This window comes from Bacillus sp. JJ1562 (assembly GCF_036962705.1).
Taxonomy (GTDB): domain Bacteria; phylum Bacillota; class Bacilli; order Bacillales; family Bacillaceae_L; genus Ferdinandcohnia.
Map to the genome: position 1 here is coordinate 104793 of NZ_JBALOQ010000022.1, position 57671 is coordinate 162463.

A 57671-nucleotide genomic window follows, 5' to 3' on the forward strand; every position below is an offset into this window, starting at 1 on the left:
TTATTCAGTCGGGGTTTAACCCCTGACTGAATAAAGTTAAAATAGGTTTCCGTTTTCGTCGAAGTCGAAGTCGTAAAGATCTGATGCCTGTTCGATATTTGGGTGTTGCTTAATGTAATCTAATAGTGCTTCGGAAACTTCAATTTCACTCACATGCAATGTATCTTTGATACGAACCATTTTTACCTTTGTGAAGTCCAAAATATTACATGTTTTGATAGCTGCTTGAATTGCTTCTTTATCATTTGGAAGTGTTGTTGCAATTTTTGTCGGTGCAACCACTGTTGAAGTCAATCCATTTGCATATGTGAACTCAAGGTCCATTTTGTCAACAAGTCGTTGTGTTGTGAAATCAGCTGTTCCTACACCATTCGCATTACCTTCTGTTTCTGGAGTTAGGTTCAACACAATCATTTTGTTCACATCAGGACCGCCATGTGCGTATGGAGTTGGATAACGACCCGTAATATTTGGATCCATTCCGTCTCCACTAATGTTTTTACCTATTTGATCAATGACAAGAACATCGATTTGATCAAAGAACAGCTTTGGAAGTAATTGCTTTGCTTGTGCTTGAAGTTCAGGTTCCTTCTCAATAATTTCATTCGTTAGCATGACTTCAATTCTTGCAACCCTATCAAATGCATTTTCTACAGTAGCAACACCAAAAAGAAATGGTGTTTTTTCCATAATCATTTTCGCCATTGCAGGAACATTTTCTGCCATGTATTTAAAGCCTAACTGATGGCAAGCTTCTGCTCCTTTTTGCTTTCCAAGGCCAATGCTGATCATTTTTTGGATTCCACTTTCAACTGGACCACGGAAAGCTGTATGTGGTTTTACACGATTGATTACAACAATTCCGTCAGCTTTAGAAGCATATTTATCAATGTAAACAGGTAAGCCATTTGGTAGTTCGCCTAGCTTAATAACTTCCATTGAAGAACGTATTTCACAGCCAACACTTTCTTCTGTTACACCAAGATGCTTTAAAACATCACGCTGACCTTCACCAGTTGCACCACCATGGCTGCCCATACTAGGTACGATAAAAGGCTTGCCGCCCATATCTTTAATGAATTGAACAGTTGTTTTCGTAATGTCAACTAAAGCGTCAATGCCACGACTACCTACAGCAATGGCAATTTCCATGCCTGGTTTAATGGTTTGTTTCACTTCTTCTCGAAGTAATTTATTTATTAAATCTTCTTCAATATTTTCAACTTTAGTATCATCAAAATGCTGTTTAACTTTGAGCATTTTTGGAACAGGAATATCCTTTAATAACTCTTGGAGAATACCCATGATAAGACTCCCTTCTATTAAAACTAACATCTAAAAACAGTTTACGCATTTTTTACGGCGATGTCTCTTTTTTTGCACTAAAACAATGGAAGCCCAAATTATGTAGGTGTAATCCCTTACATCGAACAATGAGTTTTTTACAAATAAAAGCCGGGGTTTCAATGTTGAAACCCCAACAATGATTTTCCCCGCATTAACTGGCAGTAAGATCCCCATTTCTAGACTTCAGGAAAAAACCAAAGAAGTATAACTGCGGGAATCAACTGCCAGTAAAAGCCCGATTGGTTCAACTAACATTCAGTGGGGGATGAATCCCCCTACTGAATGAAGTTTCACTTTATTCCATCCAGTTTGTATGGAAAGTTCCTTCTTTATCAACGCGTTGGTAAGTGTGTGCACCGAAATAGTCACGTTGTGCTTGAAGAAGGTTTGCAGGTAATGTTTCAGTACGGTAGCTATCATAGTATGCAATTGCACTTGCGAAACTTGGAACAGGAATTCCGTTTTCAACTGCAAGCGAAATTACTTTACGTAATGATGATTGATACCCTTCTGCAATTTCCTTGAAGTATGGGTCTAATAATAGGTTTGCTAATTCTTGGTCACGGTCATATGCCTCTTTGATGTTTTGTAAGAATTTTGCACGAATGATACAACCGCCACGGAAAATCATAGCGATCTCGCCGTAGTTTAAATTCCAGTCGTATTCATTTGATGCTGCACGCATTTGAGCAAAACCTTGTGCATATGAAATAATTTTACTTAAGTAAAGTGCTTTACGTACTGATTCGATAAGTTCTTGTTTGTCTCCATTAAATTCTTGTACTGACGGACCAGAAAGAACTTTACTTGCTTTAACACGCTCGTCTTTCATAGCTGAGATGAAACGTGAGAATACAGATTCAGTAATGATTGGAAGTGGAACACCTAAATCAAGTGCATTTTGGCTAGTCCATTTACCAGTTCCTTTTTGACCTGCTGTGTCAAGGATTACATCAACAAGTGGCTTTCCTGTTTCTTCATCTTTCTTAGTGAAAATATCTGCAGTGATTTCGATTAAGTAGCTATCTAGTTCACCTTTGTTCCATTCAGCAAATACTTCATGAAGTTCGTCAGTGCTTAAGCCTAGAACGTTCTTTAAGATGAAATATGCTTCACAGATTAATTGCATGTCTCCATACTCAATACCGTTGTGTACCATTTTTACATAGTGACCGGCACCATTTGGTCCGATATATGTACAACATGGGTCACCTGATACTTTTGCAGAGATTGATTTTAGAATTGGTTCAACAAGCTCGTATGCTTCTTTTTGTCCACCCGGCATAATTGAAGGACCAGTTAATGCTCCCTCTTCACCACCAGAAACTCCAGTTCCGATAAAGTGAATTCCAGTTGATTCTAATTCTTTGTTACGACGAATTGTATCTTGGAAGAATGTATTTCCACCATCAATTAGAATATCATTTTCTTCAAGATATGGCTTTAAAGAATCAATAGTTGCATCTGTTGCTGCTCCAGCTTTAACCATTAATAAGATCTTACGTGGTTTTTCTAAGGAATTAACAAACTCCTCAATCGTTTTTGCGCCAACAAAGTTTTTGCCAGCCGCTTCATTTTTAAGGAAATCTTCAGTTTTTTCATATGAACGGTTAAAAACAGCAACAGAATTCCCTCTGCTCTCTATATTTAACGCTAAGTTTTTACCCATTACTGCTAAACCAACTACACCTATTTGTTGCTTAGACATTTAAAATCAAACCTTTCTACTTATGTAATAAAGATAGAAAACAAATCATGATGTTATTTTGTGTATCTTTTAAAGTGATTATAACAATATATTTTAAAAGATGAAGTCTTAACGAAATAATTAATTTGTTTCCTAAACTAACTATTTATATTATAGAAGATTATCCTCTTTAAATCAATTCGTCAACTGTTGAAATTTGTAGAATCTATTAAGATTTTAAACTATTATTACTAAAATTCTCATAAAAACTACGAAATTTATTAATTGATTATCTTGAAAATAGTGTTACAATGAGTAATAATTTAAATTTTCAATTTTGTTTTACTTTTTAAATGGAGGTTGTTTTAATGGCAGATTTACGTAGTAACATGATTAAATCAGGTATCGATCGAGCTCCGCATAGAAGTTTGCTTCGTGCATCCGGAGTGAAGGATGAAGATTTTAACAAACCATTTATAGCAGTTGTCAACTCATATATTGATATTGTTCCAGGACATGTTCATTTACAAGAGTTTGGAAAAATCGTAAAGGAAGCCATTCGTGAAGCTGGCGGCGTTCCATTTGAAATGAACACAATTGGTGTTGATGATGGAATTGCAATGGGTCATATCGGAATGAGATATTCCCTTCCGAGCCGTGAAATCATTGCTGACTCAGTTGAAACAGTCGTGGCTGCACACTGGTTTGATGGAATGGTGTGTATTCCAAACTGTGACAAAATCACTCCAGGAATGATGATGGCTGCAATGCGTCTAAACATCCCTACTATCTTTGTTAGTGGTGGTCCGATGAAAGCTGGTCGTGATGCGGCAGGAAACCCACTTAACCTAAACTCGGTATTTGAGGGTGTAGGTGCCTATCAATCTGGTAAAATTGATGAAGCTAGGTTAACAGAAATTGAACAATTTGCTTGTCCAACATGTGGCTCTTGTTCTGGTATGTTTACAGCTAACTCAATGAACTGTTTAGCAGAAGGACTTGGTCTTGCTCTTCCAGGTAACGGTACAATCCTAGCCGTAGCAGAGGAAAGAAAAGAATTTGTTAAAGAATCTGCAAAACAATTAATGTATTTAATTGAAAAGGATATTAAACCACGTGATATCGTGACAGTAGATACAATTGATAATGCATTTGCTTTAGATATGGCAATGGGTGGCTCAACAAATACTGTTCTTCATACTCTAGCATTAGCGAATGAAGCCGAAATTGATTATTCATTAGAACGTATTAATGAAATAGCAGCTCGTGTCCCACACTTAGCAAAAATTGCCCCTGCTTCTGATCATCATATTGAAGATGTTCACAATGCTGGAGGTGTAAGTGCAATCATTAATGAATTGCTTAAAAAGCCAGGTGCTATTAATGGAGATTGTTTGACTGTAACAGGTAAAACTTTACGTGAAACTGTAGCAGGCTGTGAAATTACGGATCATGATGTGATTCGCCCACTAGAGAATCCACATTCTGAAACAGGTGGATTAGCGATTTTATTTGGTAACTTAGCTCCTGAGGGTGCTGTCGTTAAAGTTGGTGCGGTTGACCCAGAGGTTGGCGGATACCACAGAGGCCCTGCCGTTTGCTTTGATTCTCAAGAGGATGCGCTATCTGCTATTATTGTTGGTAAGGTTAAAGAAGGAGATGTAGTGGTAATTCGCTATGAAGGCCCTAAAGGTGGCCCAGGTATGCCTGAAATGCTTGCACCAACATCCCAGATCGTAGGACGTGGTCTTGGTGCCAAAGTTGGCTTAATTACTGATGGACGTTTCTCCGGTGCATCAAGAGGTATCTCTATCGGACATATCTCCCCGGAAGCTGCTGAAGGTGGTCCAATTGCATTCGTTCATGATGGAGACATCATTGAGCTTGATTTAAATAATCGTTCAATTACATTAGAAATTTCTGATGAAGAATTTGAAAGACGTAAAGCTGAATGGAAAGGCTTTGAACCAAAAGTGAAAAAAGGCTACCTAGCCCGCTATTCAAAGCTCGTAACAAATGCAAGTACTGGTGGAGTTATGAAAATTTAATACACCCCTAGCAAAACAGCCTGGTTCAACTGAATCAGGCTGTTTTTTCAATTACGAGAATTGTCTTGTAAAGAACTTGTTGATAAAATTAATGAAAAGTGGAGGCTCTTGCAGCTTTAAATGGAGTGAAAAAAATGAGTACAGATAAAAAACTATTAGGGGAAAAACGGAGAGAATCGATTATCAAATGGTTGAAGGAAAGCCCTACTCCGATTATTGGTGAGGAACTTTCAAAACGAGCAAATGTGAGCCGCCAAGTAATCGTTCAAGATATCTCGTTATTAAAGGCGAAAAATGAACCGATTGTTGCTACTAGCCAGGGTTATATTTATTTTCAGGAAGAACCAAACCGAGATCACATTTCAAGAATTATTGCTGTGAAGCACACATCTGAGCAAACTGCTGAGGAACTCAACATATTAGTTGATCATGGTGTGACCGTTCGGGATGTAATTGTCGAGCATCCAGTATATGGAGAAATTGCAGGATCATTAATGATTAAAAATCGGTTTGAAGTGAAACGATTTGTAGAAAAATTATCTGAAACCAATGCCTCCCTCCTGTCCTTATTGACGAATGGAGTGCACTTACATACGATTGAAGCCGATTCCGTTGAAAAACTAGATGCAGCCTGTGAAGCATTACGTGAAGTGAATATTTTATTAAGTGAACAGTAAGATTAGAAAAGCAACAGCCTCGTTGGACTGTTGCTTTTTTGTGATCATGAAATATATTCGGCTATTAGCCATAAATGTATTTTATTGGCCGTATTTCTTGAGTATTAACCATAAAACTTTGCTATTGGCTATATTTTTTAAATATTAGCCGCAAACTAAAAATGTACCATGTTTTTATACCATAATTTTACAAATATCATTTGTAAATTCAACTGGGTCTTGAATAGGCAGACCTTCGATAAGAAGTGCTTGGTTGTACAATAAATGAGTGTACAAATCAAGCTTAGTTTTATCGTGTTCAAACGCATTTTTTAATGATAGGAAGACTTCATGATGTACGTTAATCTCTAATACTTTATCAGCCTTAACATTTTGATTGTCAGGCATTGCATTCAAAATTTTCTCCATTTCGATAGAGATGTCTCCATCAGTTGATAAACAAACTGGATGTGTTTTTAGACGTTTTGAAATTCTCACATCGGTTACCTTGCCTGCTAATGCATCTTTCATGTACTCAAATAGCTCTTTGTTTTCGGTTTGTTCCTCTTCTGTTATTTTGTCGCTTTCATTTGGTTCGAAGCCTAAATCACTGCTAGAAATGGATTTAAATTCTTTTTCCTTGTACTTCATAAGCATTTTAATCGCGAATTCATCAATATCCTCTGTGAAATAAAGGATTTCATAACCTTTATCAGCAACTAATTCAGTTTGTGGTAGTTTATCGATACGCTCAATAGAATCACCAGTTGCATAGTAAATGTATTTTTGATCCTCTGCCATTCTTGATACATATTCATCTAATGTAACCAGCTTTTTCTCTTTGGAAGAATAGAAAAGCAACAAATCTTGAAGAGTATCTTTATTACTTCCATAATCACTGTACACACCAAATTTCAATTGGCGCCCAAAGCTATTATAGAATTTTTCATATTTATCGCGTTCATTTTTTAACATGCTATGCAAATCGCTTTTGATTTTCTTATTGATGTTTTTCGCTATGAGCTTTAATTGACGGTCCTGCTGAAGCATTTCTCGTGAAATATTAAGCGATAAATCCTCAGAATCTACCAATCCTTTTACAAAGCTGAAATAATCAGGAAGCAGGTCAGCACATTTGTTCATTATTAGAACACCGTTAGAGTAAAGCTCTAGCCCTTTTTCATATTCCTTTGAATAATAATCAAATGGAATATTTTCAGGAATGTACAAAATTGCATTGTAGCGAATTGTACCGTCCACATTGATATGAACATGCTTTAGTGGTTTATCAAACCCATAATGCTTTTCATTATAGAATTTTTCATAATCTTCATCAGTAAGTTCGCTTTTGTTCTTTCTCCAAATTGGAACCATGCTGTTAATGATCTGTTCTTCTGCAACCTGCTCGTATTCAGATTCGCTTCCCTCTTTAAGTTTACTTGTTGTTACATCCATCTTAATTGGATAGCGGATGAAATCGGAATATTTTTTAATGATTGATTTTAAGCGATGTTCCTCTAAAAATTCTTCATAAGATTCGTCTTCAGTATTTTCTTTGATTTTTAATATGATTTCAGTTCCAACTGTATCTTTTTCAACTGTTTCAAGGGTATATCCATCTGCACCTTTTGATTCCCATTTGTAAGCATCTTCATTGCCGAGTGCTTTACTAATAACGATTACCACATCAGCAACCATAAAAGCGGCATAAAATCCGACACCGAATTGTCCAATGATATCATGGCCGTCTTTGATTTCTGTTTCCTTTTTAAAAGCTAACGAACCACTTTTTGCGATTGTGCCAAGGTTCGTTTCAAGCTCTTCCTTTGTCATTCCAATACCAGTATCAGCAATGGTTAAGGTTCTGTTCTCTTTGTCAGCAGTAATTTTGATGAAATAACTGTCCTTATTAAATTGATACCGGTCATCAGTTAACGCCTTGTAATAAATCTTATCAATTGCATCGCTCGAATTTGAGATTAGCTCTCGTAGAAATACTTCGCGCTGCGAATAAATCGAGTTGATCATCATTTCTAATAACCTTTTAGACTCTGCTTTAAATTGTTTTTTTGCCATGGCTAGTTCCCCTTTCCAATAAAAACTATGACTATTTTTTTGTTTTGATTAGCACTTGCAATCCTGGAGTGCTAATGCCCAATTTTTTAATAACATATATTTTTTTCTCTGTCAATCAAGACGATATTAATTGTTTAAAAATGTAGCGATTTTCTTTTTGTTTTTTTGAAACGACTCGGCTCCGAGCTTGACTAGAAAATCGATATATTCAGGGGCGTCAAATGGAACCTCCTGACCGAGGTCTTCATTAATTCGAAAATAGTTATTACCAAGTAAATGCTGGCAATGATAGGTTACAGATTCTGATGATAGATGCAGAGCAAGATCTAATAATTTTGGTGTCATTTTCATCGATGGTAGATTGAAGGGCAACCATTGATTTACGCCCCATTTTTTTTTCGTTTCTATTGAAAAATCAATTTTTTGCAGACCAGTCCCAATCGACATAATATGAATGTCAGTTAAGTCCTTTTTAAAATGGTTCTGAGCCTCAGTGATGCATACGAGTGACGGATTATTTGCCCAAAGTCCCCCGTCTATCGCTAAATAGTGATTATTAATATTATTTGGTGGGAAAAAGACCGGTGCCGAGCATGAAGACAGAACGACATCCCAGAGCTTAATGGAATGATCGTCCTGTTCGGCATTTCCATAATTCGTTCGATGGACAAATGGTTTTCCATGGGTAATATCCACAGTTGGAATGAGCAATGGCTTTTTTATTTCAAACAAAGATATTTCACCAAATGCTTCTTGGATATAGTGGCGTAAATAACGATCACTGTACACGCTTTTCAGGAAGCCGACCTTCGCTTGTCTCGTAAAAATTTTTTCACCGTATTTAATATAGCTTTCTTGTACGTCTTCCATATTTAATTTGAGAGTTGCTGAAGCAGCAATAATCGAACCGGTACTCGTTCCTGAAATCATATCAAACATTTCGGAGATGGGTTGATTATATTCTTTTTCTATCGCATGTAAAATGGCAACCGCAAAGACTCCGCGAATTCCGCCCCCATCAATGCAAAGGATTTTCATATATTTCACCTTTTAAAGAGTTTTCCTATTAGTATTCCCTTTGGGGTACGGAGGTATAAGCAAAAAAAGATGCCCTAAAAAGGCATCTTACGCTTGCTCCATTGTAGAAATGATTTCTTCCGGAGTTGGGAACCTTCCGATTTCTTTCTTAGAGAAGACCTTTTCTCCATTAACGGTTACTTCAAACACTCCACCCGATGACGGCATAAGTTCGAAGCTTGAAATCTTTTGTTTAAAATGAGTCAATAGTTTTTCCGCTAGACCTGCGGCTTTTGGTGCGTAGTTTCACTGCATGCAAAATTCGATAGATACCTTATACATCCTAAATACCTCCTATTTATTTTTCCATACCCGATTCCCTTCTTCTCGTCTTGTGAATTGGTGATGATCCAGTAATTCTAAGAAAGGAATGAGATATTTACGAGAAAGCGATAGAATTTCTTTTGCCTCTGATAAACTAAAACTCTCATCTGTATGCGCTGTTAACTTTTCAACAGCTTTGTCAAAAGCGTTTTTGTAAATCAATGTTTCCTCATTAAGCAAAAGTGCTTGATTCGTTTTTAATAGATACGACTTAAGTTCGTTTGCTGCTTGATTAGAAAGTTTACTCTGTTTTATATAATCTACCCATTTATTAGGTTGGACGCCGTCATTAATTAGTGACAAAGCAACTATTTCCATTGGCCCTTTAGGAAGGCTGGGGTTAAAACTTGATAGCGATAAATATTGCTCTTCTTTCTTCAATCCATTGGTTTGTAACAATTCATTTATACAGTGCTCGGTTAAATTTTTGTTCTGACCAAGCGCTTGAAGAAGTTCGGCTTTACTCATACCTATTCGCAAAGGAAACTCAACGTGATATTCCTTTAACTTATTTAAGATAGCTTCATTAAGTTTAGAAATCGTTCTTTTTAAACTATACACATGTTCAGAGATTTCGATGTACTCACCTGATTTAAGACCGGTGGATACAATCTCGTCTACTTCTTCCTCTTGCAAAGAGGAGAGCTGGGATAGTTGAAGTTTTGATAAATGTTGATTTTTTAATAGCAAGTCATCCAAAATTTCTGAAGGTGAACTTTCCAATTGTTTTTTGAGCATAGTAATAGTTTCTTCACCAAAACGATATTTCTGTGCTTGAGGTTGAATAATCCATCCGCCACCAAGGGTTTCAACTGGAGTCGGTCTCCGTAAAATAAATCGATCTCCGCGACGAACAACGATTTCTTCATTAAGCCGTATTTGGCAAAGGATTTCTTCAACTGATTCTTTGACTTCATTTCGGTCAAAAAAGACAATTTTACCGTAAGCTTCTGTCGTGCCAACATGTATCTTGACTGGTGAACGTTGTTTAAGTGGGATTGATAGTGTCGAAACAAGCTGCAGAGCGATGTCAATCGTGTTCGTTACTTGGAGGTTTTCTGAATCGACAAGTACATCACCACGTATTATCTCATCCTTTGTAACTCCGGTAATGTTTAGAGCAACTCGTTGTCCCGCTTGTGCTCTTTCTATTTCCTGATTATGTACCTGGATTTGCCGAATTTTTATCATTTTCTCTGATGGCAAAAGTGTTAATTGACTGTCCCTTGTCACAACACCTTCAAAAATAGTCCCTCTTACAACAGTTCCATGTCCCTGAACCGTAAAGGCTTGGTCAATCGGCAAACGAAATGAGCCGTTGCTATTTCTTTGTTCAAGGCCATCGATCTCCTTTTGTATCGCTTGCTTTAGTTCCGGAATCCCTTTTTCTGAGATACTATCAACATATAGTATTGGTGCATAGCTATAATCTGTTTCTGCCAGTAATTCTTTTATTTCTTCGACAGCGAGTTCGAGTAACTCCTCTTCCACTCTTCCAATTTTCGAAACCACAATCATACATTTTTTAATCCCTAAAAATTTCAAAATTTGGAGGTGTTCCTTCGTTTGTGGCATGACACCTTCATCTCCAGCAATTACGAGTATCACAAGGTCAATTCCGGCAACACCAGCTATCATTTGTCTAATGAAACGTTCATGTCCTGGTACATCAACTATAGATACATGGATTCCGTTATCTAGTTTAAGGGGTGCATAGCCAGGTTCGATCGAGATATGGCGTTCTTTTTCTTCTTTTAATCGGTCAGTATCAATGCCTGTTAAAGCCTTTGTGAGGGTTGTTTTCCCATGGTCTATATGACCAGCCATTCCAATCGTATAAAATGAATCTCCCATTAACTGCTTCCTCCCCTTTATTTAACCGTCTTTTCTCTCTTCTACTTTACTAACAAGCACGTGAATAATTCAAGTTTGAGGATTCTAATTTGCCTAAAAAAGAGATTCCTGTTTATAATGAGAGGTAGTCTATTTTGGGGTTGGTTGGGTGACTGGTGTCCCCCTGGGTCTTCAAAACCCTGAGGGAGGCGCGTGTCGTCTCCGGTGGGTTCGATTCCCACACAGTCCCGCCAAGTACTTATATATCAATACTTTAAGGAATTTCTTCTCATTAATATCACTATCTTGGTGCCTTTATGGTGCCGAACCTTATTCTTAGTCAAACAATTCATCAAATTCGATGTCAACATTAAGGGTGTTATCTACGGCATTCAAGCCGCAGCAAATCAAATGAAAAAAAAGGAAATGGTGGGAAAATTATTAACTCTTGTTCTATTGCAGGACAAGAGGGTTATGAGTTTATAACAGCTAATTCCGTATCTTCGATTTATACATATATTCTTTCATAGTTGGGAACTTTATTTGTATCTATAAAGTTAGGAGAATTTTTTATGAACAATAAAGTATTTAAACTAATCAATCAGTTTTCCGGACGTTGTTCTCCAATTGATTTGCTGATGATATTGATTTCAAATAAGATTCGTTATGTGTTTCTTTTTGTGTTGATTTTCATATGGTTTAGAAATGATTCTTACAAAAAAGTATCTTGTAATGCGGTAAAATCTATGGGGATTACATTGTTAATTCATACTTTAATAAAGTTGTTCTACTTTAAACCACGTCCTTTTGTAAAACATCGTGTCGGCATACTTATTCCTTCAAAAATGGATTCTTCATTTCCAAGTAAACATACTTTGCTAGTATTTGCTATATCTACTTCTATCTTTCTTTATGATCGTGTCCTCGGTTCAATCATGTGGGTGTTATCCTTATTGACTGGCTTCTCCCGTATTTGGGTAGGACATCATTATCCGTCTGATATTATCGGAAGTGCCTTTATCGCCACTATGACCAGCACCATATTAGATAAAATCTCTCGCATATGTAGCATTAGAATAAAGTTTGATCTTTGATCAAATTTATTCTATAAACACGCTCTTATTCTATTTTATTGAATCATTCTTTTATTAAAAATGCTTGATCATTTCTGTGATAATTCCTCCATTACAGCATCCTATAACTGACTGCCCCATCAATGTGCTCGAATAAAATCGTATATCAATTTACTTAATTTTGTAGCAGACTTTGTGGGAATTTGATGTTTTTCGTCAATAAATTTTAATTGATTATTTGGTAATTTTTCATGTAATACCTTGGCGTATTTATGAAATGATTTATCTTTTGTACCATAAACGAGTAAAATTGGCTGGTTAATACTGTTTAACTGATTGGTGCACTTATAGTTTAGGCTATAAGTATAATACTGCTCAATATTTCTTGCATCACCTTTTAGTGATTCTCTATACATATGCTTAAAAATTTCTTTTGTATTTGAATTCCCCCATGTAATGGCTAGCCCCAACAAGCCGATAATTCTTGGTTTCGAAAGCAAACTTGCTAAAGAAATTCTTTTCTCTAGATACCAATCACTAACCTCAGACATTCCGCTAATGACTATGCCTCCAAATGCCCTATCAGAGTAAGACTGTAAAAATTCAAATACAATTGAACCCCCGGTCGAATAACCGCAAAGGAAAGCTTTATCGATGCCTAGATAATCCAATAGGTTTTTGATATCTTTAACAATTAACGAATAAGTAATGGGTTGAACTGAATACTGACTTCTTCCGTGACCTCGAATATCAAAGGTGATTACTCTAAAATTTTTAGATAATTCATCTACTTGATATTCGAAATTTGCGCTAGTGAGTAAAGGAGGGTGAATAAAAACAATCGAAGGTCCCTCTCCTTTAACCTTATAAAAAAGGCTGATACTGCTCAAATCTAACAATGGCATGATGTTAAACACCTCATTAGTCAAAGTAGTTATGAATATACTTTATCCATTATTTTGACGGAAATACACTATTATTGCCTTGAAATAGTGGTTACTTTGTCGATAGCTTTTTGTAACTTTTTGCTATTTAACCGATGTGAAAAAATGTTGGTATAACTAATTGCGGGGAACACATTGTTTATTCCCTATATATACCAAAATAATGTAAATAAGACAAAAAAACTGGGCGGCATAAGGAATCTTCCTTTCCACCCAGTTTTTTTATTGTAGTTCCATTTTTAAGTCAGATGCTTTTGTCCATCCAATTACTTTTAAACCATGATAGATTGCCAAAGTTATAATAATTGGTAAGATAATCCCAACAGCGATATAAATTGATAATACGATAGCACCCTGTTCAGCTAAAATATTGATAGGTGCGATTAATGAATTAAGACCTAGACCAGCTAATTGATATGGAACTTGAAAATCAAAAATCAATGTTGCAATTGGCGCACAAATGACCGCAGCGATAAACGGCGGAATGGCAAGCCGTGGATTTTTGACTAAATTCGGAAATTGTACCTTAGGAGTAATTAAGGATTGTGCAATGTTAGCCCCCGCATCATTTTGTTTAAATGACATTGCGGTGAATCCAGCAAATTGAACTGTACATCCAATTAAAGCAGCTGCACTTGAAACCGGATCAAGCTGTAATGCAATCGCAATTGCGGCTGAAGACGCTGGCGACATTAGAAAAATACTCCAAACAAGTGATATAACCATAGGTCCAATAATAGGAGAACCAGCAACAGATGCAGCTATTTGTGCACTTAACCATTCTAATAACGGAGTGGTTATCATTGATAAAAATACACCCGCGATGCCTCCTACAAAAATAGCAGCAAAAGGTATTGCCATCATATCAAGTTTCGTTTTTCCTGCAACACGCTTACCTACCCAAGTAGCAATAACTGCAGCCATAACTGCACTTAATGGTTGTCCTGTTACTAATGTAACTCCATTTTCGGTAAGTTGAACTGCGCTTGCTCCTATCGTTGCACAGGCCATTGCACTGAAAATGACTAGTGTATTCCCTCCAAGCTGGTACGCGATGCCTGCTCCAAGAGCTGGGGCTAACATGAGCTGTGCGGAAACTCCAATTATAGTAAAGCCATCCCAACCAGTAAAAGTTCCGAGTGATTCCATAAGGAGACCAATCCCAAGTGTAACTAATACTGCATTTGCAAGTCCTTGTGAAGCTTTATACATTCGATCAATCAAATATTTTTTCGTTGCTTGTTTCATTGTGTAATCCCCCTGATGCGGTAGTTTTTCGAATCTATGTTTTTTTTGAATTTTGTCCCTTTCGATTAATTGGTATCATAATATAATTGTTTTCAGATAATGTCAACAATTACATTTATTCAAAATCTTTAATAACGCTTACATTAATAGTGTTTATCGAATAATTGAACTCAACCTTCTTTAAAAAAGATTAATTGGAGTGTTATTTGAATATAGCTTTTAGCTTTATTAAAGTAGGATTAAAATAATATAAAAATCGAATAAATTTCTAATACTAATTTTATTATGATAAAATAAGTTTTGGAAATTAGGTGCTTTGATAGTGCCAAATACAAAGAATGGAAGGAGTGACGTTGATGTCTAAGAAGGAAGAAATCATTAAATTGACCTCCCTTTCAACAAAAGCTGGCTGAGGATGCAAAATCGGTCCTGAGGACCTGACGCAGGTTCTGCGTCATTTACCAAAAGCTACACCAGATCCAAATTTATTAGTTGGTCTTGATACTCCTGATGATGCAGGAGTATATAAAATTAATGATGAACTTGCACTTGTACAAACGCTGGACTTTTTCACGCCGATTGTGGACGACCCTTATATGTTTGGACAGATTGCCGCTGCTAATGCATTAAGTGATGTCTATGCAATGGGAGGAAAACCGATTACGGTCATGAATATAGTCGCCTTCCCTATTAATACATTGGATAAAAGTATTTTAGCGGACATTCTAGCAGGAGCTGCTGAAAAAGTAAGAGAATCGGGAGCTTCTTTAGTTGGTGGTCACTCTATCGATGATAAAGAACCGAAATTCGGTTTATCTGTAACGGGTACAGTCCATCCAAATCGAATTCGTGCAAATGCTGGTGCAAAGCCGGGTGACCGACTTATTTTAACAAAGCCTATCGGAGTTGGGATTTTAACCACAGCGATAAAAAGAGATCTGTTAGAGCAAGAAGATATTGAAAAAGTAACTGAGGTCATGGCAACTTTGAATAAAAAAGCTGCAGAGGTGATGGATCACTTTAATGTCCACGCATGCACAGATGTAACTGGATTCGGCCTACTTGGGCATGCAATGGAAATGGCTGAAGGAAGCAATGTAGGGATGACCATTCAGTTTGAAAATGTCCCTATCTTACAAAGAACAAAAGAGCTTGCAGAACAAAAGGTAGTTCCTGGTGGAACAAAGAAAAATCATGCTTGGCTATCTGATCGAGTCGAATATAGTTCGAGACTCGATGAACTTGATCAACTTATTTTATGTGATGCAATTACGTCTGGTGGACTACTATTATCCGTTCCAGAAGCTGAAGCCGAAAAAATGCTGCTCGAACTACGCGAAAATAATGTAGAGGCTAGTATGATCGGTGAAGTAACAAACGAAAATCCTGGTAATATTAAGGTAGTTTAAAGGGCTCAAATTGAGTCCTTTTTAGGTTGATGGGAATACTAAATTAAAAAAATTCGAGGTGTCTATTTTGAAAAAGAAAACTCTTTACGTTCTTTTCTTAGTAATAACATTAGTTCTTAGTGCATGTGGTTCAAATGCTAGTGATGAAAACAAAAAAGATAACGAAGAACCTTTTACAATTGGGGTTATTCCTGTCCAAACTGTTGGTGAAATGGAGACAGCCATGGATAAGCTTCAATCCATTTTAACGAAAGAATTAAACCGTGAAGTATCAGTTGAAGTGTATCCTGATTATAACGGTGTTGTTGAAGCGATGAATTATAACAAAATTGATATGGCTTATTTTGGTCCATTAACCTATGTTGTTGCTCATGATAAAAGTGGTGCAAAAGCGATAATTACTCAATTAATTGACGGTGAGCCATTCTATCATTCTTATATCATCACTCACAAAGATAGTCCACTAAATTCAATTGAAGATTTAGTAGCAAATTCTAAGGAATTTGATTTTGCATTTGGTGATATTAATTCAACATCCGGCTCCCTCATTCCTTCAATAGAACTTAAGGATCGAGGAGTATTTGAATCTGAGGATGAGCATCAATTTAAATCTGTCCGATTCACAGGTTCCCATGATGCAACTGCTTTGGCTGTACAAAATCAACTAGTCGATGCTGGTGCCATTGATAGTGCTATTTATAATCAGCTTGTTGAGTCAAAAAAAATTGATGGTTCTTTATTCAAAACAATCTGGGAATCAGAAAAATTATTCCAATATCCATGGGCAGTTCATAAGGATACAGACGATGAAACCATTCAAAAACTAAAAAGTGCTTTCCTAGCTATCGATGATGAAGAAATCCTCGCTGCATTTGGAGCGAGTGGATTTACAGAAGCAACAGATGCGGATTATGAAAGTATTCGACAAGCTGCGATTAAACAAGGAATAATTAATGAATAGAGCTGATCTACATGTGGTTTAAACGAACTACTTTACTATCTGTAGTTCTATTAGTGATTGCGATTTTTGTTAGTATGAGGTTAACCGAATTTGACCTTTCAAAATTTCGTGATTTTCGAAATATGATTGATTTTCTATCACAATGGTTTCCGATGGATTTTTCAGCCTTACCCCGGATGTTAAGGGATAGTGCAGAGACACTTGCGATGGCGTTTTTAGGAAGTGTTTTTGGTCTTATTATTGCTTTGCCGATTAGCTTTCTCGCAGCAAAAAATACGTCTCCATCTGCAATAGTTTTTAATATTACAAGAATCTTGATGAGTTTTGTTCGCTCCATTCCAGAAATTGTGTTCGGATTAATTTTACTAACAGCGTTAGGTCTTGGTCCCTTCCCTGCCGTCCTAGCTATCATGTTTCATAATATTGGTGTGCTTGGAAAATTAATTTCAGAACTTATTGAGTCGGCAGAACCTGGTCCGCACGAAGCGATGAGAGCAGTTGGTTCAAAAAATTGGTTTGCATCCCTTTTTAGCATTCTTCCACAAATTTGGCCGAATGTATTGTCCCAATTTTTTTACCGCTTTGAGGTTGCGATTCGTACCTCTCTTATTCTTGGTTTTATTGGTGGAGGCGGAATTGGACAACGTCTATTTAATGATTTTAAAACTTTTCAATATTCCTCTGTTTCGTTGGACGTGTTCTTAATCATGCTTATTGTTATTATTGTGGATTCGTTTGGAAGCTATGTTCGGAATAAAGTTATTTAAGTAGGAGCGTAAGAAATGATTACATTAACGGATGTCTCAGTCTACTATCCGAATACAGAAAGGCCTGCTCTATCCTCTGTAAATCTCAGATTTGATGAGGGCGAATTTGTCTGCGTACTTGGTAAAAGCGGCGCAGGGAAATCAACACTGATTCGGTGTATGAATGGTCTCCAACTGCCGACAAGTGGTGAAGTATTTTGGGATGGTGAACCATTTACAATTAAGAATAAGGAACAACTGCGCCTAATACGGAGAGAAATCGGAATGATTTTTCAACACTTTAACCTTATCCCTCGCTTAACAGTTTTGCAAAATTCATTAACAGGCATGTTCGGCTATCGTAGTTCTGTGAAAAATTTGCTTGGGATATTTTCTAAGGAAGAAATCGAAAATGCAAAACGGATTTTGGGAGTTGTTGGTCTTTCCGAATATGAAAATCGTCGAATTGAATATTTAAGTGGTGGCCAGAAACAGCGGGTTGGAATCGCTCGTGCTTTACTACAGAAGCCACGTGTTTTTCTTGGAGATGAGCCGGTTGCTAGCTTAGATCCGGGAACGGCTAATCTTATTTTTTCATTGCTTAAGGAATTACATGATCGTCATAGCCTCTTATCCATAATGAATCTTCACGATGTTGAACTTGCTAAACGGTTTGCAACGAGACTGATTGCATTAAAGAATGGCGAACTCATTTTTGACGGAAAACCGGATGATTTTACACAGGAAATGTTTGACCAGACTTATAATTCATGAAAATAAACCTTTGAATGAAGTAATTGTTTTCTTTTTCGTGAATTGTTATACTTCTTGTATATTAATTGAAAAGAAGGTACATACTTTGTCTAAAACGAAATTACAATATTGGCTTATTCAAATCCTGTTAATTTTAACGATTATCTTTGTTTCAACGAAAATTACATTTTTATTTGAACCAATTGGTGTGTTTTTCTCAACAATCTTCTTCCCGATTTTGATTACCGGTTTTCTTTATTTTCTATTAAATCCGGTCGTCAAATTTCTTTATCGCCATAAAGTTCCGAGAAGTCTAGGGATATTAATTATTTATATTGTATTCTTTGGACTGATTGTATTAGCAGGCGTGAATTTAGTTCCTGTTATCTCTAATCAATTCACTGCTCTTGGAAATGCATTACCAGGGTATGCAAATCAAGCGATGGATTTTTTCGAGGAGTTCTCAAAATCCTCGGAATTCAAGTGGATTCAGACTGAACAGCAAGAATTATTAAATACAATAGAGGAGAAACTAATTGCTTTTGCGAATACTCTCCCGAATCGGATTACTGGTGGTATTACGCATTTTATTGGGATAATTACTAGTATTGCAATCATTCTTGTAACTGTGCCATTTCTCTTGTTCTACATGTTCAAGGATGGCGACCGGTTACCGCATGCTATTGCAAGGTTTTTCCCATCAGCTTACAGGGACGAAGCGCTTACGATTTTAAAAGAAACTGGTGACACACTTTCCGCCTATATTCAAGGGCAGGTTACCGTCGCATTAGCGGTTGGAACCTTATCCTTTATCGGGTACTTGATTATAGATTTACCATTTGCGCTTGTTATGGCATTGATTGTCGCGGTTACTAATATCATTCCCTACGTTGGACCACTTTTAGGTGGAGCCCCAGCCGTAATTGTTGCACTATTTGACTCCCCTATGAAGGCGTTATTAGTTGTAGTAGTGATTGTAATTGCACAGCAAATTGAAGGGAATGTTCTCTCCCCTCTAATTCTTGGGAAGACACTTGATACACATCCTGCTACGATTATCATACTCTTGCTTGCAGCAGGTAATCTGGCCGGAGTGCTGGGGATGATTCTAGCAATCCCAACCTATGCTGTTATCAAAACGATAGTAATCAACATCGTGAAATTCCTAAAAGCAAAGAAAAAGGCCGAACTAACGGCAGATATATAACGGAACACAATTAATCAAAAAGGCTTAAATCTTTAAGCCTTTTTTTACATTCTATTGAGCTAACTTACCCTCACTATTGTCATCCCATTTACCTTAAGTTTAAAAATATTAATTTGATTAAACCTAAGAACCTTCAAATATAACCAAATTTGATACAAAGACAGCCATAATTTGAAATAGACAAACATGGAAAATAGTATATAAAGTCTTTTCATATCTTATTGAATTTGCCAACTAATATAAAGGACTCCCTCTTAGGAAGTCCACTGGATGTGCAATACCCCTTCGCTTAAAAGATGATTTTACTTAATTCTAATCTCTTATTTTGGAGTTTTGTTTGTATCTTCCCCCGACTTATTATCCATCGCGCCACCAGCTACAGGACCAGCATTAGAACCAAATGGATCAAGAGCAGAAGCAATGGTATCACCAGTTTCGATTGCATAACGAGTATCATTATCCTCAGGTTTACGTTTATTCTTATCAATCATCTATTTCACTCCCTCGTTTTTTTTAGGGAAGTGCTTTTATTTTAGCAGCACTGTCCTGTAACATATTTTGTCCATTTTAGATAAATTTACGAGGAAGGATTAGTGGGCGGTATCTGTTAATATTTTTGCTTTAAATAAGAAAAAGGCGACCTTCTTATCGAAGAATCGCACGATGTTGTCTAAAGTGCAAAATTTCTACTCTTTGTATTAGAATCTTTAACAAAATGTTAAAGAAAATCGCCGAAATTTTATTACTAGTAATCCTCTTAATCCTCTTTTTATAGTGATTCCGTAGCGGCTAGATCATCTTCATCAAATTTTTTCGGAACACTTTCATCTAATTATCCAGCATTCTCAACATCACCAGAATCGTAGCCTCCGACTTCAGCATCGGATGTTGTGCCATAAAGACCCGTTCTGCCTCAGTTTCTAAAATTGGGATTAGTGCCGTTCCATATTTCTGTTTTGTACATATGTTGTGATTACGAAAAGAACGGGAAAGAAAGTTCTATACAGGGAAAATGATACATACGGAGCTGATTTTGCTCTATCCATTGTATGTGTATACTTTTTATCATCGTAGGAGCAGTTTATTTTTAAAAGACTCCATTAACGACTGGAGGTGTATTTCATGATCAACGTTTTATTTGTGTGTCTAGGGAATATATGCCGTTCACCGATGGCTGAAGCTTTTTTTCGTTACTTAGTCAAAAAGGAAAATTTGACACACAAAATCGAAGTTGATTCCGCTGCAACAAGTCCATTGCAAATCGGATTTCCTCCGCATGAAGGAACTCTTGATATTCTAAAGAAATACAATATCTCTTCCGATGGGCTTATTGGACGCCAGCTAAAGAAAGAAGACTTTTGGAAGTTCGATTATATTATTGGGATGGACGAAAGCAACATAAAAAATATCTTCAAGAAAACCGGCAAGCATAACCATCCTAAGATCATTAGGTTACTCGACCTGACCAAATACAAGATAGATGTCCCCGATCCATTTTACACAGGTGATTTTGATGAAACCTATCGTCTAGTTTCTGCTGGGTGCAGGGCTTTACTCAATAAAATACGCAGCGAACAAAACTTATAACAACAAGACATCTAAAACCATTACCTAGTTCAAAAAGCACACGTTTTTGTAAAAAACAACGTGTGCTTAAATATGTTATTAGATTTCTCCCAAGAAATAAATCCGTTAAACTTATCTTGTTGCAAGCCCCACCTCTTTAGCAATAAGTTCATATGATTTAAGTCGGTCCTCAGGTGAGTGTGTGATTGTGACAATCATAATTTCATCGGCTTGGTATGCCTCTTTAAGTTCTTGGAGTCTATCCTTCACATTTTTTGGATTTCCAATGATTACTTTTTGTTTCATTTTTTCAAAGCCCTCATGGTATTCCTTTGCTTCTGAAATGGACGGAACTCCTTTCTTCCCTTCCCGCTTTTCTCTTTGCTTACCCCACACATAAGAACTTAACGCAATGTCTTCAGCTTTCTCGTTAGTTGCAGCACAAATGGCAGAAACAGTAACAATCACTTGTGGCATATCACCTTCATTTCGTGGTGTAAAGTTATTAATATAATCCTTGACGATTTCATCACCATCATTGTCGCTCATGAACAGTCCGAATGTATATGCTAACCCTTTTTCAGCAGCAAGTATGGCACTCTTTTTGCTCGTTCCTAATAGCCAAGGAACTGGCTGTATTGGAGGAATTGGAGCTGCCTTTAAGTTAGCAAATTCATGGTCATTAGGAAAATCATTATGTAAAAAATGAAGCAGTAGATCAATCAATTCTGGCATCTTCCAAACCTGCTGTAAAAAATTATCAGATAGCGCATTGGTAGCCTCCGCAGAACCACCGGGTGCCCTACCGATTCCGATGTCTATTCGATTTGGAAATAAGGTGGCAAGCATATTATAGACCTCAGCTATCTTATAAGGTTTATAGTGAGGTAACAGGACAGCACCCGAACCAATTCGTATTGAATTTGTTTGTGCTCCAATGTACCCTAGCATTACCTCAGGTGCCGGACAAGCAAGACCAGGTAAGTCATGATGTTCAGCAATCCAATATCTTGTGTAGCCCAATAGTTCTCCTGCTTGCGCTAGTTTCATTGATTCAAACAATGCTTCCTGGGGTGTTTGATTTGCTGAAATAGGAGCTTGATCTAAAATGCTTAATTTCATCTTGAACTCCCTCCTATTCTCTTAATTCACGAAGAGTTAGTGTGAAGTCTCCAACTTGATCTTTTTCATAAAGATTCGTAATAGAGGTTGAGTATTCCTGAATCATAACTTTACAAGCAAGGTTTCGCTCTGGGACCTTTAATTCAAAATCCCCTTTATATAAAAGAGTTGTTATTTCATGGTATTCTTTACTTGCCACTTTAAAATCGACTTTCACTAACAAAAAATTATTTATATTATCTTCTTGATAATTAGAAACTTCCAATTTGTAATCATTTAAGTATATTGCAGTAATCAATGGTCAGCTCTCCTTTTTGGTATTTCGAATTTCCATCGCAATGAATAGTCCATTATAAAATTCTTTTTTGTTTAGTATTGTTAATCCATATTGCTTTATTAGTTGTTCTGTTTCACGATTTAAACAACATCCATCACATACTTTTTTCCAAGCTGGTGTAAGCCAATCTTGTAGTCTCGATAAAAAAGGATTTCTCATTTTCACATGTTCAAACATCAGAATTGTTCCATTCGGATTACAAACCCTTTTCATTTCTTGCAAGGCCATTTCTGGTTCTGGTATTGTACAAAATACAAGAGTGGCCACTACGGTGTCATATGTATTATTCGCAATAGGTAATTTTTCTGCACCCGCTCGGATAATTTCAATCGGAACAGTAGCTTGTGCTTTGTTTTCTATTGCTCTGTCCGACATATATGGATTAGGTTCGATCGCCGTAACACTTTGAACATCTCGGTAAAGTGGAAAATTAATACCTGTTCCTGAACCTAATTCGAGAACTTGCCCCGTGGCTTTTGTTAGTAAATGAGTTCGAATTGAGATGAATTTTCTTCTTTCAAGTGGTTTCATGAAAAAATCGTATAGGGTTGGAAATATCGTACTCATTTTTTTCAGCTCCATTATCCTTCGATACGTTAATTATATAATAGTCTTTACAAGGATTTCGAATAATTGGTATGTGATTGGAACATCAAAGGCTAAAATTGGGTAAGATAAAATGAAGTAGAACTAAGGAGTTGTATGTATTGAGATTCCAATGGAGTTTGATTTTAGGACTTATATTTGCACTGATTATCGCGATATTTGCGGTTGTGAACGTGGATTCTGTAAGAGTTAATTTTGTATTTGGCTACACAGAGATTCCGCTTATTTTAATCATTTTGGGTTCAGCATTACTTGGTGGTCTGATCGTGGGTATGTTTGGTATTCTCCGTCAATATAAGCAACAAAGACAGATCAAAAAGCTAGAGAAAGAAATTGAACAACTTAATGCAGCCAAGATTCAGGAAAAACCAATAGAGAAAACAGCAGTTGAAACAAGTGAAAAATAAGGAAAGGCGTGGTACCTTTCCTTTATTAAGTTATTTTACTGGTATCTCATCCGCCGGCTCCAATAACCCCATTTCTAAACACCTATCGAGCAATAAGGCTTTCCTCTCTTTTTGAAATTGGATTTCGATTTTTTCTCCTGTGACCGAAACAATTGTTCCGTGTCCGAAAACACGATGCTTTACGACCATGCCCTCCAGAATCTCATCCGCAATTCTAATTGCATTTGGATTATAAGTGACAACCGATTTTTCTCGTACTATCTTTTTCTTTGATTCTGACGGCTGCACCCTAACCGGAGGTGAAATGATGTTCTTTACATTTGCCACAAATCGGGATTGGGCAACATCTTTACCATTTTGTTTTTTATAGGACAAAAGTTCAAGCTCCTGTTCAGCACGTGTCATCCCAACATAAAATAGGCGGACAGCTTCTTCCATGAGACCTCGCTCGCCCTCTTTATATTTATTAATCTCATCATGTGAAGGAATCACTCCTTCAATTAGATCAATCATATAAACCTTTTTAAACTCAAGTCCTTTTGAACTGTGAAATGTGGAAAGCGTGATGGCATCTTTATTTTTATTTAATTTTGAGACTTTCAAGAGATTTTCTAGATGCTTTAATCTACCTGCAAATTGTTCCATCGTTTCAAGTGTATCTGCAATTTCCTCAAGCGTTTGAAGCACGCTAAAGAGATAATCCGTTTTAAATCCGAGCTTCTTGCTCATTTCCTTAAGAGTTTTATCATAGCTAAGCTCATTTCTAATAATCTTAATCGCCTTATGTGGCTTGACTCCTTTCATTTGTTGAAAGTTTTTCTGACATGCTTGTATTTGTTTTATTTGGTAGTCCTTTAAGCTTTTATTTTGTAAAAGCCGTTCAAATATCGACTCAGTTGGATTCTTTTTCGCTAGTTCGAACAATTGTTCTCTCGATAGATAAAACCCACATTTCGTATAAATTTGTTCGAAAATATCGACCCGTTTATCTGTAAAGGTCATTCTCATAAAATTCAATATGTCTTTAACGACCCAATGTGAGAAAAAGCGATTATCAGAATCTTTTATATAAAAAGGGATTTGATTCCGATCAAGCTCATTAATTAGCATGATAGATGATGAGTTGTTCCGGTATAGCACTGCGACATCTTTCTTCTTTTCTACCAGGTCAATTTCTTGTACAAGATATTTAGCTTGTATTCGATAATCCTCAAATTGTCTAATTTCAATTGGGTTAATATTGGGGTTTTCGGTGAACATATTTTTGTAGTAGCGGTCTTTATTACGCTTAATGAAGCTGTTGGCAACGTGGACGATATCCTTTGACGAACGATAGTTCTGCTCCATTTTTAGGATAACAGCTTCTGGGTATACATTTGTAAAATCTAACAAGTACTTCGGCTCCGCTCCCCGCCAAGAATAAATCGATTGATCATCATCTGCCACGACATATAGATTTTGATGAGGCTTTACTAGCTTCTCAATCATTTCATGTTGAACGAGCGATGTATCCTGGCTTTCATCTGTAAGGACATAATCATAGCGGGTTTGATATTTTCGTAAAATCATATCATCGTTTTTAAATGCATCATTCGCAATAGTTAGCATATCGTCATAATCCAATAAGAGATTACTTGGATTTGAGTTCTTTATTTTTTCATATTCTTCAACAATAGCTTCGACAAATGGAATGTCACAATCAATACTTCCCCATTCATCCCGTGGCAGAAGCTTATTCTTGATAAAACTAATATAGGTTGTTAGTTCTTCAAGCTGCTCTTCCGTGATATTCTCACCATTCATCGATTTAAATAATTTCCGCAAAAGCAGCTTTTTATTAGGACCACCATCTTGATTCCCTTCAATTAATTGGTAGGAAACTTTTCGTTTATAAAAATAATCCCGTACTACTTGAAATGCAAGACTATGAATGGTTGAAAAGTCTACAGAATTTACGGGGTGATCTGGAAAGAAACGAGCAAATCTTTCTTTCATATCGGCTGCCGATGCTCGACTAAAGGTTACAGCCTTTATGCGGGTAGGTTCTACCCCCACTACTTCGACTAAATAACCAATTCGCATAATAGTTGTTGTCGTTTTACCCGAGCCAGGTGACGCTAAAAGGAGTAAAGGTCCCTTTGTGTGAAGAACGGCCTTTTTCTGAACGTCATTAAGCTGTACACCAAGCTGCTGTTTCTTCCGATAAAAAAAGCTTTCCCCTTTATTCATGTTAGCCCACCTCCTTTTTGCTTAAAAGTCCATTATAAATTCTATCATTTTTATAGCCATGGGTGTTGAAATCCATATTAATAACAAAGACATAAAACAAGGTAATAATTGGTACGTTATATAAAGGATGAATATTAGAGGTGATAATCTTGAATTATAGAATTGAAAAAGACACGATGGGTGAAATTAAAGTTCCGGTTGATGCCTACTGGGCTGCCCAAACCCAACGTAGTATAGAAAATTTTCAAATTGGGACGGAAAAGATGCCACTTGAGGTAATTGAAGCTTTTGCTATATTAAAAAGAAGTGCAGCCACTACAAATGAAAAGCTTGGAAAATTAAGTGAAAATAAAGCGAAAGCGATTACCAATGCCTGTGATGAAATTTTATTAGGTCGTATTTTTGAGCATTTTCCACTTGTTGTGTGGCAAACAGGTAGTGGGACGCAAAGTAATATGAATGTCAACGAGGTAGTTGCAAACCGTGCGAACAAATGGTTAATGGATCAAGGAATCGACGAGAAAATCCATCCGAATGATGATGTTAATATGAGTCAAAGTTCAAATGACACTTTTCCAACCGCGATGCATATTGCCGGTGTAAAAACAATAAATGAACGTCTAATTCCAGCGATTGATACATTACAAGCAACTTTGCAAGAAAAGGAAAAAGAATTTGATTCAATCGTAAAAATTGGAAGAACTCATCTTCAAGATGCTACTCCATTAACACTTGGTCAGGAAATTAGTGGCTGGGTCCATATGTTAAAGCGTACTAAGGAGATGATCATGGAATCGACTGAAAAAATGCTTGCTCTTGCAATTGGTGGTACAGCAGTTGGCACCGGGATTAATGCTCATCCAATGTTTGGTGAAAATATTTCAAAAGAAATTTCGGAGTACACAAAGCTTTCCTTTTTCTCATCTGAAAATAAATTCCATGCCCTAACCAGTCACGATGAGATTGTTTATGCACATGGAGCTTTAAAAGCATTGGCAGCAGATTTAATGAAAATTGCAAATGATGTTAGATGGCTTGCAAGTGGCCCACGCTGTGGAATTGGAGAAATAATGATACCTGAAAATGAACCAGGAAGCTCAATTATGCCTGGAAAAGTAAATCCCACCCAGAGTGAAGCACTTACAATGGTTGCGGTTCAGGTCATGGGCAATGATGCTACAATCGGAATAGCGGCAAGTCAAGGTAATTTTGAGCTTAATGTATTTAAACCGGTGATTATTTATAATTTACTTCAGTCCGTTAGACTGCTTACTGATTCGATGGTTTCTTTTAATAAAAACTGTGCAATCGGAATTAAAGCAAATGAAGCCATAATCTCTAAAAATCTACAAGATTCATTAATGCTTGTAACAGCCCTCAACCCTTATATTGGTTATGAAAAAGCTGCGACTATCGCAAAGCATGCCCATAAACATAATACCACTTTAAAAGAAGCTGCCTTACAGCTTGGAATGTTAACAAAAGAACAATTTGAGCAATATGTGAACCCTGGGGATATGGTACATCCAAAGGAATGAAAAATAGCCTTCCATTCGGAAGGCTAACCTTTTTACAGCTTAGAAAATTCCTCTACTAATTCATTAAATTTCTTTAGTGAATTTTCAATTGGATGTGGAGTTGTAAGGTCTACCCCTGTCTTTTTCAACAGCTCAAGTGGGTAATCTGAGCTTCCGCTTTGTAAGAATTCAAGATAAGAGGTTAATGTTGTTTCGTCCCCTTCAAGAATCTTCGTCGCGATATGAATGGCTGAAGCAAATCCTGTAGCGTACTTATAAACATAAAACGGACGGTAAAAATGCGGGATTCGTGCCCAACCATATTTGACTTCGTCATCAAACACAAGATCTTCACCATGGTATTCTCTAAACAAACCTTCATATACTTCACTAAAGGATTCTACATTTAACGGCAGTCCTTGTTCAGCCATTTCGTGGGTCTTCTTCTCAAACTCAGCAAACATAACTTGAGTAAATAAAGTCCCTTTAAATTTATCGATATAATGATTGATGAGGAATTTCCTGACCCCCTCATTTTCTTCCGTGTTCAATAGGTAGTTTATTAACAATACCTCGTTAACAGTTGAAGCAACCTCTGCAACAAAAATACTATAACGAGCCGTAATTTGAGGTTGGTTCTCAGAACTTAATTTACTATGAACCCCGTGACCGCATTCATGTACCAACGTAAATAAACTATCTAGGTCATCCTGATGATTTAAAAGTATATATGGATGCACTCCATACACACCTAAATTATAAGCCCCTGAACGCTTTCCAGGTGTCTCCCTAACATCGAAATAACGAGATTTTCTAAATTCCTTAAGTGTTTGAATATAATCATCACCTAATGGAGAAAGTGCCTTACACATAGTTTCGAATGCTTCATCGTAGGAAATATCTTTCTTTGCCCCACTAACAAGTGGTACGCTCAAATCGTATTGGCGAAGCTCATCTAAACCTAATTTTTCCTTGCGAAGCTGCACGTATTTGTGCATAGCTCCGATATTTTTCTTGGTAGTTTCGATTAGATTTTCATAAACGTCTTTTGGAACATTATCCCCGAATAATGCTTTTTCAAGTGCTGATGGATAGTGCCTCAACTTTGAGATTGTGACATTATTTTTAATTGCCGCTGACAATGTCGATGCGATTGAATTTTTTAAGTGTACATATGGCTCATAATAGGCCATATAAGCTTCTCTTCGCTTTTCACGATCCTCATCCTCAATTAGCTTTGCATACATCCCTCTTGTTAGTTCAACCTTTTCACCATTATTCTTCGAAACCTTACCAAAGCGTATGTCAGCATTATTTATCATTCCATACGTCGTACTGGGTGCAGAAAGTGCCTCACCTAAACGTGATAAAATTTCTTCTTGGTCTTTGTTCAATACATGTGACTTATAACGGTAGGATTCTAGCAGTTCTTTTTCAAAATACTGAAGCCCAACTTCTTCGTCAATGTATCGTTTTAATGTTTCTTCATCTAAGCTTAATAAAAATGGCATGAAAAAAGAGTTTGCAGAACTTACCTTGACACTAAGCTGTTTGGCGCGGTCTATGTAAGATTGTGATTTTGTTACTCGGGTGTCTTCATCCACCTTTAACATCGCATAGGCATATAGTTTGTTAAAATGGAAAGACATATTTTCACTCAAGGTTAAATACTCAAATAACGAATGTCCATCATGGATATTTCCATCAAATTTTGCGAGTTCCTCGCCCATTTTTTCAATGTTCCCGTAATCTTCCTCCCATTTATTTAGGTCAGAATAGAGATCATCTAAGTTCCATTTTTCTTGTTCAGGCACTTCATTTCGAGACTTATACGTAGTTGTCATCGCAATTCTCCTTTTGTTAAGATTGAAAAAACCTTTTATTATATAGGAAAGAAATATATGATAAGAAATAGATATGTTTCATTTTATTGTATATGAATTACATAAATTTGTAAAAAACGAAAGGATGTTCATACATGGCGAATATATTGCCTCATATAGATGACTCATCGGGAACAACGTTTCTCCCTCCAAAAGGGGATTATGAAACATTTGTTGACGAAGCCAACTATGAAGAAAAGGTTCGTGAATGGGGTCTTTCAGTTAAAAAAGAGTACTGGTACAAGGAAAGGACTCATCAGCAAATCGTAACGATAAAAGGCTATGAGGTTTACGGTAAGACACAAGAACATAATACAATTGTGCTTGAGTTTGAGGATGGTAATTTAACCTGTATTCACCCTGCCTATTTAAAAGAAATGCAATCACCGAGTTTTGCGAAAACCGCAATTTCTGACACTGGGGTTGTTCCGTTAAAGAAACAGGAAACTGCGAATGAGACTAAAGCTGAAAAACCGGCAGCAACGGAATCAAAGTCAGCTGTTAAAAAGGAACAAGCTGAGAAAAAAACGAAAAAAGAAAAAGCACCAAAAATCGAGCTGCCAACGGACAAAGTTCATTTTACTGCTTCAGTTAAACAAATTGCACTAACATGGAACCATTTTAACGAAGATAACGATGAAGTAATCATACTTGAAAATGTGGTTATTTTGCAGGAAGAACCAATTGAACTTGGACTAGCTTGGTGCTCCCATTCAAAAACTTTAAAGAAATTAGACCTTGAGCCTGGAAATACCCTTGAATTTGATGCAAAAGTTGTGAAAAAGAAATTAGCAAAAGGCAAGGATGTGGATGAAGAGTTCATTATTGAAAATCCAGTTCACTATAAAATCAATAATCCGTCAAAACTTAAGAAAAGCTAAAAGTGATCTTTTAGCTTTTTTTAGTATATTTTTTCTTGTAATGCGCAAGTGTAAGTAGCGGGAAAATATAACGATAACTGTGGTAGTGAATGTAAAAGTCCCCGGCCATGCCTTGCCCTTTCGGATATTGTGTTGTCCAGTCGTCTCGGTTCAAATTCGAAATCAGAAATTGAACCCCTTTATCAATTGTCCTAGTCGGTCGATCACTTGCTGAGATCATAGTATCCACTGCCCAGGCAGTATGTGTTAATGTGCTTGAATTCAATGGAACATATTTATTTTTACTATCGCTTTTACACGACTCTCCCCAGCCGCCATCCTGATTTTGAATAGATCCTAGCCATGCGACAGCTCTCCTAATTGATGAGTGTGTTGGCAAAACGCCAACCGCACGTAAGCCTGTAACTGCTCCCCATGTTCCATAAATATAACAAATTCCCCACCGTCCATACCAGGAGCCATTGTCTTCTTGGTTTTTATATAGCCATTGAATGGCTGATTTAACAGACGGGTGGTCCTTTAGTAGATTCGTATATTTACCAAGAAACTCGAGTGCACGTCCAGTCACATCTGCGGAAGAAGGATCAGTAAGAATGTATTCAGCTTTTTCAATCGGTAAAAAGCTAAGAAGCTTACTATCTGTATTTTTCTCAAATGCTGGCCATCCCCCATCATTATTTTGCATGGATAATAACCACTGTAAACCTCTGTCCCATGATTGCCTATATATTTGTTCTTTTTTAACCATTCTCGCAATAGAACGCAAGGAAGCAGTCGTATCATCAACATCGGGATGAATTGTATTCACGTTTGCAAAGCCCCAGCCACCAGGAAAGCCGGTCGGATTTTGAACTACCCAATCACCGTATTTAACATGCTGCCGCTCCAATAAATAGTGATTCGCATTTTTAATCATAGAATCGGTTGATGGGACACCTGCTTCTTGTAATGCATATCCAAGTAGTGAAGTATTCCATACATCTGCCGTGGTGTATTGCATATGGACATTACCGTTAATGACTGTTTTCATCCCTTTTAAACCGTTTGCTGCGTTGATAATAATTGGATGATTTTTTGGATAGCCCAAGCTAAGTAAGGCAAAAATCATCAGAAATGTAGAGCTAAAATATCCTAGAAATGTTCCATCAGGCTCAATCCTGCGCAGCATGTATTGCTTTGATTGTTCAGTTGCTAGTTGGTGAAGATGAGAAGGCAAGCCTTTTAAATGACTGATTGCGTGTTTGACATTTGAATAAAGTGATCGCCATTCTTGTGAATCTCGGAAATCTAATCCATTTTCATCTCTCTGACCATCTAATAAATTAGGACTTTTCTTTGTTATTAGACTGAATTTTTTGTCTGCAAGAATCATGATTGGTGTTAGATTAGCTCTTCCGAATTCTGAAAAACTATAAAAATGAATCGGAAAGAAGTGTGGCAACAGGATTAGTTCAAGTGGAAGCGGAAAAAAGGTTGGCCACTTTTGCTGACCTGTTAACGCAAGCATAAATTTAGTAAACATATGGATATTCTTAAGTCCACCATTTTTTACAATGAAGTATTTCGCACGTTTCATTTTTGGATCTTTCTTTTCTATATATCCCGAATATAGCAATGCATAATATGCCTCCACAGTCGCAGATATATTTCCATCCCCTTCATCATAAAAAAGCTTCCATGCTCCATTTTCTTCTTGACGACTTAAAATCCGTTCTGTTAATTGTTGAATCAATTTCTCATCATTAATTTCAAGGCTTCTTAATAAGATAATCATATAACAATCCGTCGAAATCCCTGTTTCAAATGGATATTTCCATGCCCCATTGGATGATTGGTCCTTCCTAATGGTGTCAATTAACTGCTGCAAACCATCATTCACCTTGTCAAACATTTGTAACCTCCTTTCATCCTATTCCATACATATTCACTGTAAATTAAGAGAATTCATTGAGGAGGTCAACATCCATGTGTAAACTTTTTAAAAAGAAGAAACTCCCACTCTCTGAATCTCTATTACAAATTAAAAAAGATATAAAGAAACGGCAAAAAAGACCAGTATTATTACCATTGCTTACTTTGGAGGAACAGTTTTTAATTCAGCAAATTAAAGAAATGACGAGAAAACTTAATCAGAATAATGTAACGAGGACAAAAGCTTATCTTGATTTTTATAATGCCCATCCCGAAATACATTGGGCATTCCTTGGCCATATGGTGTCCCGAAATGGTGGATGGAATATGACGGATTTAAAAGGTGGACAGCTTTCAAGGCTTTTAACAAGGAAGGAAGCTCAAGTCTATTTTTCATTTTTAGAACGTGGTAATTGGTTGATTTTTCAGGATGCTTTCCCTCAGTTTTTACTCTATGAAGCAAGTAAACTGTATCAGCAAAATTTATTTTACCTACTCCCCCACTTTCATGTATCTGTTTTTATGGAATCAGTATGGAATGATTTTTGGGTGAGGCAAGATAAGTACACACTAACAGTCGCTCAAATTATAAATGAGCAAAGCTATCTTGAGGACCGGGTAATATCAAATTCACATTATAAAAAAGAAGTCTTTGATACACTGGAATTCAAACTTCAGGATTTGTTGGATTTGAATCATATTTTATTTCCGTTTGAAGAAAAAGGAAAAGTTCGATTAATCGGGCAAACCCTTCATCAATTTAAAAGTGTTCGCGAACGTATTTTGTTAGGCAAACGATTGTATTCCATCTTATTTGCAGATGAAAAACGACTCAAATCAGTGGAAAACTGGGCAAAGAAAGTTCAACATTCTGGTTCGAGAAAGGATTACTGGCCACATATTTTTAATCATGTGGATGAAGGACTACCTGGTTTCTTATTGAAATCACGTGTAAAATCCTGTGAACTGACGAAAGGTTCTCCAAGAATATACAGTCCGAGATTAGAGATGGCTTGGAGAAATAGAAAACATAAGCCTGCTGAAATTGGAGATTGGTACAAGGATTGGGAAATCATTTATTATCTAAAACAGGATAAAGAACTAGTGGATGGAGAGATTCTACATGAATACTGTAAAACCCTTGAAAAATTTGAACTCGCAGCGATTGCTAAAAAAGCCATTTCGATTTTGGACTAATCCAGGACTAATCGTGACCATTTTACTTGGAGCATTAATTGGCACTTATCTAGACCTGTATTATGTCGGAAAAGGTTTTTACTCTTTTCCGTTACGCCCATTTCCGGATGTTTTTTCGATTCATGTAGGCTTTACACTTGTCGGTTTGCCACTCATGCTAGTTGCATTTCTATTTATTTGTGAAAAATTGAATTTCGTAGGAAAGCTTTGTGCTGTGTTGCTCCTTGCGTCAATCATGTCTGCTGGTGAAAAGCTTTCCGAAGGATTAGGTTGGTTTCTTCATGATCCGTCATGGAATCATTTGTATTCATTCTTTGGATATACAATCTACTTATCATTAATGCTCATAGTCTATTTTTCTGTAAGCATGAAAAAAACCTGACTCGGTACGGGTCAGGTTTTGCTATTACGATCCTAAAATAAGTTTACTTCTTTTTTTACTAAGGGTTGCATTTACTCCTTGGCTTTGTAGCTGTAAAAGGATTTGATGGATCGTTTTTTTAGGGTTTGCTTTTTTAACAGGTCCTTCGTCTTTTGACAGTGCTTTGTAATTTGAGGGCTTCATAATCATAAAACTCCTTTAGGAATAAAGATTTCGCTTTTCTCTCTGTTTTTCCTCATTTAAAAATTCAATAAAAAAGTGTAAAGCAAGCTTTGGTTGGTTTTGAAGACGTGAAATATAATCTTGCTGACGTCCGGTTGTTACCACATCACTCTTTTTAATTCTTGTAATGATATATTCAGAAGAAATGGCTTCCATTTCCTTCTTCTTAAATTTTGCTTCCTTTGATAAGGCGAAGCCAATTGCACCAAGGATGGCATAAATAAGAAGTGAAGGAATTGCTTCTTGTGTAAACGGCATGAAAAACAGTAAAAACACTAAGTTAAGAAGTGAAATCGTAATTAACGGAAACGACCAGAACATATATTTTGATGTCTTCATCATGATCGGTGCTATTTTTTTATGTAGCTGTTCGAGTTCCTTTGTAATAAAAATTGGCAAATTCTTTGTTGTCATAATATTCATTATAAACTCCCCTTCCTTTTTTATATGAGAAAAGGCCTATATCACTATTGATATAGGCCGTAAAAAAGCAAAAAAGACCTATACCATGTTTTTGGTAAGGTCTTGCTAACAACGTTAAGGTTGCCAACAAAGCCGAGAGAATAATTCTCTGTATTGACGACTTTGCTGCTAAAGCTACTCCCCTTAGGGTATCCAGTTATTATATACATATATTTTAACATAAAGGCTGGGCTCTAACAACCCTTATCGTCGATTCTTCATTTATTTACCCTCTACTACCATTAAGAACAACTCTTCTAAAGATAAAACCTTTATTTAATATATGGATTAATCGATTCGATCATATTTTGAAGTTCTTTTGATTGGTTATAATACATTTGCTTTGCATTTGGCTCACCTATTCATTAATGATGTCAACGACTTGTCCATCAGTGGACGTTTTTAAATCGGCTACATTTAGCTCGACCTGCATACCAATTTTTCCAGCGCTTACAATAATGCTATCTAGGTTCGAAGCATGAGCATCAATAAATGTAGGATATCCTTTTTTCATACCAATTGGGGAGCAACCACCTCTAATGTATCCCGTATGTTTTAGGATATCCTTTACGGGTACCATTTCGACCTTTTTAACTTCAGCCACTTTTGCTGCTTTTTTAAGATCAAGTTCTTCTTCCACCGGAATTACATACACAAAAATATCTTTGTTATTTCCTTGGACGACCAATGTTTTATAAACCTTTTTAGTATCTAATCCTACCTTTTGGGCAACAGATACTCCATCTATTTTTCCGTCATTGCTTTCATATGTATGGATCTTGTATTCAATCTTTTTCGAATCTAAAATCCTCATGGCATTTGTCTTACCCTTTGCCATTGGTTGGCCTCCTTTTACTTTTGTAAACCGAAAATAGTTTTCTTTCGTTCTTCCTTTTCTGATTCTTTATGGTATTCAAATAATCCAACTTTATTTCCCCACGGGTCTGAAAATGTCGTCCATTTTACTGGGACCTCTTCTCTTGAATATATCTCGAATGGCTCCAATTTTAAATCCCGGATTAGTCTTACACGTTCTTTTTCAAGATTGTCTACTCCTAATCTTAATGGACCGGAACCAAGTGAGGAATTACCTTCTGCTATCTGAAGCCAACAGCCAGGAAGAAGCTCCCACTCGGCAAATCCATCATGTGGAATGTAATCAGGTTTTTTCTGAAGTAGTGTTTCATACCACTTTTGTCCCCTAGAAAAGTCACTGACGCGAAATTGCAAAGTCATTTCATAAATCAAGTAAAACCCTCCCCTATTATATTATCCATAAGTATTCTCTGAAAAATCTTGGATTCCTCTTTTTACAAATAAAAAGCAGACAGTCAATTGGTCTGCCTGCTTCAATTAGGGCTATTTTTCTTTTGTAAAATCTAAAATGCGAATAGGGTTGCCAGAATTGTCTAGATAAATGGCATAGCGGCCTGGTGGGATGTCGTGAGGTTCTCTAACAAATTGAAGATTTTCTTTGTTCTTGTTGTAAAATTCATCTACACTATCGACTAAAAATACCCCACCAGCGGAAAGCCCTTCGTCATCATCCTCAATCATAAGACGAATATCTGTGTTTGGTAAATGTATGGCGGCAGTATGCTCTCCTTCCCTCCATGCTTCTTCAAACCCTAGGTTTTCACGGTAAAATGCAAGAGACTCTTTAAGGTTTTTTACAGGGTGGTACAAGAACATTAATTTCATTTCTCATTCTCCTCCATTAGATAATTTAATTATGTATTACGTAAATGTGTTACGTCAAGCGTAATTCATTTACGTATCTATGTCAATATGTTATTATTAAGATATGAAAGAGTGGATACCAATACCAGGAACGAATAAAGATGCAATACTAAAGGTTGCTTTAGAGGAATTTAGTAGCAACGGATACAAAGTAGTAAATATCACAGAGCTTGCTGAAAAAGCGAATGTGACAACTGGTGCTATTTATCATCATTTTGGGTCAAAAACAAAGCTTTATGAAATTATTCGGGCAGAAATGGAACAAAGGATTTTAGACAGAATGGAGGGTGCCGTATCTTTATTTGAAGATACATTTAGAAAGATTGAAGCTGCAATGATTATTGGTTTAGAGTTTGCAGTAAAAGTTAATATTTGTCGCTTGCTTTGTGAGGAATCTCCGGGAAAAAATAAAGATAAGGTGGAAGCTTTTTTTAACGAAATTAGTTCGGAATCCTCCCTTCCTATTTATATTATTGTTACTGCTTCATGGAGATCAATCTTAAAATCAATTGCAGAAGGTGAAATCACACTTGAACAAGGAAAGCAATTAGTTAAATGGATGTTTAATAAAGAAACGAACTAAAAGCAATGCTTGTGCATTGCTTTTAAATTTACCAATTTTTATTATTCACTAGAGTAGTTATATGCGCTAGATGATGCTTACCATGCCAAGCGCAGAAACCTAAAAAGACGCCTAATTTCATTTCACCACCTTCTGGGTGAACATATGTCAATTGAAAATCATCCATTGAAAAATTTTGTAAAAGTGTGACCCAGCGCTGGTGAACACCGTCAATGATAGCTAATGAAGCATCTACCGGTAAACTAGAATCTGATAGTTTAGCCCATTTCGCTTCATCATAGGGTTTTATAACTGGGTTACGTTCTGTAGCGGCTAACTTAAACCGAATATACGAATTCATCGATGCATCTGCAATATGGTGTACAACTTGGCGAAGTGTCCATCCTCCATTTCGATAAGGTGTATCGAGCTGTTTATCTGTTAACTCTTTCACCACTTTCTTTACTAATGATGGTAAAGTCTCAATTTCCTTTATCCAACTTGCTACTAATTCTTCTGTCAAATCTCCCTCAAACCGGAATTCACCTATCGGATATCGCTCATCCATCATTTGTCCCCTCCCAAAAAATAAAATAATAAAATGCTTAATACTATTTTAACAAAAGTTTTTGAAATTTTCTGTATACATATTGCGGGTAGTTTGAATTGTTTTTATAACGGAGAATAAGCGAATCTTTTGGGATTCGCCTATTTACATGATTTTTACATAAAAGGTACGAGTTCGTGGACCATCAAATTCACAAAAGTAAATTCCTTGCCACGTTCCTAAAAGTAAACGCCTATCTGCGATAATAACATGTTGTGATGCCCCGACTGTACTTGCTTTCATATGGGCAGCCGTGTTTCCTTCCATATGACGGTCAAGTTCATGATGCCAAGGGTACACTTCATCGAACCTACGCAGCATATCCCGTTTTACATCAGGGTCTGCATTTTCATTAATCGTAATTCCAGCCGTTGTATGAGGACAATAGACAATCACTGCTCCCTCTTTAATTCCACTTTCATCAACAACTGCTTGAACTTTATCCGTTACATCAATCATTTGGTCACGATTATTTGTTTGTATAGTGAACTTTTGCAGCATGCTTTCGTTATCTCCTTCGTCAAATTATCCAAAAAATAAATCAAGAATGTTTGATGCAGTCGAGGAATTCTTGCTATAAAATTCGGAGTACCCACAGTTCTTACAATACACCACCGTAAAACGATTTTTTTGAATATCTAACATTTTAGTAAGCCCAGAACCAGTCATCGATACATCTTTTGTTCCAGCATTCGTGCTTCCACATTTAACACAGCCTTTTCTCTCCATAAAATCCCCTCCAATTTTAGTTCTAACACTATTGTTTACGGATTTATTGGAAAATAGTTTCAACTACTTTGTATTTGTAATTTGTACAAGTGCTTCGTCGATTGTTGGATACGTAAATACAAATCCTTCTTTTTCAAGGCGTTCGGGAATAACCCACCTACTTTTTAAAATTAATTCCGTTTCAGTTCTTATAAAAATTGCACCAAGTTCAAGCAGCCAAGCTGGTGAAGGTAAGCCTACATTTCGATTGAAACCTTTTCGGAGACTATTCATCAACTCGCGATTTGTAATTGGATTCGGTGTCGAGCAGTTAAAGACTCCAGTTAAGTGGTTGTGATCACGTATGTAAAGTATAATATTGAACAAATCCTCAATATGAATCCAACTAAATTTTTGAGTACCAGGTCCCTGGATTCCACCCAGACCAAAGCGAACTAGATTTTTATATGGAATCATTACACCCCCACTGGATCCAAGCACGATAGAGATTCTTAGGGCTACCTGCCTAATATTCGGGAATTTATAAGAAAAAAAAGCTTCCTCCCACCTTTTTGCAACATCCACTGAAAAACCAGTGCCAAATTCGCCTGTTTCTTCTGTCATTGGTCTATCTTCTGCATGTCGATAGATTGTTGCTGTGCTGGAATTGATCCATAATTCCGGCGGATTTTTGCATTCTTTGAGAGCACTACCTAAAATTTTTGTAGTTTCCGTTCGTGAAGTGTAAATTTCTTGTTTGTTTTTATCGTTGTATCTGCAGTTAACAGATTTCCCTGCAAGATTAATAAGCATTTCAGAATCCTCGAGTGCTTTTATGATACCTTCTCTATCTTTCCACAAGATATTTGGTGCATTTCTTGAAATGACTTTAACATCATAGCCAAGGTCAGTAAACTTTTTTGAAAAATAAGTACCCACAAAACCAGTACCACCCGCAAGGACAATCTTCTTTTTCATAGCCCCATCCCCTTTTTTATATCTTTTACTAGTTTACCATTATTTGGTGATTATTACGAAAAAGGATTATAATAGATTTGAAACTAATAGGAAGGTTGTGAGGTATGATTTACAAGAAGAGGACAGAATCCATCGACATGAAAATAATGAAGTCCCAAGATGCTCGAATGGATTTGAACATAACAGAGAAGCAGTATTTTTTAAATCAAATTAAGGGTTATGAAGGAGAATTGTTATTTGATTCATTCACAGAAAAGCTAGACTGTGATTGTTTGGTTTTAAATGATTTATTGCTTCAAATTAATAACATTACATTTCAAATTGATAGCCTGTTGCTTACACCCGAGGTACTCTATATATTTGAAGTGAAAAATTACGAAGTTGATTTTTATTACGAATCAGACAGGCTATACAAGAAACCCAAAATAGAAAGGAACAATCCCCTCATCCAGCTTAATCGCAGTGAATCCTTACTTCGCCAATTTCTCCAAAGTCACGGATTTACAATACCAATTCAAGCATATGTTGTCTTTGTTAATCCCTCCTTCACTCTTTACCAAGCACCACTCAATATTCCGATAATCTTCTCAACACAACTAAATGTATTTTTTCAAAATCTTAATAAGTCTACTACAAAATTAAATAATAAACATAAAGTGCTTGCGGAAAAATTAGTTTCATTGCATATGCAGGAGTCTCCCTATAGTGCGCTACCTGGGTATGAGTATGAGCAATTACGAAAAGGGATTTGTTGTGGGAAGTGTGGAAGTTTATCGGTGGAGATTAATGGTAGAAATTGCGTTTGTATAGGCTGTGGTCATAAAGAATTGGTTAATGATGCTGTAATACGCAGCGTGGAGGAATTGAAGCTTTTGTTCCCTGTATATAAGATTAGGACGAATTTGGTTCAGGAGTGGTGCAGGGTTGTGGAGTCGAAGAAGAGAGTCCAAAGAATCCTTGAAAAGAATTATAAAATCGTTAGAAACAATCGGTGGACCTATTACGAATAATAGTGTTTTTCAAGGGTTTGCTATTCGTAGATATTTTATAATAAAACTAACTAGGTTTGTATTTGAGGAGCCGTGTCAGAGACAAAAAGCTGATGAAATTGGCGATGTATGTCTTCGAGATCCAGTCTCAGAGACATTTAACGAGCGGACTAACTTTCTTTTGTCTTTGAGAAGCTCTATCAGGGACAAATAGCTGATAAAATTGCCGGTTTTTGTCTTCGAGAGCTAGTCTCAGAGACATTTAACGAGTAGACTAACTAGAATTTGTCTTTGAGAAGCTGTGTCAGAGACAAAAAGCTGATGAAATTGGCGATCTATGTCTTCGAGAGCTAGTCTCAGAGACATTTTAAAAGCGGACTAACTAGAATTTGTCTTTGAGAACTGGTGTCAGAGACAATTGGCAGACGAAATTGCTAGAGTTTGTATTTGATCCTCAGTCTCATGGACAATTCGAATCCAAAAGCCAAAAAATGTCTTTGTTCGAGATCTGTTGTCAAAAATAAATTTCTATAAAACTAAAACAAGCACCCTCCCGCGGGTGCTTGCCTATCAAATCATTTATATCGACGCTTGTTTATTTATCCATGGATGTAGACGAGCATACAGCAACATGAAGAGTGTTGTTACGATCAATCCTTTTAGTAAGTTAAACGGAAGGATTGCGTAAACCACCATTTTGAGTGTTTCTGGTGATGACATCGCCGGTATATTCAAGAAAAAGTTGAATGCCGGTAGGAAGACATAGTAGTTAAGAACACTCATGATAATCGCCATCATTGCTGTACCGCCAATTAATCCGATAGTTAAGCCTAATTTTGTTTTTAACAGTCTGAAAATGTAGTAGGTTGTTAGGACGAAAATAATCCCAGCTACAAAGTTAGAAATATGGCCGACTGGTACGCCTGTTTCACTGCCGGTGATGAAATAATCAATCATGTTTTTGAATAATTCAACTAATATACCGGCCATCGGTCCAAAAATTAGTGCTGCAAGTAATGCTGGAACATCGCTAAAGTCGACGTTCAAAAAGCTTGGGAATGTTGGCAATGGGAAGTTGAGAAACATTAAAATATACGAAATCGTACTCAACATTGCAATTGCCACAAATTGACGTAAAGGTATTTTTTTCATTTTTTCTTTCCTCTCCTCTTTTGTCGATCCACCTCAAAAGAAGAAAGGTTCGGCTTTTAAGACATACCCAAATAAAAACCCCCAAGAATTAGCTTCTTGAGGGAGTTAATGAAAAGGCATGCTTAATAAACGTTCAATCAATTAAAATTTTTTGAACGCGCAGAACCTCCATCTTCTCCCATCCAGACTATACTGTCGGCTTTGGAATCGCACCAAATCCTGCCTTGCGGCTCGCGGGCTTAGAGAGTACACTCATCACCGCCGGTCGGGATTTTCACCCGGCCCCGAAGATAGATCAATATTTAATTTCACTTTATTTTATCAAGTTTAAGGACTATTGTGAAGCAATATGCTTAAAACAGCTCAAATTCTTATGAAAAGCCCCTACTAAACAAGCGAGAGGCCAAGTTAACTTACTTTCCATCAACGACTTCTTTTAAAATTTCATATGAACGTTTTTGTTTATCCGGATCATAAATGTAAGAAACGGCCATTAGTTCATCGACATTATATTTTTCTTGGAAGCTTGTTAATTGATTGCGAATAGAATCCTTGCTTCCTAACAATGTAACACTTGACATGGAGGTTGCCATTTCTTTTTCTTGTTGGCTCCATAGACCATCCATGCTATCGACTGGTGGCTGTAATGGATTTTGTGTACCACGGACAATGTTTAAGAAAAATTGCTGCATGGTTGTAATTTCTCGTCTTGCATCTTCGTCTGTTTCAGTACCAATAACATTTAGGCAAACCATCATGTAAGGTGAGCTTAAATATTCGGATGGTTCAAATCGATCTCGATAAATGGAGATAGCCTCTTCCATAAATCGTGGTGCAAAGTGTGAAGCAAATGCATATGGGAGTCCTAATTTTGCTGCCAAATAGGCTGAATCCGTTGAAGAACCAAGAATATAGATTGGCACATTAGTACCTACTCCAGGATATGCTTTTACATAGCCTTGACGTTCCATCGGTCCGAAGTATGTTAGTAATGCATTTACATCATTTGGGAAAGTGTAAACAGAGTCATTATTTGATCGTCTTAATGCTCCTGCTGTCATCATGTCAGTTCCAGGAGCTCGACCAAGCCCTAAATCAAGGCGATTTGGATAGATGGTCGCCATTGTTCCGAATTGTTCAGCCACAACTAGTGGTGAATGGTTGGGTAGCATTACACCGCCTGAACCAACTCTGATTTTTTTTGTATGCTCTAAAGTATGTTTAATTAGAATGGGTGTTGCAGAACTGACTAACGTTGGTGAATTGTGATGTTCCGCAATCCAATATCGTGTGTACCCCATTTTTTCAGTAGCTTGAGCTAAATTAATCATTGCATCTATAGCGTCTTTCTGATTTTGCCCTTTACGAATTGGTGCAAGATTTAGAACGGAGACTGGAATATTTATATTTGTCATTTGCATTGTCCTTTCTTCCATTTTTCTTAAGTACTATCTTATCAACTAAGGAGATAGAAACAAACTTTCCTGCTTACACCTATTAAATCATCATTAGCATCTTTGATTTTGTCTACTCCTCTAATTTCGTTACTTTCACCCTCCATATCATGTGATCAAATCCTTCACCCCAGTAATCCTTTAAAACATAATCAGGATTACCAAATTTGTTCTTCCAAATTTTTTGTGCATTCTTATAACCACTATCTAAACAAATATCCTCTATGTTTTTATTTATTAAAGCTGCAAAAAGTGATTGTAACAGCCTATTTCCAATACCTTTCCTTTGAAAGTCCGGATGAACAAATATAGTTCCTACCTCAACAAAATCACATAAGGCACCATTCGTACTTTTACAAATTATGCTGCTTACAGGACCATATTCGATTGTTCCAACTATTATATCGCCATAGGTGGCAATTAGAAAATATCGGTTCTGACCGTCACTTTCATAATCACTTTGTAAATAACTCTTTTTAGTTTCAATTTCTTCGTCAATATCCTTTGTTAAATGACCTATTCCTTCCTTTTCAAAAGTGTCCATAATGACATCTCTAAAAAAGAGATGAAGCTCTTCCAGGTCTTCGACTTTAGGCCTTCTGATTTCTATATTTGTCACTTAGCCGCCCTCCAATGGTTTAAAATTTCTCCATTAACCTTACTAAAATACTCGCATCCAAAATTGGTCATACTAACCAAATGAAGATTTTCAACATGGGAGGTTTATCTGTTGGGACATTCGTGGTTCTCACTTATTCCTTTTTTAATTGTAATCGGAATGGCGATTTGGTTAAAGGATATTTTACCTGGACTCGTTTTAGGGTTGTTAGTTGGCGCGATTCTTGTTACATCTGATGTATTAGGTGGAACCCAACAATCGATTACATACATTGTGACAACTTTATCAGATTCAACCAATATCAAAATCATTAGCTTTTTGTATGTGTTTGGTGGTTTAGTTGGTATGATGAACATCTCAGGTGGGATCAAAGGCTTTACGGAATGGATTGGGCAGAAAATCAATAGTGAACGAGGGCTCCTAGGGTTAATATGGCTAACCCTCCCTTTTACATTTATGATGCCAATGTTTCGGATAATGATGATTGGACCCATTATCAAACAACTAATTAATAAAATGAACCTATCAAAACAAAAGGTTGGCATGACATTAGATATTTCAACCGAATCAGTAATCGTACTTTTACCTGTTGCAACTGCATTCGTAGGATTTATGGTTTCACTTGTTGAAGGTGGGATTAAAGGGCTTGATTTAGGAATGTCCGCCTATGAGGTTTTCCTGTTAAGCATCTTGTTCAATTTTTATGCGATTGTGATGCTTCTTATCGGAATCATTCAAACATTTTGGCCAACCAAAACAAAAACAAAGACTAAGAATGATCATATTGAAGAAGACCATGAGCACGAGTTTCATCGTATTGGGATAAAAAAAGAGCTTTCACTTGTAAAAGCTCAGCCGTGGAATTTAATCTTTCCAGTATTTTTACTTTTAGGATTGTCACTTTATCTTTTATGGGAAGACGGCAGATCACTAGGGGCTCAAACAGTTTTTGAGGCTTTTTCAATGGCTGATGCAACTTTTGTGATGCTATTGGCGGTATTCATTACTCTCATTTTTACATTCATCTTTTATGTGATACGAAAACAAAAATTACATGAAATTATGTATCATTTTTACGATGGTGGAAATCAAATGATGCAAGCGATTACCCTTCTTATTCTGATATGGGCCCTGACATTATCGGCTGAGGAGCTAGGGTTTTCTGCATTTATTAGTTCAAGCTTAGGTTCATTTCTACCTGGCTTTTTAACTCCTGCGACGATTTTTCTAATCGGCTCAATTGTTGGATATTTTATTGGATCTTCATGGGGAACATGGGGGTTATTTATGCCACTTGGGATTGCGTTGGCCCTTTCGACTGGTGCCTCCATCCCTCTAACTGTTGGGGCTGTTTTTGCAAGTGGTGCTTTCGGAGCATTGACTTCACCACTCGGTGATACAACGATTACAACAGCATCGATTTTAGATATGGAACTTGTTGAATATGCACAATACAAATTGAAGCTCTCAGCAATTGGAGGCGTAATTGCCATTATACTATTTGTCGTTGGTGGTTTACTAATCTAAAGAAGACTAAACGAAAATTGTTTAGTCTTCTTCTGGTTTTATAAGTTTCGTTGTTGATATGTTTTAAAAGCAGGGCTTTTTAATACGATTCCAACAATGATAAATCCAAAAATAGAGCCAGCAATTGAGCTGAAAATAAATGCCGGTATGAAACCAAAAAGGGCTGCATCCTGACCAAGAATGAGTGTGGCGATAGGATAACAAGCTATAGCACCTAACAATCCTGTTCCGATAATTTCACCAGTCATTGCCATTGACGCTTTCTTCGTTTTTGAATATAAAAACGCTGCTAAAAACGCTCCTATCATACTTCCGGGAAAGGCAAACAATGAACCCGTTCCTAGCATGTTTCTGAGTAATGATACTGAAAAAGCTTGAAGAACTGCGTATGCTGGGCCTAAGATTACGGCTGAAAGTACATTAATAAAATGCTGCATGGGAAATACCTTTGTAAATCCGATTGGTATTGCAAACAAATGGCTTGTAACAGTTCCAATCGCGACAAGCATCGCAGTTATTGTCATTTTTAATGTTTTACTCATTATAAATCCCCCTATGATTGTTTAATCCATTACTAATCCACCATCAACGACTAGATTCTGTCCTGTTACGCCTTTACTCCAAGGGGATGCAAAGAAAAGGACCGCATTTGCAACATCCTCTGGCGTCGTGACTTTTTGAAGTGGTGTAGAATCCTTGATTAATTGGAAAACCTCTTCAGAAGTTGCAGAGCTTGCATCTGTCGTTTGAAGCAATCCCCCTGAAATCATGTTAACGTTTATTCCATATGCTCCAAGGTCTTTTGCCATATTTCGAGTGAATCCTAGAAGTGCTGCCTTGCTTGTATTGTAATCATGATAAGCGACAACAGGGTTTTGAAAAAGATTTGTACCAATCGTAATAATTCGACCAAAGCCTAGCCCCTTCATGTCAGAAACCGCGGCTTGGGTTGTATGTAAAGCTCCTCGGATTGCACCCTCAAGCTGTGCGTGATAATCAGTCCATGAGATATCCTCTGCGTTTTTTCTTGCGATTGGGTCAAAGCGGAAATTAATTAAGGCATTATTAACAACTGTTGTTATAGGTTGATCAAAATGCTTTCTCGCTTCAACAAATAAGTTCTGTACTTGTTCACGATTCCTCACATCGGCATGAATCGCAAGCGCATTTTCACCAATTTCTTCTTTTAGAGAATGAGCTTTAGCTTCACTTTTGAAATAATTAATAACCACCTTTGCCCCTTCATTAGCAAAAGCTTTTACAATTTCCTTTCCTAATCCACGTGCACCACCGGTAACGAGAATAACCTGATTTTGTAGTAACATTCTAGTAGCCTCCTAATAAAGTAGATAAGAAAAACGCAAAAAGCCAGATCCACATAAATGGACCTGGCATAAGTAGCAAGATAAAATGGAAGTTTTCCACTCTACTTTCCTCCGCCGGTATTACCCGGATCAGGTCCAAAGGGTTAAAAAACGTCCGTTTTTCTCTCAGCCCAACCGGGCACCCCTAGTAGTTTGCGAATATTCTTTTTATAAGCATAGTATGTTCATGCAAAAATGTAAAGGTATTTGATGAACCACCCTTAAATATATTTACTTCCCTCTCTAATACTTAACTTCGACAATGTTGTTTCATTTATAAATTGACGTACTGAATCTGGATTTGTCTTAGAATACTCTCGTAAGGCCCAGCCAATTGCCTTTTGGATGAAAAATTCCTTACTATTTGCATTGGCAGTTATGTATTTGTAAAGGTATGTTTCATTTGTTTCTTCTTTATATTTTAATTGAAACAGAATCGATGAACGTTTTAGCCATATGTTGTCACTGCATGCCCACTTTTCAATCTTATCCTCTATTATACTAGGTGTTTCTATTGCGATTTTGCCAACTAAATGTGGCGCAAGAAGATCAACCGTATCCCACCAAGATTTTGTGGTGATGAGATTTTCAATAAATGCCAAATGGCTGATGTTTATTTTCTTTATCGATTTGACTAAGTAGTCCTGGGCAGCATATTGATATTCTCGTTCATCCTTCATCCACAATTGATTTACAAGCTCAAGATTAATTTCTTGTCGTAAAATACCTGTTTCTTTATAGAAGTCGCGCGTTAATTGCCTTCTTAACGGTGTTTTTATTCCAAGGAATGGGAACAGGTTTTTCATATAATTTTGCATCGGTACTGCATTTCCATCATTGCGATTTTTTTCAAATAATTCTACGAGATAATTTAATTCGTTCATGAGTTGCTCCCTTATTAATCTTTTCCTTTATTGTACTTCATGTCCTTATTTAGGCAAAATAAAAATACTATCTTTTCTATGTAAGTTTACGTAGGAAAAGATAGTATTTTAACCTTATCAAATACGCATTGGCGTATTTGCGCCTGATTTTTTTCGATCATGCTCGAAAAATTGCCTTTGAAAAATCATGGCATCCGCCGGAGGCTTAACTTTATTCAGCCAGGGTTTGCACACTAGAACAAATTAAATATTCATATTCTTCCATATGACTACCTATCTGAGTTGGGACTACTGATGAATAAAGTTATTGCATTTTAATAGGAGTTACGACTGCAAATAGGTTTTCTGTTGGATTGTTAAGATTGACTTCGATTACTTTGTACCCTTCTTTGTCCTTGTAATCATTTGTAACTGGTGTTTTAATCTCGTTGCTCATTTTCATTTACTTCCCTTCTAACTAATTCTCACACAATAAGTAGTATATGATGGGAAAACATAAATGTGCTTACTTTATAAAAAAATTATTACCTTAATTTTTTAATGCTTCGTCACGAACACGGTCCAAAAATTCCTTTACTACATCATTGTTTGTATTTTTACTACTAAGCTTTAACATTGCTCTTCCGACAAAGTTTATTCCCTTGTTTTGTCCTTCGTAGATAAACTTGGTGTGTGACTCGTCAATTTTTAATAGTGTAAAAGATGTGGTAATTTCGAAGGCTTTCCCTAATACGAAGCTTGTTTGTTTTACCTTTTTATCTTTTGTATTTTCATATTGTGTAGTTTCGACTATGTAGGTTTCTACACGCTTTCCTTCTCGGTATTTCTGTTGGTGCTTTGCCCCAACCTCTACTTCTGTCTTCTCGATTAAGGTATGCTCCTCTACTTTCGGCATAATTTTCTTTATATTTTTATCAGAAAATAGATCCCATACCATTTCAATGTTCGCCTCGATTATTGTTTCTTCCTTCCATTCAATCATTTCTTTTCCTCCCTACCAGATGCGAGAAATTCATCAATCTCTTCTATTTGATGACGTAGTTCCGCAATTTCCTTTTCAATTTTATTTCTCTTTTGGACAAGTAAATGTTCTATATTTGTAAATGATTCATCATCCATGACAGAGATCATTTCTTGGATAGAAAAACCTAGTTTTCTTAGTTTATCTAACAGGACTGCTAAGAAAAAGCTTCCATCATCATAATAACGATATTTGTTTTTCGGATCTATATAAGCTGGTTCTAGAAGTTTAACTTCTGCATAATATCGCAAAGTTTCCTTACTTAATCCGGTTAATTCAGCAAATTCACTAATTTTATACATCCTCGTCCTCCCCTAATATCTTAAAGTATGGGGTGCACCACTTGGTCAACACTTTCATTAAAATTTTAAAAAGGTTGTCCTTTTAGTAGTTCTTATTAACAGATTTCTTATTAATATTTTATTAGTAGAATGTATTTAAAGAAAGGTCGTAGCTTGTTATTAAGTCTAACCATATAAATTTGTCTTCTACCTACTAGATTTCTTTTTATTTGAGCAACATGAGTAAAATCAATCCAGAAAAGCCATATTAGTATAATAATAAAAGGGAAAGGATGGAAGTTTATGAAGAAAGATGAACATTTGAAGAACCAGGTTCTTTATATTACAAATCCTGCTTACGATACATTACATTCAGAAAATCTTTTAGAGGAAAATGATGAAGAAAATCATCGCGAACAAATGGATATAGAAAAATAACATTAAAAAGGAGTACAATACAGTCATTGTTCTCCTTTGAGTCAATCAATCGATTGGTGTAATTTCTACATTTAAGACGCCAACACTTGGCGATGCACCTAACGCTTCAAACGCTTTACGGTGTAAATTGATTCGATTTGCTGGATATTTCTTCACCTGATCTATTACTGTTACAATTATATCTTGATTTGGAATAAACGACACATTTCGAATGCGTAATTGCTGACCACATTTAAATGGGCTATTTTCCCCTACCGCTACAGTCATGTTGTTATCATAGGACCATCCAATTTCACATTTTGTTGGTGTTCCGCCCCATGTCCAAGTAGCTTTTCCTAATATCGTTTCGGGATTTCGATTCGAATCCCATCCATAGTACGGTTCCGGGTACTGTGGCACGTATTGTTGGTAATAGTATTCATCATACATAGTCCGTGGTTCTAAGTATCCGTGACAATAAGGGCAATAATAACCAGTCGTATGTCTTGTCATCTCTTTCCTTCTCCTTTAAACCCATATTTCTAATTACTTCGTCTACTTAAATGTATGTAAAACGACTAGTATTGGTTCCTAATGGAGAGTGATACAAAGGTTTTATTACTGGTCCTGCAAGCGAAATAAATCAAGCAGGTCTGTTTTATTCGAAACTAGATCCTCTAATGTATACCCATATAACACATTTATGAATGCCTGTAATGCTTCGTTGAGGGCATGTTTTAGTTTACAGGATGGTGAAATGGAGCAATAGCCTCCTCCTTCTTTAAAGCAGTCAACGATATTAAAGTCGTCTTCTGTATTCGACACGACTTCCCCAATATTAATATCCTTCGGATGCATTGCAAGCCTAAAGCCCCCATTACGTCCGCGAATGGTTTTGATATACTCTAGTTTTCCTAAATGATGAATGATCTTCATTAAATGGTTTTTTGATATATTGTAAGCTTCTGCAATTTCTTGTATTGTGCATAATTCTTCTTCATTTTTCATAGCCAAATACATTAAAACACGTAAAGAATAATCCGTATAATTTGTTAACTTCATGTTAAAAAACTCCTTATATTAATGAGTTCTAAGGTAAGTATAGCATGGAAGTCCTTATTTTTCTCAAAATGTGACAATTTTTCAAAAGATGTATTCAAAAGGTATCTTTTATTTACACTGTCGTTATATTATAAACATGTATTTAAAATATTGGTTTTGGAAAGGGCGTTATTGAATGCTTAGTCAAAAAACTATTGAAATCGTGAAAAGCACAGTTCCAGTTCTAGAAAAATACGGAAAAGATATAACAACTCAATTTTACAAACGAATGTTTACAAATAACCCAGAATTATTAAATATTTTCAACCATGCAAACCAAAGACAAGGTCGTCAACAAACAGCATTAGCTAACGCGGTATATGCAGCAGCAGCTAATATTGATAATTTAGGTGCTATTATTCCAGTTGTAAAACAAATAGGTCAAAAACACCGTGCATTAGGAATTCAACCTGAACATTATCCAATTGTTGGTGAAAATCTTCTTGGTGCAATTAAAGAAGTGTTAGGCGATGCAGCAACTGATGATATCCTTAATGCATGGGCTGAAGCTTACGGTGTAATTGCAGACGCATTCATTGGTGTAGAAAAAGAAATGTATGAAGAGGCAAGGGAACAGCCTGGTGGCTGGGAAGGCTTTAGAAACTTTGTTGTTAAACGTAAGGTAAAAGAAAGTGAAGTTATTACATCCTTCTATTTAGAGCCTGAAGATGGGAAAGAAATTTCATCTTATCAAGCAGGTCAATACTTAACTGTAAAGGTTCAACCTGAAGGTGATGAATATACACATCTTCGCCACTATAGCCTTTCAGATGCACCTGGTAGAGACTATTACAGAATCAGTGTAAAACGAGAAGAGCATGGCGTTGTTTCTAATTACTTACATCAAGAAATTAACGAAGGCGATGTGATCACAGTAAGTGCTCCAGCTGGTGACTTCGTTCTTGAAGCGAAAGAAACCCCTGCTATTTTAATTAGTGGCGGTGTTGGATTAACTCCAATGGTCAGCATGTTAAATACGATTGTAGATCAACAGCCTGAACGTGAAGCTATGTTCATCCACGGTGCACTTAATAGTGAGGTTCACGCATTAAAAGATGAAGTTGCAGCCATTGCAGCAAAACATGAGAATGCGAAGAACTTTATTGCCTATTCTGCCCCTACTGATCAAGACCGTCAAGACATGAACTTTGATAAGGAAGGCTTTATTGACCTTGAATGGTTAAAGACAACTGTTGGAACTAAAGATGCAGACTTCTATTTCTGTGGTCCAGTACCATTTATGAAAATGATGTATCGTTTACTAAAAGAATGGGGAGTTCAGTCAGATCACATTCACTTCGAATTCTTCGGTCCAGCAAGTGAATTAGAAGAACCAACAGAAGTAGTTACGGCATAAGTCAAAAAACGATGAAGGCTCTCAAGCAGAGGGCCTTTTTATATAAAAACGCCACCTAGCATAAAACTAAATGGCGTTAAATATTATGAAGCTGTTTTTGTTTTTTTCTTTTCTTCAGGTATGAGCAAGTTAAGGATTAAAACTGCAATTGCCCCTACAGCTGTTCCAGAAGAAAGAATGTAGTTAGCAAAATCAGGAACACTGTAAAGAATATCTTTTGGTAACACAATTGTTCCGACAGTTAAAAGAATAGGAACGCCGATTACAATCATATTGCGGTCATCAATAGTCACATGTTGGATCACTTTAAGACCGTTCATTACGATTGCCACACAGACAACTCCAAAAATCCCTTGGATTACAGGCTGAGGAATACAAGTTATAATGGCTGAAAGCTTTGGAATTAAGCCTAGAACAATTAAAATAATCCCCGCTGCAATAATTGCCATCCGACTTGCAACTCCAGTTATTGCTAGAATACCAGCATTTGAAGAATAACCTGTCACTGGTGTTCCACCTACTAAAGAACCTACAAAACAGCCAATCCCTTCTCCTACAGATCCACGATTCAATCGTTTGTCATCCAACTCTTCACCCGTAACTGTTGATACAACAAACCAAGTACCTGTTGTTTCAATTAAAATAATCATATAAATAAATACCATTGTTAATATGGCTTGAAGATCAAAAACTGGTTGTCCAAATGGGAAGAAGCTTGGTAATGAAACCCACTTTGCATCCTTAACAACTGAAAAATCTACAGTACCGAAGAATGATGCTGTGATTGTACCAATTACAATCGCCAAAATAACGGATACTAATCGGAAAAATGTACCATATCCTGTTTTTTTTCTACCAAGAAGCATAAATACCAATAACACTCCTGCTGAAACGGCAGCGACAATCACATTATGACCGACATTTCCTGGTGAAGTGTAAATACTATTAAATGCACTTGGCATTAATGAAATCCCCACAATGACAATTACTGTACCTCCTACTAATGGAGGAATAATTTTTCTAACTGTTTTTGCAAATACTTTTAATGGGTAACCTAAAATTGCAATTAATAGAGCACCTGGTATTAAGCTTCCGAATACTGCTCCTAATCCAAGCTTACCACCGATTGCAGCAAGGGCACCGATTGGTACATAAGATGGTCCTTGGACAACAGGTAATTTTAAACCACCGATTGTTTGGATGAGTGTAGCGATACCAGCCGCAAGAAAACACATCTGAATGAAATAAGTTGTATCCATTGTGTTCAAGGCAAGTAGGCCAGCAATAATAATTGGTGCAATATAAAGATCCATTGCAAGTACGTGTTGAAAACCTAATAGAAGAGATTTACCAACACTAATCTTGTCATTAACCCCGATGGCTAAGTTTGAATTTTGTTTCGTCTGCTCCACTATTCTTCCTCCAATATTTTAAAATAAGTATAATAAAATTGCTTCTTTTAGAGTACCAACACTAGTAATAATGCTAAACTAAGCAATAATTCTTTAACACTATTAACATGTTGTATAACATATTTTGCATTATAAAGAAGGTTATTAAAAATGTAAATACAAAATACGAATATTTTTTATTTCATCGTAATTAATGTTCGGTTTTTATTGACTTCATTTGTATACATATATAAAATGTAATGAGGGAATCACGATATAAGGAGGATTGGTCATGTTAGTTGAAGACCAAGTATTAAGAGATCAATGGGTTGTTGCAGCTAGAGCCGAAGACATTAAAGAAGAACCACAACAAGTGATTGTATTAGGTGAAAGAATTGTTTTATTTAGAACAGAAGATGGCATTCATGCGTTTAAAGACCTTTGTATACACCGTGGTGCTGCCCTTTCACTAGGATGCGTAAAAGACGGACAGCTTGTTTGTCCTTACCATGGATGGGAATATAACTCTGAAGGAGATTGCACAAAAATTCCACAGCTACCTGAAGGAAGAAAAATCCCGTTAAAAGCAAAGGCAATTAAATATTCTTGCCGAGAAGAATATGGCTATGTATGGGTGAACTTAAATAATAATAATCCAAAAATGTTTACATATCGTCCATTTCTTGACGAAAGCTATCACAATGTCTTATGGGGAAAAACAGAAATCAATGCGAAACCACCTAGGGTTGTTGAAAATTTCCTAGATGTTGGTCACCTTGCGTTCGTTCATGAAGGCTTCCTAGGTGTTCAAGAAAAACCAGTGATCGGTGATTACGATGTTCATCAGGGCGAAGATTCTATCTACTCTGATGAGATTGCCATCTTCCAACCAGATCCAGACGGAACTGGAGTTGCTAAAGATGTTTATTATACGTACGAAGTATTCAATCCTCTAGTTGTTCAATTTACAAAGAGAGATCCTGAAAAAGATAATAAAATGTCAATTGTGCTTATGATTCAACCTGTTACAGAAGAAAAATCAATTGCACATGGTATTATTTCCTTTAACTATGACACCGGAACATCAGATGAGGAAACTGTTAACTTTCAAGATATGATTTTCTCTCAGGACAAGCCAATTGTTGAAAATCAAAAGCCTGAGGATCTCCCACTGGATTTACAAGTTGAACTGTCCTTAAAATCAGACCGTATGAGTATTGCATATCGTCAATATTTAAAGAAAATAGGTGTTACTTTAGGTACAGCCTAATACGAAAAACAGATAAAAAGGTGCCAATCCCCTATCTTCATAGGAACGATTGACACCTTTTTTCAAAGTCTAAATTTATTTCGAACTCTTATCACATTATAAAAAAATGCTGCATCTCTTCCCTCTTTTGTAAATCGATTTCTCTGTTGTTGTAAACAGTTCATAAAAGTCAAATCACATTCACGTGATGGACCATATCGCCGATAGCAAAGATCATGTCTCATACAACATGAATCAACACGATTTGTCGGTGGACCAGACCCACCACAGCCTGGACCACACCATCTATAGCCAGGCATACAAAAACCAAACCCTCTTCGCTTGCTCATAGTACTCCCCTCCTTTTAATTCGAACTATATTAATAAAATATGTTTTGATTTTAGGAAAGGAAAGGGCTTTTGTAATGGATACCTTTGAGGCATTCAAAAAAGAATTGAAAAGTCTGATAAAAGTTTGATAGTATAACATTAATATGTTGATCGAAATCAATGGCCAATGGAGTATTCATTTGCTTTTTTTATTTGTCCCGCACTAACTGGCAGTAAAAGCCCCACCGATTTAAGTTTGACTTTATCTACATTATTTTTTCATCAGGAGAAGGAGATTAGCGCAAACTAAATTTTTAAAACTTTGCCCCTTTTTTATCAATCTAACTTCCTCATATACCAATAAATAAAAAATAGAAACATTGACATTTGTAATCTTGTTTGACCATGGTGTAAAATCTTTAAGCAGTACTTGTTTTTTGCTAAAAGTGATACAAGGAGAAATATTAATGAAAAGCATTTTACGGAATTTTATCAATGGAATTTTAACAATTGTTCCAATTGTTTTAGTTGTGTTTGTGGTTTTTAAAGTATTTTTGTTTTTAGATGGAATTTTGGGTGATTTCCTAAAGCCTTATTTGAGAGAGGATTATATTCCCGGAATTGGATTGTTGCTCACGTTTGTTGTCATTACGATCTTAGGTTGGCTATCAACGAAAGTATTTGCTGGAGCTATTTTCCGTGTAATTGACAGATTGTTAGAGAGGATCCCGTTAATCAAAACTCTATACTCTGTTATTAAGGATACTTTTAATTCTTTTCTTGGTGAAAAGAAGTCCTTTTCAAAGGTTGCACTTGTAACGATACCTGGAACGAACGTAAAAGCAATCGGTTTTATTACGACTGATGATGTGGAAAGCTTTTATGATCCATTGAAGGACTATGTGGCTGTTTATATTCAGCAAACCTTTCAAATTGCAGGCTTTACCTTCCTTATACCGAAGAATGAAGTGGAAATTATTGATATCAAGCCTGAGGATGCAATGAAGTTTGTTGTATCGGGTGGGATGACATCATCGAAAAAGGATGAACACCCTTTTTAAACGAAGATGAAGAGCGCACACTAGTTTGTGCGTTCTTCTACTATCTCAATCATTTTATTAAGCTGATTTTGTATTTTTAGCTTCGAACACTTCCGGATATCCATAGCTACCATGCTCACTCATATCTAAACCAATAAGTTCTTCCTCTTCTGTAACTCGTAATCCACTCAAGACGTGTTTCATCACAAATAAAATCACATAGGATACGACAAAAGCAAACATTCCAGACGTAAAGATTCCTAGTGCTTGCACACCCAGTTGGGTAAACCCACCCCCGTAAAACAATCCAGCGTGCCCAATTGTTGCTAATTCAGGTGTAGCAAAGAAGCCTGTTGACAATGTTCCCCATACCCCTGCAACCCCATGAACAGATAATGCATAGATTGGATCATCAATTTTTAGTCTATCAAAGAACCTTACACTGTAAACAACAAGGATTCCTGCAATGAGACCTATGATAACTGATGCCCAAGTTTCTACAAATGCACAGGATGCTGTTATTGCAACTAGACCTGCTAATGCACCATTTAACATGGTCGGAACATCGGCTTTACCATTACAATGCACTAATTGCTCCAGCTGCTGCGGCTAAATTCGTATTTAATGCTACAACCCCTAGTGTACTACCAGCGTTAAAGCCAAACCAGCCAATCCATAATATCAGTACACCTAAAGCGGTGAAAACTTGGTTATGACCTGCTAGATTGTTGGTTGAACCATCAGGGTTGTATTTTCCAATTCTAGGTTTTAATAGAATAGTTGCAGCCAGAGCAGCCATTGCACCAGAAAGATGAACAACAGTTGACCCAGCAAAGTCTTGTTTTCCATGTTCAGCTAACCATCCTCCTCCCCAAATCCAATGAGCAATTACTGGATATACCACGATTGAAAAGAGTATCGCAAAAATAACGTAGACTGAAAGTTTGGCTCTTTCAGCAAAACCACCAAATGCAATTGTTAAGGAAATACCTGCAAAAGCCAATTGGAAAACAAAGAAGGCGGTTGTTGCATAACCTGATCCTTCTATTTCATAACCAGAATAAAAGAAATCAGATAATCCAACAAAGAAACTTACGTTGTCTCCAAAGATAAATCCATAGCCTACTGCCCAGAAAACAATGGATGCCATGCAGAAGGTGAATACTGTTTTTCCAGCAATATGCCCAGCATTTTTCATTCTGGTTGAACCTGCTTCGAGAAAAATAAATCCTCCTTGCATTAAAATTACGAGTATTGCGGCTAAGACAATCCAAACGGTGTTTAATAAATACAGATCCATTTTGAAAATCCTCCTTTGGTTTTTTAGTCTTTTCTTCCTTTTTAAGAATTCGTAACGCGATAAAATAAATGGTTTAATATTGCTTCATATACTGTTCTCTTTCCCAAGGATGAACAGTTGTACGGAATTGATCCCATTCAATCTCCTTCGCTTCAATAAAATGCTTTAACAAATGTCTACCAAGTGAATTAGTAATAACCTCGTTTTGTTTTAATTCTTCTAATGCATCAGAAAGTGTAGCTGGCAAATCCAAAATCCCATTTTTGATTCTTTCATCTTTGGACATAATATAAATATTAGAATCAATGGGTGCTGGTGGAGTTAATTTATTCTTGATACCATCTAAACCTGCAGCTAGAAGTACAGCCATCGCCAAATATGGATTTGCGGACGGATCTACACTTCGAACCTCAACACGAGTACTCAACCCACGGGATGCAGGAATACGTATAAGTGGACTTCTATTTCTAGCTGACCAGGCTACATAGCAGGGTGCTTCATAACCAGGTACTAAGCGCTTGTAGGAATTAACTGTAGGATTTGTAACAGCAGTAAAGCTGGTTGCATGCTTCATAATTCCCGCAATAAATTGTCTAGCAGTATCACTTAGCTCTAAATCTTCATTGTTATCATAAAAGACATTTTCTCCATTGCTAAATAATGATAGATTACTATGCATACCAGAACCGTTTACACCGAATAAAGGTTTGGCCATAAAGGTTGCATAAAGTCCGTGTTTACGTGCAATAGTTTTAACTACTAACTTGAATGTTTGAATGTCGTCACACGCTTTTAATGCATTTTGGTATTTAAAATCTATTTCATGCTGCCCAGGTGCTACTTCATGATGGGAGGCCTCGATTTCAAAACCCATTTCTTCTAGTTCAAGAACAATATCACGACGGCAATTTTCACCTAAATCAGTAGGAGCTAAATCAAAATATCCTCCTTGATCATTTAATTCAAGAGTTGGATCCCCATTTCCATCTAATTTAAATAAGAAAAACTCTGGTTCTGGACCAACATTGAAATCAGTAAAGCCAAGTTCTGTCATTTCATTTAACATTCTTTTTAGATTATTCCGAGGATCTCCTTCGAATGGAGTTCCATCTGGATGATAAATGTCGCAAATGAAACGAGCTACTTTTCCTTTTTCTGAAGTCCATGGAAAAATAACAAATGTATCTAAATCAGGATATAAATACATATCAGACTCTTCGATTCGTACGAAGCCCTCGATGGATGATCCATCAAACATCATTTTATTATCCAAAGCTTTTTCAAGCTGACTAACAGGTATTTCAACATTTTTAATTTGACCGAATATATCAGTAAATTGTAATCGAATAAAACGAACATTTTCCTCTTTCACAATTTGAATAATTTGTTCCCTTGAATATGAATGTACTGATGACAATTCAATTCCTCCTCTATATTAAGATTTGATAGAAAGATAGATTGTTATAATAAATCACTCTATTCAATGGAA

The 57671-nt window shown here is 36.5% G+C and carries 60 protein-coding genes, 1 tRNA gene, 1 pseudogene and 2 riboswitches (1 of these 64 only partly in view); of the genes and pseudogenes, 22 read left to right on the top strand and 40 right to left on the bottom strand.

What is annotated here, in order from left to right; translation table 11 throughout:
* Positions 1 to 36: 36 nt before the first annotated feature.
* Entirely contained in the window at positions 37 to 1305 is a 1269-nt protein-coding gene (locus V7097_RS14690) for a lactate racemase domain-containing protein (RefSeq protein ID WP_335704378.1), read from the bottom strand.
* Positions 1306 to 1642: 337 nt separating this feature from the next.
* Positions 1643 to 3055 (bottom strand): NADP-dependent phosphogluconate dehydrogenase, encoded by a 1413-nt coding sequence (gene gndA / locus V7097_RS14695; RefSeq protein ID WP_335704379.1) that lies wholly within the window; start codon positions 3053 to 3055, stop codon positions 1643 to 1645.
* A 347-nt stretch (positions 3056 to 3402) separates the two neighbouring features.
* Between gndA and ilvD the strand changes: the two genes are divergently transcribed.
* Together ilvD and V7097_RS14705 are read left to right on the top strand one after the other, a co-directional pair.
* The gene (gene ilvD / locus V7097_RS14700; protein ID WP_335704380.1) at positions 3403 to 5082 is read left to right on the top strand and encodes a dihydroxy-acid dehydratase; all 1680 of its coding nucleotides are present in this window, start codon (positions 3403 to 3405) and stop codon (positions 5080 to 5082) included.
* 134 nt (positions 5083 to 5216) lie between these two features.
* Positions 5217 to 5759: a transcription repressor NadR gene (locus tag V7097_RS14705; RefSeq protein ID WP_335704381.1), complete on the top strand. Its 543-nt coding sequence runs from the start codon at positions 5217 to 5219 to the stop codon at positions 5757 to 5759.
* A gap of 174 nt (positions 5760 to 5933) precedes the next feature.
* On the opposite strand, the gene htpG is transcribed toward V7097_RS14705, so the two are convergent.
* The 4 genes from htpG to selB all read right to left on the bottom strand — a co-directional run bounded on the left by htpG (position 5934) and on the right by selB (position 11069).
* On the bottom strand, positions 5934 to 7814 hold the full coding sequence (gene htpG / locus V7097_RS14710; protein ID WP_335704382.1) for a molecular chaperone HtpG: 1881 nt from the start codon (positions 7812 to 7814) through the stop codon (positions 5934 to 5936).
* A gap of 126 nt (positions 7815 to 7940) precedes the next feature.
* Positions 7941 to 8852, bottom strand: a complete 912-nt coding sequence (locus tag V7097_RS14715; protein WP_335704383.1) for a CBASS cGAMP-activated phospholipase — start codon at positions 8850 to 8852, stop codon at positions 7941 to 7943.
* A gap of 87 nt (positions 8853 to 8939) precedes the next feature.
* Complete coding sequence (locus V7097_RS14720; protein ID WP_335704384.1) at positions 8940 to 9173, bottom strand: SelT/SelW/SelH family (seleno)protein; 234 nt, start codon at positions 9171 to 9173, stop codon at positions 8940 to 8942.
* Positions 9174 to 9185: 12 nt separating this feature from the next.
* Positions 9186 to 11069: a selenocysteine-specific translation elongation factor gene (selB, locus tag V7097_RS14725; RefSeq protein WP_335704385.1), complete on the bottom strand. Its 1884-nt coding sequence runs from the start codon at positions 11067 to 11069 to the stop codon at positions 9186 to 9188.
* Between the two features lie 136 nt (positions 11070 to 11205).
* Here selB and V7097_RS14730 point away from each other — a divergent pair.
* Positions 11206 to 11302 (top strand) — tRNA-Sec (locus tag V7097_RS14730).
* Between the two features lie 318 nt (positions 11303 to 11620).
* Positions 11621 to 12142: an undecaprenyl-diphosphatase gene (locus V7097_RS14735; protein WP_335704386.1), complete on the top strand. Its 522-nt coding sequence runs from the start codon at positions 11621 to 11623 to the stop codon at positions 12140 to 12142.
* Positions 12143 to 12261: 119 nt separating this feature from the next.
* Here the strand turns inward: V7097_RS14735 and V7097_RS14740 are convergent, their stop codons facing one another.
* Together V7097_RS14740 and V7097_RS14745 are read right to left on the bottom strand one after the other, a co-directional pair.
* The gene (locus tag V7097_RS14740; RefSeq protein WP_335704387.1) at positions 12262 to 13026 is read right to left on the bottom strand and encodes an alpha/beta fold hydrolase; all 765 of its coding nucleotides are present in this window, start codon (positions 13024 to 13026) and stop codon (positions 12262 to 12264) included.
* 261 nt (positions 13027 to 13287) lie between these two features.
* Positions 13288 to 14313 (bottom strand): PTS transporter subunit IIC, encoded by a 1026-nt coding sequence (locus tag V7097_RS14745; protein ID WP_335704388.1) that lies wholly within the window; start codon positions 14311 to 14313, stop codon positions 13288 to 13290.
* 356 nt (positions 14314 to 14669) lie between these two features.
* On the opposite strand from V7097_RS14745, the gene selD reads away from it, so the two are divergent.
* The 5 genes from selD (at position 14670) to V7097_RS14770 (ending at position 19389) form a co-directional block, all read left to right on the top strand.
* The gene (gene selD / locus V7097_RS14750; protein ID WP_335704389.1) at positions 14670 to 15722 is read left to right on the top strand and encodes a selenide, water dikinase SelD; all 1053 of its coding nucleotides are present in this window, start codon (positions 14670 to 14672) and stop codon (positions 15720 to 15722) included.
* 67 nt (positions 15723 to 15789) lie between these two features.
* A complete protein-coding gene (phnD, locus tag V7097_RS14755; RefSeq protein ID WP_335704390.1) occupies positions 15790 to 16683 on the top strand; it encodes a phosphate/phosphite/phosphonate ABC transporter substrate-binding protein in 894 nt (297 codons plus the stop codon).
* Positions 16684 to 16694: 11 nt separating this feature from the next.
* Entirely contained in the window at positions 16695 to 17450 is a 756-nt protein-coding gene (gene phnE / locus V7097_RS14760; protein ID WP_335704391.1) for a phosphonate ABC transporter, permease protein PhnE, read from the top strand.
* Positions 17451 to 17465: 15 nt separating this feature from the next.
* Complete coding sequence (gene phnC / locus V7097_RS14765) at positions 17466 to 18203, top strand: phosphonate ABC transporter ATP-binding protein (RefSeq protein ID WP_335704392.1); 738 nt, start codon at positions 17466 to 17468, stop codon at positions 18201 to 18203.
* Positions 18204 to 18288: 85 nt separating this feature from the next.
* A complete protein-coding gene (locus V7097_RS14770; protein WP_335704393.1) occupies positions 18289 to 19389 on the top strand; it encodes an AI-2E family transporter in 1101 nt (366 codons plus the stop codon).
* Between the two features lie 320 nt (positions 19390 to 19709).
* Here the strand turns inward: V7097_RS14770 and V7097_RS14775 are convergent, their stop codons facing one another.
* Positions 19710 to 19880, bottom strand: coding sequence for a hypothetical protein (locus V7097_RS14775; protein WP_335704394.1), 171 nt, complete (start codon positions 19878 to 19880; stop codon positions 19710 to 19712).
* A 631-nt stretch (positions 19881 to 20511) separates the two neighbouring features.
* Here V7097_RS14775 and V7097_RS14780 point away from each other — a divergent pair.
* Complete coding sequence (locus V7097_RS14780; protein WP_335704395.1) at positions 20512 to 20976, top strand: low molecular weight protein-tyrosine-phosphatase; 465 nt, start codon at positions 20512 to 20514, stop codon at positions 20974 to 20976.
* Positions 20977 to 21087: 111 nt separating this feature from the next.
* On the opposite strand, the gene V7097_RS14785 is transcribed toward V7097_RS14780, so the two are convergent.
* Genes V7097_RS14785 through V7097_RS14795 form a run of 3 tightly spaced genes read right to left on the bottom strand, consistent with a single transcriptional unit; the run spans position 21088 to position 22981 of the window.
* Positions 21088 to 22077, bottom strand: coding sequence for an LLM class flavin-dependent oxidoreductase (locus V7097_RS14785; protein WP_335704396.1), 990 nt, complete (start codon positions 22075 to 22077; stop codon positions 21088 to 21090).
* A 13-nt stretch (positions 22078 to 22090) separates the two neighbouring features.
* The gene (locus tag V7097_RS14790) at positions 22091 to 22375 is read right to left on the bottom strand and encodes a DUF3219 family protein (RefSeq protein WP_335704397.1); all 285 of its coding nucleotides are present in this window, start codon (positions 22373 to 22375) and stop codon (positions 22091 to 22093) included.
* Positions 22376 to 22378: 3 nt separating this feature from the next.
* The gene (locus V7097_RS14795; RefSeq protein ID WP_335704398.1) at positions 22379 to 22981 is read right to left on the bottom strand and encodes a class I SAM-dependent methyltransferase; all 603 of its coding nucleotides are present in this window, start codon (positions 22979 to 22981) and stop codon (positions 22379 to 22381) included.
* A 140-nt stretch (positions 22982 to 23121) separates the two neighbouring features.
* On the opposite strand from V7097_RS14795, the gene V7097_RS14800 reads away from it, so the two are divergent.
* Positions 23122 to 23427, top strand: coding sequence for a LapA family protein (locus V7097_RS14800; RefSeq protein WP_335704399.1), 306 nt, complete (start codon positions 23122 to 23124; stop codon positions 23425 to 23427).
* Positions 23428 to 23457: 30 nt separating this feature from the next.
* Here V7097_RS14800 and V7097_RS14805 read toward each other — a convergent pair whose 3' ends face one another.
* Entirely contained in the window at positions 23458 to 25656 is a 2199-nt protein-coding gene (locus V7097_RS14805) for an ATP-dependent helicase (RefSeq protein ID WP_335704400.1), read from the bottom strand.
* A gap of 149 nt (positions 25657 to 25805) precedes the next feature.
* Between V7097_RS14805 and fumC the strand changes: the two genes are divergently transcribed.
* A complete protein-coding gene (fumC, locus tag V7097_RS14810) occupies positions 25806 to 27194 on the top strand; it encodes a class II fumarate hydratase (RefSeq protein ID WP_335704401.1) in 1389 nt (462 codons plus the stop codon).
* A gap of 32 nt (positions 27195 to 27226) precedes the next feature.
* Here fumC and pepF read toward each other — a convergent pair whose 3' ends face one another.
* The gene (gene pepF / locus V7097_RS14815) at positions 27227 to 29017 is read right to left on the bottom strand and encodes an oligoendopeptidase F (protein WP_335704402.1); all 1791 of its coding nucleotides are present in this window, start codon (positions 29015 to 29017) and stop codon (positions 27227 to 27229) included.
* 134 nt (positions 29018 to 29151) lie between these two features.
* Here pepF and V7097_RS14820 point away from each other — a divergent pair, with 134 nt between their 5' ends.
* Entirely contained in the window at positions 29152 to 29937 is a 786-nt protein-coding gene (locus V7097_RS14820) for a hypothetical protein (RefSeq protein WP_335704403.1), read from the top strand.
* A 10-nt stretch (positions 29938 to 29947) separates the two neighbouring features.
* Here the strand turns inward: V7097_RS14820 and shc are convergent, their stop codons facing one another.
* Positions 29948 to 31828: a squalene--hopene cyclase gene (gene shc / locus V7097_RS14825; RefSeq protein ID WP_335704404.1), complete on the bottom strand. Its 1881-nt coding sequence runs from the start codon at positions 31826 to 31828 to the stop codon at positions 29948 to 29950.
* A gap of 74 nt (positions 31829 to 31902) precedes the next feature.
* Here shc and V7097_RS14830 point away from each other — a divergent pair, with 74 nt between their 5' ends.
* Together V7097_RS14830 and V7097_RS14835 are read left to right on the top strand one after the other, a co-directional pair.
* Positions 31903 to 33045: a DUF2515 domain-containing protein gene (locus V7097_RS14830; RefSeq protein WP_335704405.1), complete on the top strand. Its 1143-nt coding sequence runs from the start codon at positions 31903 to 31905 to the stop codon at positions 33043 to 33045.
* Positions 32972 to 33427 (top strand): CBO0543 family protein, encoded by a 456-nt coding sequence (locus V7097_RS14835; RefSeq protein ID WP_335704406.1) that lies wholly within the window; start codon positions 32972 to 32974, stop codon positions 33425 to 33427. Before V7097_RS14830 ends, V7097_RS14835 begins: the two co-directional genes overlap by 74 nt.
* 24 nt (positions 33428 to 33451) lie before the next feature.
* Here the strand turns inward: V7097_RS14835 and V7097_RS14840 are convergent, their stop codons facing one another.
* The 5 genes from V7097_RS14840 to V7097_RS14860 all read right to left on the bottom strand — a co-directional run bounded on the left by V7097_RS14840 (position 33452) and on the right by V7097_RS14860 (position 35812).
* Complete coding sequence (locus V7097_RS14840) at positions 33452 to 33610, bottom strand: hypothetical protein (protein WP_335704407.1); 159 nt, start codon at positions 33608 to 33610, stop codon at positions 33452 to 33454.
* A gap of 15 nt (positions 33611 to 33625) precedes the next feature.
* Positions 33626 to 34072 (bottom strand): DUF5392 family protein, encoded by a 447-nt coding sequence (locus V7097_RS14845; RefSeq protein ID WP_335704408.1) that lies wholly within the window; start codon positions 34070 to 34072, stop codon positions 33626 to 33628.
* Between the two features lie 397 nt (positions 34073 to 34469).
* Entirely contained in the window at positions 34470 to 34949 is a 480-nt protein-coding gene (ybaK, locus tag V7097_RS14850; protein ID WP_335704409.1) for a Cys-tRNA(Pro) deacylase, read from the bottom strand.
* Between the two features lie 14 nt (positions 34950 to 34963).
* Positions 34964 to 35359, bottom strand: a complete 396-nt coding sequence (locus tag V7097_RS14855; RefSeq protein WP_335704410.1) for a VOC family protein — start codon at positions 35357 to 35359, stop codon at positions 34964 to 34966.
* A gap of 111 nt (positions 35360 to 35470) precedes the next feature.
* On the bottom strand, positions 35471 to 35812 hold the full coding sequence (locus V7097_RS14860; protein ID WP_335704411.1) for a VOC family protein: 342 nt from the start codon (positions 35810 to 35812) through the stop codon (positions 35471 to 35473).
* Between the two features lie 103 nt (positions 35813 to 35915).
* Here V7097_RS14860 and V7097_RS14865 point away from each other — a divergent pair, with 103 nt between their 5' ends.
* A complete protein-coding gene (locus tag V7097_RS14865) occupies positions 35916 to 36434 on the top strand; it encodes a TetR/AcrR family transcriptional regulator (RefSeq protein ID WP_335704412.1) in 519 nt (172 codons plus the stop codon).
* Positions 36435 to 36462: 28 nt separating this feature from the next.
* Here the strand turns inward: V7097_RS14865 and V7097_RS14870 are convergent, their stop codons facing one another.
* The 4 genes from V7097_RS14870 to V7097_RS14885 all read right to left on the bottom strand — a co-directional run bounded on the left by V7097_RS14870 (position 36463) and on the right by V7097_RS14885 (position 38706).
* Complete coding sequence (locus tag V7097_RS14870; protein ID WP_335704413.1) at positions 36463 to 36984, bottom strand: YfiT family bacillithiol transferase; 522 nt, start codon at positions 36982 to 36984, stop codon at positions 36463 to 36465.
* 141 nt (positions 36985 to 37125) lie between these two features.
* A complete protein-coding gene (locus V7097_RS14875) occupies positions 37126 to 37521 on the bottom strand; it encodes a secondary thiamine-phosphate synthase enzyme YjbQ (protein ID WP_335704414.1) in 396 nt (131 codons plus the stop codon).
* A gap of 24 nt (positions 37522 to 37545) precedes the next feature.
* Positions 37546 to 37749 (bottom strand): zinc ribbon domain-containing protein, encoded by a 204-nt coding sequence (locus V7097_RS14880; protein WP_335704415.1) that lies wholly within the window; start codon positions 37747 to 37749, stop codon positions 37546 to 37548.
* A gap of 63 nt (positions 37750 to 37812) precedes the next feature.
* Positions 37813 to 38706, bottom strand: coding sequence for a TIGR01777 family oxidoreductase (locus tag V7097_RS14885; RefSeq protein ID WP_335704416.1), 894 nt, complete (start codon positions 38704 to 38706; stop codon positions 37813 to 37815).
* A 104-nt stretch (positions 38707 to 38810) separates the two neighbouring features.
* On the opposite strand from V7097_RS14885, the gene V7097_RS14890 reads away from it, so the two are divergent.
* Positions 38811 to 39716, top strand: a complete 906-nt coding sequence (locus V7097_RS14890) for a nuclease-related domain-containing protein (protein ID WP_335704417.1) — start codon at positions 38811 to 38813, stop codon at positions 39714 to 39716.
* A 558-nt stretch (positions 39717 to 40274) separates the two neighbouring features.
* On the opposite strand, the gene V7097_RS14895 is transcribed toward V7097_RS14890, so the two are convergent.
* The 3 genes from V7097_RS14895 to V7097_RS14905 form a co-directional block, all read right to left on the bottom strand.
* Entirely contained in the window at positions 40275 to 40847 is a 573-nt protein-coding gene (locus tag V7097_RS14895; protein ID WP_335704418.1) for an ECF transporter S component, read from the bottom strand.
* A gap of 166 nt (positions 40848 to 41013) precedes the next feature.
* Positions 41014 to 41143: riboswitch (FMN riboswitch) on the bottom strand.
* A gap of 117 nt (positions 41144 to 41260) precedes the next feature.
* Positions 41261 to 42262 (bottom strand): LLM class flavin-dependent oxidoreductase, encoded by a 1002-nt coding sequence (locus V7097_RS14900; protein ID WP_335704549.1) that lies wholly within the window; start codon positions 42260 to 42262, stop codon positions 41261 to 41263.
* Positions 42263 to 42374: 112 nt separating this feature from the next.
* Positions 42375 to 42920 carry a GNAT family N-acetyltransferase gene (locus V7097_RS14905; RefSeq protein ID WP_335704419.1) on the bottom strand — a complete coding sequence of 182 codons (546 nt, stop codon included), beginning with the start codon at positions 42918 to 42920 and terminating at the stop codon, positions 42375 to 42377.
* A gap of 111 nt (positions 42921 to 43031) precedes the next feature.
* Here V7097_RS14905 and V7097_RS14910 point away from each other — a divergent pair, with 111 nt between their 5' ends.
* Entirely contained in the window at positions 43032 to 44447 is a 1416-nt protein-coding gene (locus V7097_RS14910) for a Na+/H+ antiporter NhaC family protein (protein ID WP_335704420.1), read from the top strand.
* A gap of 38 nt (positions 44448 to 44485) precedes the next feature.
* On the opposite strand, the gene thiW is transcribed toward V7097_RS14910, so the two are convergent.
* The 6 genes from thiW to V7097_RS14940 all read right to left on the bottom strand — a co-directional run bounded on the left by thiW (position 44486) and on the right by V7097_RS14940 (position 48018).
* Positions 44486 to 44989: an energy coupling factor transporter S component ThiW gene (gene thiW, locus V7097_RS14915; protein ID WP_335704421.1), complete on the bottom strand. Its 504-nt coding sequence runs from the start codon at positions 44987 to 44989 to the stop codon at positions 44486 to 44488.
* A 21-nt stretch (positions 44990 to 45010) separates the two neighbouring features.
* Entirely contained in the window at positions 45011 to 45772 is a 762-nt protein-coding gene (locus tag V7097_RS14920; RefSeq protein WP_335704422.1) for a 3-oxoacyl-ACP reductase, read from the bottom strand.
* Between the two features lie 89 nt (positions 45773 to 45861).
* Positions 45862 to 45968, bottom strand: a riboswitch (TPP riboswitch).
* A 64-nt stretch (positions 45969 to 46032) separates the two neighbouring features.
* Positions 46033 to 46695: a DNA alkylation repair protein gene (locus V7097_RS14925; protein ID WP_335704423.1), complete on the bottom strand. Its 663-nt coding sequence runs from the start codon at positions 46693 to 46695 to the stop codon at positions 46033 to 46035.
* A gap of 304 nt (positions 46696 to 46999) precedes the next feature.
* A complete protein-coding gene (locus tag V7097_RS14930; protein ID WP_335704424.1) occupies positions 47000 to 47137 on the bottom strand; it encodes a hypothetical protein in 138 nt (45 codons plus the stop codon).
* 87 nt (positions 47138 to 47224) lie between these two features.
* Positions 47225 to 47677: an SRPBCC family protein gene (locus V7097_RS14935; RefSeq protein ID WP_335704425.1), complete on the bottom strand. Its 453-nt coding sequence runs from the start codon at positions 47675 to 47677 to the stop codon at positions 47225 to 47227.
* The gene (locus tag V7097_RS14940) at positions 47674 to 48018 is read right to left on the bottom strand and encodes a MerR family transcriptional regulator (protein ID WP_335704426.1); all 345 of its coding nucleotides are present in this window, start codon (positions 48016 to 48018) and stop codon (positions 47674 to 47676) included. The genes V7097_RS14935 and V7097_RS14940 overlap by 4 nt, the downstream gene beginning before the upstream one ends.
* A 282-nt stretch (positions 48019 to 48300) precedes the next feature.
* Here V7097_RS14940 and V7097_RS14945 point away from each other — a divergent pair, with 282 nt between their 5' ends.
* Entirely contained in the window at positions 48301 to 48435 is a 135-nt protein-coding gene (locus tag V7097_RS14945) for a hypothetical protein (protein ID WP_335704427.1), read from the top strand.
* Between the two features lie 45 nt (positions 48436 to 48480).
* On the opposite strand, the gene V7097_RS14950 is transcribed toward V7097_RS14945, so the two are convergent.
* A complete protein-coding gene (locus V7097_RS14950) occupies positions 48481 to 48927 on the bottom strand; it encodes an RlpA-like double-psi beta-barrel domain-containing protein (RefSeq protein ID WP_335704428.1) in 447 nt (148 codons plus the stop codon).
* 105 nt (positions 48928 to 49032) lie between these two features.
* On the bottom strand, positions 49033 to 49476 hold the full coding sequence (locus V7097_RS14955) for an RrF2 family transcriptional regulator (RefSeq protein WP_335704429.1): 444 nt from the start codon (positions 49474 to 49476) through the stop codon (positions 49033 to 49035).
* A 175-nt stretch (positions 49477 to 49651) separates the two neighbouring features.
* Between V7097_RS14955 and hmpA the strand changes: the two genes are divergently transcribed.
* Positions 49652 to 50872 carry an NO-inducible flavohemoprotein gene (gene hmpA, locus V7097_RS14960; RefSeq protein WP_335704430.1) on the top strand — a complete coding sequence of 407 codons (1221 nt, stop codon included), beginning with the start codon at positions 49652 to 49654 and terminating at the stop codon, positions 50870 to 50872.
* An 83-nt stretch (positions 50873 to 50955) separates the two neighbouring features.
* On the opposite strand, the gene V7097_RS14965 is transcribed toward hmpA, so the two are convergent.
* Positions 50956 to 52284: a uracil-xanthine permease family protein gene (locus tag V7097_RS14965; protein WP_335704431.1), complete on the bottom strand. Its 1329-nt coding sequence runs from the start codon at positions 52282 to 52284 to the stop codon at positions 50956 to 50958.
* A 271-nt stretch (positions 52285 to 52555) separates the two neighbouring features.
* Between V7097_RS14965 and V7097_RS14970 the strand changes: the two genes are divergently transcribed.
* Positions 52556 to 53533: an aromatic ring-hydroxylating dioxygenase subunit alpha gene (locus tag V7097_RS14970; protein ID WP_335704432.1), complete on the top strand. Its 978-nt coding sequence runs from the start codon at positions 52556 to 52558 to the stop codon at positions 53531 to 53533.
* Positions 53534 to 53595: 62 nt separating this feature from the next.
* On the opposite strand, the gene V7097_RS14975 is transcribed toward V7097_RS14970, so the two are convergent.
* Complete coding sequence (locus V7097_RS14975; protein WP_335704433.1) at positions 53596 to 53862, bottom strand: Parvovirus coat protein VP1-like protein; 267 nt, start codon at positions 53860 to 53862, stop codon at positions 53596 to 53598.
* Between the two features lie 447 nt (positions 53863 to 54309).
* Between V7097_RS14975 and V7097_RS14980 the strand changes: the two genes are divergently transcribed.
* Positions 54310 to 54903 (top strand): DUF502 domain-containing protein, encoded by a 594-nt coding sequence (locus V7097_RS14980; protein ID WP_335704434.1) that lies wholly within the window; start codon positions 54310 to 54312, stop codon positions 54901 to 54903.
* A gap of 57 nt (positions 54904 to 54960) precedes the next feature.
* Here the strand turns inward: V7097_RS14980 and V7097_RS14985 are convergent.
* The 3 genes and pseudogenes from V7097_RS14985 to gltB all read right to left on the bottom strand — a co-directional run.
* Positions 54961 to 56182, bottom strand: a pseudogene (locus V7097_RS14985) (ammonium transporter).
* Positions 56183 to 56255: 73 nt separating this feature from the next.
* Positions 56256 to 57599: a type I glutamate--ammonia ligase gene (gene glnA, locus V7097_RS14990; RefSeq protein ID WP_335704435.1), complete on the bottom strand. Its 1344-nt coding sequence runs from the start codon at positions 57597 to 57599 to the stop codon at positions 56256 to 56258.
* 59 nt (positions 57600 to 57658) lie between these two features.
* Positions 57659 to 57671 carry the 3' portion of a glutamate synthase large subunit gene (gltB, locus tag V7097_RS14995; protein WP_335704436.1) on the bottom strand. Its footprint extends 4484 nt past the window's final position, so 13 of the gene's 4497 nt are visible here — the last part of the coding sequence; the start codon falls outside the window, past its right edge; it ends in the stop codon at positions 57659 to 57661.

Coding starts and splice junctions, on each gene's coding strand:
- V7097_RS14690 (WP_335704378.1), bottom strand. CDS start 1,305: ATGGGTATTCTCCAAGAGTTATTAAAGGATATTCCTGTTCCAAAAATG.
- gndA (WP_335704379.1), bottom strand. CDS start 3,055: ATGTCTAAGCAACAAATAGGTGTAGTTGGTTTAGCAGTAATGGGTAAA.
- ilvD (WP_335704380.1), top strand. CDS start 3,403: ATGGCAGATTTACGTAGTAACATGATTAAATCAGGTATCGATCGAGCT.
- V7097_RS14705 (WP_335704381.1), top strand. CDS start 5,217: ATGAGTACAGATAAAAAACTATTAGGGGAAAAACGGAGAGAATCGATT.
- htpG (WP_335704382.1), bottom strand. CDS start 7,814: ATGGCAAAAAAACAATTTAAAGCAGAGTCTAAAAGGTTATTAGAAATG.
- V7097_RS14715 (WP_335704383.1), bottom strand. CDS start 8,852: ATGAAAATCCTTTGCATTGATGGGGGCGGAATTCGCGGAGTCTTTGCG.
- selB (WP_335704385.1), bottom strand. CDS start 11,069: ATGGGAGATTCATTTTATACGATTGGAATGGCTGGTCATATAGACCAT.
- V7097_RS14735 (WP_335704386.1), top strand. CDS start 11,621: ATGAACAATAAAGTATTTAAACTAATCAATCAGTTTTCCGGACGTTGT.
- V7097_RS14740 (WP_335704387.1), bottom strand. CDS start 13,026: ATGCCATTGTTAGATTTGAGCAGTATCAGCCTTTTTTATAAGGTTAAA.
- V7097_RS14745 (WP_335704388.1), bottom strand. CDS start 14,313: ATGAAACAAGCAACGAAAAAATATTTGATTGATCGAATGTATAAAGCT.
- phnE (WP_335704391.1), top strand. CDS start 16,695: ATGTGGTTTAAACGAACTACTTTACTATCTGTAGTTCTATTAGTGATT.
- phnC (WP_335704392.1), top strand. CDS start 17,466: ATGATTACATTAACGGATGTCTCAGTCTACTATCCGAATACAGAAAGG.
- V7097_RS14775 (WP_335704394.1), bottom strand. CDS start 19,880: ATGATTGATAAGAATAAACGTAAACCTGAGGATAATGATACTCGTTAT.
- V7097_RS14780 (WP_335704395.1), top strand. CDS start 20,512: ATGATCAACGTTTTATTTGTGTGTCTAGGGAATATATGCCGTTCACCG.
- V7097_RS14785 (WP_335704396.1), bottom strand. CDS start 22,077: ATGAAATTAAGCATTTTAGATCAAGCTCCTATTTCAGCAAATCAAACA.
- V7097_RS14795 (WP_335704398.1), bottom strand. CDS start 22,981: ATGAGTACGATATTTCCAACCCTATACGATTTTTTCATGAAACCACTT.
- V7097_RS14805 (WP_335704400.1), bottom strand. CDS start 25,656: ATGAATAAAGGGGAAAGCTTTTTTTATCGGAAGAAACAGCAGCTTGGT.
- pepF (WP_335704402.1), bottom strand. CDS start 29,017: ATGACAACTACGTATAAGTCTCGAAATGAAGTGCCTGAACAAGAAAAA.
- V7097_RS14820 (WP_335704403.1), top strand. CDS start 29,152: ATGGCGAATATATTGCCTCATATAGATGACTCATCGGGAACAACGTTT.
- shc (WP_335704404.1), bottom strand. CDS start 31,828: ATGTTTGACAAGGTGAATGATGGTTTGCAGCAGTTAATTGACACCATT.
- V7097_RS14830 (WP_335704405.1), top strand. CDS start 31,903: ATGTGTAAACTTTTTAAAAAGAAGAAACTCCCACTCTCTGAATCTCTA.
- V7097_RS14835 (WP_335704406.1), top strand. CDS start 32,972: ATGAATACTGTAAAACCCTTGAAAAATTTGAACTCGCAGCGATTGCTA.
- V7097_RS14840 (WP_335704407.1), bottom strand. CDS start 33,610: ATGAAGCCCTCAAATTACAAAGCACTGTCAAAAGACGAAGGACCTGTT.
- V7097_RS14845 (WP_335704408.1), bottom strand. CDS start 34,072: ATGAATATTATGACAACAAAGAATTTGCCAATTTTTATTACAAAGGAA.
- ybaK (WP_335704409.1), bottom strand. CDS start 34,949: ATGGCAAAGGGTAAGACAAATGCCATGAGGATTTTAGATTCGAAAAAG.
- V7097_RS14860 (WP_335704411.1), bottom strand. CDS start 35,812: ATGAAATTAATGTTCTTGTACCACCCTGTAAAAAACCTTAAAGAGTCT.
- V7097_RS14865 (WP_335704412.1), top strand. CDS start 35,916: ATGAAAGAGTGGATACCAATACCAGGAACGAATAAAGATGCAATACTA.
- V7097_RS14870 (WP_335704413.1), bottom strand. CDS start 36,984: ATGATGGATGAGCGATATCCGATAGGTGAATTCCGGTTTGAGGGAGAT.
- V7097_RS14875 (WP_335704414.1), bottom strand. CDS start 37,521: ATGCTGCAAAAGTTCACTATACAAACAAATAATCGTGACCAAATGATT.
- V7097_RS14880 (WP_335704415.1), bottom strand. CDS start 37,749: ATGGAGAGAAAAGGCTGTGTTAAATGTGGAAGCACGAATGCTGGAACA.
- V7097_RS14885 (WP_335704416.1), bottom strand. CDS start 38,706: ATGAAAAAGAAGATTGTCCTTGCGGGTGGTACTGGTTTTGTGGGTACT.
- V7097_RS14890 (WP_335704417.1), top strand. CDS start 38,811: ATGATTTACAAGAAGAGGACAGAATCCATCGACATGAAAATAATGAAG.
- V7097_RS14895 (WP_335704418.1), bottom strand. CDS start 40,847: ATGAAAAAAATACCTTTACGTCAATTTGTGGCAATTGCAATGTTGAGT.
- V7097_RS14900 (WP_335704549.1), bottom strand. CDS start 42,262: ATGACAAATATAAATATTCCAGTCTCCGTTCTAAATCTTGCACCAATT.
- thiW (WP_335704421.1), bottom strand. CDS start 44,989: ATGAGTAAAACATTAAAAATGACAATAACTGCGATGCTTGTCGCGATT.
- V7097_RS14920 (WP_335704422.1), bottom strand. CDS start 45,772: ATGTTACTACAAAATCAGGTTATTCTCGTTACCGGTGGTGCACGTGGA.
- V7097_RS14925 (WP_335704423.1), bottom strand. CDS start 46,695: ATGAACGAATTAAATTATCTCGTAGAATTATTTGAAAAAAATCGCAAT.
- V7097_RS14930 (WP_335704424.1), bottom strand. CDS start 47,137: ATGAAAATGAGCAACGAGATTAAAACACCAGTTACAAATGATTACAAG.
- V7097_RS14935 (WP_335704425.1), bottom strand. CDS start 47,677: ATGATTGAATGGAAGGAAGAAACAATAATCGAGGCGAACATTGAAATG.
- V7097_RS14940 (WP_335704426.1), bottom strand. CDS start 48,018: ATGTATAAAATTAGTGAATTTGCTGAATTAACCGGATTAAGTAAGGAA.
- V7097_RS14945 (WP_335704427.1), top strand. CDS start 48,301: ATGAAGAAAGATGAACATTTGAAGAACCAGGTTCTTTATATTACAAAT.
- V7097_RS14950 (WP_335704428.1), bottom strand. CDS start 48,927: ATGACAAGACATACGACTGGTTATTATTGCCCTTATTGTCACGGATAC.
- V7097_RS14955 (WP_335704429.1), bottom strand. CDS start 49,476: ATGAAGTTAACAAATTATACGGATTATTCTTTACGTGTTTTAATGTAT.
- hmpA (WP_335704430.1), top strand. CDS start 49,652: ATGCTTAGTCAAAAAACTATTGAAATCGTGAAAAGCACAGTTCCAGTT.
- V7097_RS14970 (WP_335704432.1), top strand. CDS start 52,556: ATGTTAGTTGAAGACCAAGTATTAAGAGATCAATGGGTTGTTGCAGCT.
- V7097_RS14975 (WP_335704433.1), bottom strand. CDS start 53,862: ATGAGCAAGCGAAGAGGGTTTGGTTTTTGTATGCCTGGCTATAGATGG.
- V7097_RS14980 (WP_335704434.1), top strand. CDS start 54,310: ATGAAAAGCATTTTACGGAATTTTATCAATGGAATTTTAACAATTGTT.